Origin of the sequence: Natrarchaeobius chitinivorans (genome assembly GCF_003841505.1) — an archaeon.
Lineage (GTDB): Archaea > Halobacteriota > Halobacteria > Halobacteriales > Natrialbaceae > Natrarchaeobius > Natrarchaeobius chitinivorans.
This window is the reverse complement of sequence record NZ_REGA01000001.1, coordinates 111,850-169,520: the sequence shown is the minus strand read 5'-3', so window position 1 is coordinate 169,520 and position 57,671 is coordinate 111,850. Positions and strand designations below refer to the sequence as shown.

Below are 57,671 nucleotides of genomic sequence, written 5' to 3'. Positions count from 1 at the left end.
AAAACCCTTTCCATCGCCCCTATTCGCCGACGGCCATCGGGTCGTCAGACATTACCGATTCCAACGGGTTTCGACACTCATAAACCGGGCGCAGGGAAAAGGCGATGCGTACATGCCAGATCCGGCGCGGCTTCGCGACAGTACCCAGATCGTCCTCCCCCGTGAGACCGTAACGGACCTCGAGCCTCGGCTCGACGACGAGTTCACGGTTACCGTTTTTCAGGAGGACGAGGGGCACTGTCGCGTCATCGGGAGCCCCGTCGAGATCAAAGCCGCAAGCGAGTTCCTCTCTCGGCGAGGCATCAGCGTGCGCTGACAGTGATTGCAGGTCTCGAAGATCGTGGACCTCGAGTCGGCCGGTAGGCTGTGAGTCTCGGAACGGCCGGTAGGCTGTGAGTCTCGGAACGGCCAGTCGATTCGGTTCTCGAAAAGCCAGTAGCGAGCGCTACCGGGTTCCGGCGGCCGGGAGAGTGACACCGGGTTCCGGCGGCCGGGAGAGGCGGTTTCACGACCCGCTCGAGACGGTCGCCACGCTTCGGTACGGGGAGAGCGCCCCCTCGTCGCGCCGGGTATCGCCAGCCGAATTCGAATTTCGAAAAGTGATTTCGAGAATCGTATCGTTTCGTGGGGCTTATTACGATGTACGAACTTCGAACGAACAGAACCAATGAGTACGGATCACGACGAAGCGACAGGGGACGGGCGGACGATCCTGTTGATCGGTAGCGGACCGATCCAGATCGGACAGGCCGCGGAGTTCGACTACTCCGGCGCACAGGCCTGTCGCGCCCTCCAGGAGGAGGGGGCACGCGTCGTCCTCGTCAATTCGAACCCGGCGACGATCATGACCGATCCCGAGATGGCCGACGAGGTCTACATCGAGCCGATCACGACCGACGCAATCGCCGAGATCATCCGGAAGGAGCAACCGGACGGGGTCATCGCCGGTCTCGGCGGCCAGACCGGGCTCAACGTCACCGCCGAACTCGCCGAAGAGGGCGTTTTAGAGGAGTACGACGTCGAGATCATGGGGACGCCGCTGGATACGATCTACGCGACCGAGGACCGCGACCTCTTTCGCCAGCGCATGGAGAAGATCGGCCAGCCGGTTCCCCGCTCGACGACGATCGCGCTCGAGGACGGCGAGTCCGTCACGGAACTGACCGAGGCCGACCTGAAAGAGCGCGTCGAGGCCGCCGTCGAGGAGGTCGGCGGCCTGCCGGTTATCGCCCGGACGACCTACACGCTCGGCGGGAGCGGCTCGGGCGTCGTCCACGAGTTCGACGAACTCCTCGCCCGCGTCCGCAAGGGGCTTCGCCTCTCTCGTAACAGCGAGGTGCTCATCACCGAGTCGATCGCCGGCTGGGTCGAGTACGAGTACGAGGTGATGCGCGACGCCGACGACTCCTGTATCATCATCTGTAACATGGAGAACATCGACCCGATGGGGATCCACACCGGGGAGTCGACGGTCGTCACGCCCTCCCAACTCGTTCCCGACGAGGGCCACCAGGAGATGCGCACCGCGGCGCTCGACGTCATCCGCGAACTCGGGATTCAGGGCGGCTGTAACATCCAGTTCGCCTGGCGCGACGACGGCACGCCTGGCGGCGAGTACCGCGTCGTCGAGGTGAACCCCCGCGTCTCGCGGTCCTCGGCGCTGGCCTCGAAGGCAACCGGCTACCCGATCGCCCGCGTCACCGCGAAGGTCGCCATCGGCAAGCGCCTCCACGAGATCGAAAACGAAATTACGGGCGAGACGACCGCGGCGTTCGAGCCGGCGATCGACTACGTCGTCACCAAAGTGCCGCGGTGGCCCAAGGACAAGTTCGACGACGTCGACTTCGAGCTCACCACCGCGATGAAGTCGACCGGCGAGGCAATGGCGATCGGACGCACCTTCGAGGAGAGCCTGCTCAAGGCACTTCGCTCCTCGGAGTACGAACCCGACGTCGACTGGGACGACGTAAGCGACGAGGAACTCGAGGAACGCTACCTCGCGCGTCCGTCGCCGGACCGACCGTACGCGATGTTCGAGGCCTTCGACCGCGGCTACACCGTCGAGGAGGTCGTCGACCTCACGGGCATCTTCGAGTGGTACACCGAACGATACGAACGCATCGCAAGCTCCGTGCGCGCCGCCGCCGAGGGCGACTTCACCGAGGCCGCGATCGCCGGCCACACGAACGCGACGATCGCCGCGGCCGCCGGGACCGACGTCGACGCGGTCGAACAGGACGTCCCCGGTCGAACCTACAAGCAAGTCGACACCTGCGCCGGCGAGTTCGAGGCCGAGACGCCGTACTACTACTCCGCGCGCAAGAGTGAATTCGAGTCCGGTCCGCTGATCGGCGACGCCGCGGCCGGCGAACTCGAGGTCTCCCGGGACGTCGAGAGCGTCGTCGTGGTCGGCGGCGGCCCGATCCGCATCGGACAGGGCGTCGAGTTCGACTACTGTTCGGTCCACGCGATCCAGGCGCTGCGCGAACTCGGCATCGACGCCCACGTCGTCAACAACAACCCCGAGACGGTCTCGACGGACTACGATACCTCCGACGGGCTGTTCTTCGAACCGATCACGGCCGAGGAGGTCGCGGACGTCGCCGAGGCGGCCGACGCCGACGGCGTGATGGTCCAGTTCGGCGGTCAGACTTCCGTCAACATCGCCGAACCGCTCGCCGAGGAGATCGACCGCCGCGGCCTCGAGTGTGAGGTCATGGGCACCTCCGTCGAGGCGATGGACCTGGCCGAGGACCGCGACCGCTTCAACGCGCTCATGGACGAACTCGGGATCGCCCAGCCCGACGGCGGGACGGCGTACTCGAAGGAGGAAGCGCTCGAGCTCGCCCACGAGATCGGCTACCCCGTCCTCGTCCGCCCATCCTACGTGCTGGGCGGCCGCGCGATGGACGTCGTTTACGACGACGACGAACTCGAGACGTACATCGAGGAGGCCGTCCGCGTCTCCCCGGACAAGCCGATCCTCGTGGACGACTTCTTAGAGGACGCGATCGAACTCGACGTCGACGCCGTCTCCGACGGCCGCTCGGTGCTGATCGGCGGCATCATGGAACACGTCGAGACCGCGGGCGTCCACTCCGGCGACTCCGCCTGTATGATCCCGCCGCGCTCGCTCGACGACGACACCTTAGAACGCGTCCGCGAGGTCACCGAGGACATCGCGGCGGCATTGAAGACCAAGGGACTGTTGAACGTCCAGCTTGCAGTCAGGGACGGCGAGGTCTACGTCCTCGAGGCCAACCCGCGGTCCTCTCGCACCGTACCCTTCATCTCGAAGGCGACGGGCGTCCCGATCGCGAAACTCGCGGCCAAGGTGATGGCCGGCGAGACGCTCGCGAGCCTCGAGGCCCAAGAGCAGATTCCGGAACACACCTCGATCAAGGAGGTCGTCCTCCCGTTCGACCGTCTGCCGGGATCGGACCCGCGTCTGGGCCCGGAGATGAAGTCCACCGGCGAAGTGATGGGGACGGCGAGCGAGTTCGGCATGGCCTACTGGAAGGCCCAGCAGGCCGCCTCGAACGCGGTCAGCGAGGGCACCGCCGTGATCGATCTCGACGTCGACGGCTTCGAGGACCACTTCGACGTCGAGGAGTTCGACGACGTGCCGGCGGCCATCCGCGAGGGGAAAGTCGACTTCGTCGTCAGCCGCGACCGCCCGAGTCTCGAGATGGCCGTCGAAGAGGAGATTCCCTACCTCTCGACGGAAGCCAGCGCCGTGGCCTACGTCGAGGCGCTCGAGGCCGCCGGCGACGACCTCGAGGTCGCGTCGGTGACCGATCGTCCACACCGCGTCGATAGCTGGGGCGCGTAACGCGGCGACGACCGACACCGACCGGGACCGATCCCGGGTCGATTCATACGGTTTACTGTCAGTCATTGCCGGCGCACCCGTGACCCGGGCGGCGGGTGCGCCGGTAAACAGTGACAGTAATCCGTATCAGCCTGCAGACGTCTTTCGAGACCCACGACCCCTATCGAGTCCGACACGCTTATTCCCGCTGCGCGATCAAATCAGTGTAGTGAGTACCGAGACGCCCGAGCCGACCGAAACCGACGCGTTCGAGCGGGTCTGTGAGACGCTCGTCGAGCGAATTCTGGCGGGCGAGATCGAACGCGACGAGGTCGAGAAGGCGAAACTCGAGGCCTGTTCGGAACACTCCGCTCCGAAAGTGCCCAAAAACTCCGAGCTCCTCGACTACGCCCCGCAGGAACACCGCGAGGACCTGGAGGGGGTGTTGCAGCGCAAACCCGTCCGCACGGCCTCGGGCGTCTCGCCGGTTGCGATCATGACCTCCCCCGAGCGGTGTCCACACGGGAAGTGTCTGTACTGTCCCGGCGGCCCCGACTCGGAGTTTTCCTCCTCCCAGAGCTACACCGGCGAGGAACCCGCCGCGGCCCGCGGGGTCCAGAACGATTACGACCCCTACGGCCAAGTGACGCTTCGTCTCGAGCAACTGCGCGAGATCGGCCACCCGGTCGACAAGGTCGAACTCATCCTGATGGGCGGGACGATGACCGCCCGCAGCCACGACTACCAGGAGTGGTTCGTCAAGCGCGCCCTGGAGGCGATGAACGACTACGACGTCGACGAAGAGCCCGAGCCGGCAGAGGGCGTTAGTTTCGCGGAAGACCCCGAGGAGTACGAGTGGAAGTACCTCGAGGACGTGATCGCCGAAAACGAGACCGCGGACGTCCGCAACATCGGGACGACCTTCGAGACGAAGCCGGACTGGTGCGATCCGGAGCAGATCGACCGTATGCTCGACCTCGGCGGGACGAAAGTCGAGGTCGGCGTCCAGACCACCTTCGAGCGGATCAACCGGGAGATGCACCGCGGTCACGGCGTCAAAGAGTCGATGGAGGCCAACCAGCGGTTGCGCGATTCGGCGTTCAAAGTCGGCTTCCACATGATGCCCGGCCAGCCGGGGATGAGCAAAGAGATGTGTCTCGAGGACTTCCGGCGCATCTTCGAGAGCGAGGCGTGGAAGCCCGACTACCTCAAGATCTACCCGACGCTGATCGTCCGCGGGACGGCGACCTACGACTGGTGGCACAGAGGCGAGTACGATCCGCTCGACAACGAGGAAGCCGCCGATCTGGTCGCCGAGATCAAGGACATGATCCCCCGGTACACCCGACTCCAGCGCGTCCAGCGGGACATTCCGGCGGATTTCATCGACGCCGGCGTCTGGAAGTCTAACCTCCGGCAACTCGCGCGACAGCGCATGGACGAACACGGCTGGTCGTGTGAGTGCATCCGCTGTCGCGAGGCCGGGATGAACGACGACGACCCCGAAACCGTCGACCTCGACGTGATGCGTTACGATGCCTGTGGCGGGACGGAACACTTCATCTCGTTCGAGGACTTCGAGAACGACCTGCTGGTGGGGTTCTGTCGACTTCGGTTCCCCGGCGACCCGGTTCGATCCGAACTCGAGAACGCCGCGCTCGTGCGCGAACTCCACGTCTACGGGACGGAGGTCGCCGTCGGCGGCGAAGGAGAGGACGGCCAGCATCAGCATCAGGGCTACGGCCGTCGGCTGATGGACCGCGCCGAGGAACTGGCCGCCGACGCCGGCTACGACAAACTCAGCGTCATCTCGGGGATCGGTGCGCGCGAGTACTACCGAAACAAACTGGGCTACCACCAGGACGGGCCGTACGTGAGCAAGCGTCTGTAGCCGGTATCGGCCTCGAGTCCCTCGCGGTCGCTCGAGAGTCGGCGTTCAGGCCGTCGACGGCGAATCGGATCGGAGCGTCAGCCAGGGTCAGCACCGCTCGCCCCAGTCCCGCCAGTCGAGATCGTCGTGGAGGCGCACCTCGACCTCGAGGCTACAGTCCGGACAGTAGAACGCGACCGCGCGCCGTCCAGGTTCGAACTCCCGCCACTCGTCGTGGGTTTCACAGCCGACGCGGAGCCCCCGCTCTTTTCCCTCGAGATCCTCGATCCGGTACGGCCCCACCGTTCCGAGCGCATCGGGCTGGCTCATATCTCTCCGTTCGTCCTCGCTCGCCGTAACTCCGTTGCCGTCCCTCGATGATCTCGCGGGACGGAACTCGCTGGCGGTCGTCTCGGCCCGGACCGGAGAGTGGGCGGCCGGCGATCAAACCGCCAGTACCGTATCCACGACGAGCATCAGCGCGAAGCCCGCGACGAACGTCGCCGTGGCCGTATCTGCGTAGCCGTGGCCGTGACTCGAGGGGACGAGTTCGCGGAAGACGACGGCGATCATCGCACCCGCGGCGAAGCCGGCCGCGATCGGAAAGAGCCCGGTGACGAACACGACGAGCGAGAAGCCCACGGCCGCGGCGACCGGTTCGGGGACGCCGCCGGACAGCGTGGTGTAGAGGACGGTCCTCGGGCGGGAAACGCCCGCTCGAGCGGCGGGGACGGCCATCGAGAAGCCGTCGGGGACGTTCTGGACGGCGATGGCGGTCGCGATGGCGAATCCGAGCGCGGTTTCGCCGCTGGCGAACGCGATACCGACCGCGAGCCCCTCGGGGACGTTGTGGATCGTAACCGTCGCACCGACGAGCGCGGCACGTCGCAGGTCGTCGGTCACCGCTGGGTCGTCCTCCGAGCGTTCGCGAGACTCGGTATCTGCACCCGGACTACCGACCCCTTCGAGGTCGTCGACGACGGCCGTCCCCTCGAGGTGACTGCCCCGAAACCGAAGGTGGAGATGTGGCAGGAGGGCGTTGGTCACGAGCAGGAAGGCACCGCCGATCAGAACGCCGGCGACGACCTCGAGCGGCGAGCCGAGTTCGAGTCCGGGCAGGACGAGCGCGAAGACGGCCGCGCCGACCATGATCCCCGCCGCGAGCCCGAGCGCCCCGTCGTAGACGCGGTGGCTCACCCGGTCGGTGACGAGAACCGGGAGCGCGCCGATCCCGGTCACACAACCGGCGACCGCAGCGACGGCGACGACCTCCGCGAACGATGGCACGGTCCCGTCCACATCGGCGCGACGGATATGATTACCGTCGCCGGTCCGTCAATCGATCGTGATCTCGAGTTCGAGCACGCCCAGGTACGACGGGGCGTTGCCGCCGCTGGTCCGGAACTCCGTCGGCGTCGAGTCGACGTACTGGTAGAACTCCGACTGAGTCGAGGGGATCATCGTCGTCCCGTCCTCGCGCTGGAGATACGCGGGCGCGTTCGTCTGTCGGATTCGTTCGACCTGGCGCTCCCAGTCCTCGCCGGCGTGGACGAAGACGCCGAAGGAGAATCGTCCGGAGGAAACCGCCTCGCGTTTGGTCGGGAACTGGTCCGCTTCCTCTACTTTGTACTCCTCGTCGCTTAGCCACGCGAGCGCCGCCAACCCCTCGGTCCGGAGGAGGTAGACGTTCCACGAGAGCGTATCGTCGAAGATCGCCCAGGCGTTGCGGGGACCGACGGTGTCGACTTCGACGCTGAACGCGGGCCGCCCTCGCGATCCGGTCGGCTCGTGGACGAACGTCGCGTCGTAGCCGGGGACGCGGATCCCACGATCGTGGTAGACGACCCCGTCCACCTCGAGCCCGAGGTCGTTTTGCTCGTCGAGTTCCTCGAGAAACGCCGTCACGGAGATGCCGCCGCTCTCTTCGACCCCCTCGAGAAACGAGGTGAGTTCGTAGACGTCGGACCACGGTCGAGTGCCTTCGGGGGTACTCATCGGTGTCGGATCCCTCCGTGGACGTCACGAGTCGGCCGCGTGCGGTTTCGGGGCCGCCCGAGTGCGGTCGGGGCGACTACGTCGTTCATACTCGAGCAAAACAGTCCGGATCGGATTATACTGTCGCTGTCTGCCAGCGAAAGCTGGGGCATTTCGGCGACCGCCCGACGCGCGTTCGATCGCCGATTCCGTGGCCGCGAACTGTGTGGCTGTTCGCCGCAGTCTGTGTGTGGCTGTTCGCCGCAGTCTGTGTGTGGCTGTTCGCCGCAGTCTGTGTGTGGCTGTTTCTTGCAGTCCGGCTACTCCTCGAGTCGGCGATCGGACCGCCGTATCGGTCTTCGCTGCTCAATTCGTCAGACCGCCGGTCTTCGCTTCCCCTTCCCCCTCCCTTTGATTTTCCGCCCTTTCCCCGCCAGACCGCCGGCTTCGCCACGCTTTTTGTCACACCGCGCGTTCGTTCGTCCATGGACGGAACGCTCGATCACGTCATGCTTCGCGTCTCGGATCTGGACGACTCCCTCGAGTGGTACGAAACCCACCTCGAGTACGAGGAGAAAGACCGGTACGAGGGCGAGGACTTCACCATCGTCTACCTCGGCCCGGAGGAGATCCACGAGGAGGGTGCGTTGCTCGAGTTGACCCACAACGAGGGCACGGACGACCTCGAAGTCGGCGACGCCTGGGGACACGTCGCGGTTCGGGTTCCGGAGGGGGAACTCGAGGAGCACTACGAGCAACTGATGGACGAGGGCGTCGAGGACTACCGCGATCCCGAGTCCTGTGGCGGCCGGTACGCGTTCGTCAAAGACCCCGACGGCCACGAGATCGAAATCGTCCAGCGCGATCCCGACGAGGGAGCGCTGTGGTCGCTCGATCACACCATGATCCGCGTCGAGGACGCCGACGAGGCGCTCGGCTTCTGGACGCGCAAGTTCGAGTACGACGAGATCGGCCGTTGGGAGGCCGACACCTTCGCGAACTACTTCGTCGAGCCGCGGGACGCCGCCGCCGAGGCGATGGCCGTCGAACTCACCTACAACTACGACGGCCGCAGCTACGAGATGGGCGACGCCTGGGGTCACCTCTGCGTTCGCGTCGACGACCTCGGGGAGAATTGGGAGCAGTTGCTCACTCGAGAGGCCCCGGACTACCGCGACCCCGAGAGCAACGACGACATGTACGCGTTCACGAAAGATCAGGACGGCCACGAGATCGAACTCATAGAGCGCGACCCCGAGGCCGACTCGCTGTTCCCATTTTAGGACGGCTCGAGCCCGCGTTCAGTTCCGGGCCGCGGACGTCGTCGGCATCGCGAGCGTCAGAAGGACGATCACAGCCATGATCGCGGCAAGCGCCCAGTATCCTTCGTCGAAGTAGCCGTAATCGCCGATCGCGCCGAACACGAGCGGACCGCCCGCACCGACGGTCGCGGTGACGGTTCGCACGACGCCGAGTCCGGTTCCGCGCAGTTCCTCGGGGAACGACTCCGCCAGGTACGACTGGGTGATCGCCCCCGACCCGAGCATGGTGCTTACGAGCGCCGTGATGAGGGCCAGCGCCCAGAGTTCGTCGACGAACGGGAGCAAGAAGAAGCCGCCGACCGGCGCGGCGAGGACGCCGACGAGCGACCCGCGGATGCCGATCCGGTCGTAGGCCCCGCCGGCGATCGGCTTGACGACGACGCCGACGGCGAAAAAGAGCCCGAACAGAGCGCTCGCGATGGCCGGCTGAATCCCCTTTACCGTGATGAGGTAGGTCGGATAGAACGCGGTGAACGACTGCCAGATGAAGATGTAGAGAAACAGGATCAGCGTGATGAACCCCATCGACGGCGTGGAGAGCGCGGGCACGACCGCCCTGACCCCCTCGAGCGATCGTCCCGATCCGTTGTCGTCGTCGGGCGAGGACGTCTTCGGCACGAACATCAGGATGAGGACGCCGAATGCGACCAGAAGCGGGATTACGAAGCCGAGCCCCGCCTGCCAGGCGATCGCGCCCGCGAGGACGGCACCGAGAGGCGGGAGAGCGGTCTGGCCGACGTCGCCTGTCGCCATCGTCACCCCGAGGGCGCTGCCGAGGCGATCTGGATAGAGATTCGAGAGCAAGGTGATGCGCGCGATCGGGTACAGCGAGTGAGCGAGCCCCCACACCGCCGCTGCGCCGAACAGGACGACCGCGGACGGAGCGAAGACGAAGGCGACGAGTGCCACACCGACGACGACCGCGCTCGTCGCCATGAGCGTCCGTTCGTCGTACTTGTCAGCAAGCATTCCGCCCGGCAACTGGCCGATCGCCCCGCCGAGCCACAGGATCGTCACGAGAAGTCCGGCGACCGTCAGACTCAGATCGAACGTCTCCTGAATCGACGGGAGGACGACCGGGAGAATCATCCGCGTCCCGATCAGCAGTCCCCAGGTGGTCGCGACCGCGCCGAGTGCAAGTCCGGTTCCGTCAGCCCACAGTGCTCGAACTTCCCGTTTGAGTGTGTCTCCGACGTCCATTCAACAGCCGTTGAGGGGCGTTTTTCCCGCCCAGTGATAACGGTTCCTTTCACCGCCGTCGTTTTCCCCCTCTTCCGTCGCCGCCTCGAGGCCCCGACTCGGTATCGGACCTGTTCGTTCGGGAAGGTCTCAGAGCGGTCAGGCCCACGGCACCCGTTCGGCTACGTCGTGTCTACTCTCGAGGCGGGCCCAGACGACGATCGTCGACGGGAGTACGAGGATCGAACTGAGCCAGGCGTAGAAGACGCCAAGCGCGAGCAGCAGACCGAACTCCATGATCAGCGGGATGAGTGCGAGATAGAGAACGCCGAGTCCACAGACCGTCGTGAGCATGCTGCCGGTGAGCGCACCGCCGGTGCCCCGGACCGTGACGAGCAACGCCTCGTGGACGTCTTTGCCCGCCTCGTACTCGTCGACGAACCGGTGCATGAAGTGGACGGTGTAGTCGACGCCGAGCCCGATCGACACCGAGAGAATCGGCGCGTTGATCGGACTGAGCGGGACGTCGAAAAACCGCATCGAGCCAGCGAGCAATGCGACGGAGAGTACGACCGGGACGAGATTGAGCACGCCGTATATCGCCCGCCCCTCGAGCCACCAGTACGAGAGGACGAGGAACATCGCGGTGAGCACGAACGCAGCCATCAGGCTCTGGACCGCCGACTCGGTGATCTCCTCGATCACGCTCTCGAAGATGACGAGCTGACCGGTCGCCGTCGCGTCCATCCGCATCTCCGAGGCCACCGTCCGGGCGTCGGCGACCGCCTCGTCCTGTTCGGCGTCGACGTCGATCGAGTAGTCGATTCGCGTCGCACCCCGGTCGGTCGTCAGTCGACTCTCCGCCTGTCCTCCCGCGTCGGATGCGAACAACTCGTCGTAGAACGCGTCGACGTTCCGATCGGGGATCCCGTCGCCGCTGGAGTCGTGGCGGTCGACGGTTCGTGCGAACTCGGGGTCGGCCGCCGCTTGCGAGTCGATCACGCCGACGATGCTGTTGGCGTCGGCCTGGCGACCGTCCGCTTCGAAGGAGTTCGGGGGATTCTGCAGGGCTCGGTCGATCTCCCGGAGTGCGCCGTCCGACCGAAGGTCGTTGTCCTCGACGTAGACGGTCACCGTCCCCTGGAGACTCATCTCGAAGTCCTCCTCTAAGTACGCAAGAACCTGCATGAAGGTGTACTCGCTGGGGGAAAACGGCTCCGGGAGGGACTCGTACTGTTCGACTCGGTCCTCGTCGGGGAAAAACACCTCCTGGTCGAACTCGGTGTCGACGCCCGTTCCGTAGGCGGCGGCACTCCCACCGACGACGAGCATCGCGACGAGGAAGATCGCCGGCGCGACGCGTGCGATCTCGACGCCGACGGGGAGCACCCGTCCGAGAATCGAGTCCTCGTTGCCGAGCGGGGACGTGCCGAACTGCGGGAACCGCGTTCCCTCGCGCAGCCGGTCGAACCCGACCTTGCCGGCCGGAAGGAAGACGCCGAAGATGAGGAACGTAAAGACGATTCCCGCGGCGGCGACGAGCCCGAAGTCGCGGGTTATATCGCTTATCAGGTTCGCCGCGAAGCTGAAGACGGTCGTGATGGTGACGATCAGCAACGCCGTCGTGAGCTGGCCCGTCGTGATCCCCATCGCCTCGCCCACCGCCGCCCCCGTCGCCCGTTCTTCCCGGTAGCGGTTGATGATGTGGATGCCGAAGTCGATACCGACGGCGAGCAACAGCGGGAAGACGGTGATCAACGAGTCCGAAAACGGAATGTTCGCGTATCCCATGAAGCCGAACGTCCAGATCAGCGTCATCACGAGCGCGACGAGCCCGAGACCCAGATCGACCGGATCCCGGTAGGCGATCGCGAGAAAGAACATGATCAGGACGATCGCGGCCGGAAAGACGACGATCGCGGTGTCCCCGAGCAACTGGACCGTCTCCTCGTCGAGGATCGCGTCACCCCAGATGACGACGTTCTCGTCGGTATCGAAGCCGTCGACGTCGTTCGCGATCTCCTGGGTCTGAAACTGGAGGTGTGCGTTGTTTCCCGTATCCGCCATCGACGCGGTATCGTAGCTGACGGCGATCTGTGCGACGCTCGCCGATGCTGACTCCCTGGTGAAGTCAGTGCTCACCGGGAGCCCCGCAGCCTCGTCGGCGTCGGCGATGGCGGCGTCGATCTGGCGCTGGGACGCCCGGTCGACGACGCGGTACTGTTCTTCGGGAGTTTCGGCGGTCGGATCGAGTTGCTGGGCGATCAGCGAGGCCGGACTCGTCGTCGACGTCACCCGCAGGCTCTCCGTCGACTCGACGCGGTCTTGAAACTCGAGCATCCGCAACAGGTTCGGCTTCGAGAGGACGTTCCGGTCGTCCTCGATGAACAACTGGGCGGAATCGCCGCCCGTCTCGCGCCCGTTGTCACCGAAGTTCTCCTGCATGTCGTCGAACGCCTGCTGGGCCGGCGTCTCTTCGGTGAACTGGTCGGCACCGGCCTGTTGCTCGCCGCCGCCGGCCATCGCGCCGCCGAGAAAGAGCGCGGTCACTAACAGAAAGGCGACGACGACGGTCCACGGCCGGTCCGTAATCAGTGGGTTGACCCGGCGGGTGAACGGATCGCCCCCGCGATCGGTTCCGCCCTCTCTCCCGCCGGAGCGAAGGGTGCCCAGGACGGTTCGGGGATCGAGACGGCTCAGCCATCCGTCACCGTCGTCCGGTATCCGGTCGGCCCCGTGCCTCGAGGGGCCGTCGTCGGTGCTGGTGGTGTCGACGTTTGGGGGACGGTCGTCGGTGCCGGTGGTGGCGTCACTCGAGGAGCCGCCGAGGTCGACGCTCGTGGGGCCGTCGGAGCCGGAGATGCCGTCGCTTTCGTCCGTGCGGTCGGGATCGGTCATCGGTCGGTGTTACCGTCTCCGCAACCACAGGCCGACGCCGAGTCCGGCGACCGTGAGCAGAGCCATCCCGCGGACGACGATCGCTCCGAGACTCGTTCCACCGTCGTCCTCGACGGCGACGACGTCGACGGGGTGTTTGTACGTACTCGAGATCACCGTATCGCCCCGGTCGGTGTCGTACTCGAAGTCCAGTTCGACGGGATGGGTTTCGGCGGGTGCGCTGTCGGCCGCCGACACGTCGAAGACGATCTCGGCCGACTCGCCCGGCTCGAGTTCGGGGACGAACGCCTCGTCGTTGGTCGTCGAGAGCGGGCTCTTGGTGTAGAGTCTCGCGTCGACGTTCGAGAGCGTCTGCGGACGCTCGTTCGTGATCTCGAGGACGAACTCGGCGCTCTCTCCCTGGCCGACCGTCGCCGACACACTCTCGAGGGAGAACTCGTCCTGTCGGTCGTCGACGACGACGCGCTCTGAGATCGGGCCGTCGGTGGCCGTCGACCGATCGCCGCTCGTGTACTCGATGGTAAAGCGCAACTGACGGGGGCCGGCGTCGGCCGTCCCGCTGACGTCGGTCGGGTAGGCGAACTCGACCGTCTCGCCCGGCTCGAGTTCGGGCAGGGCATACCGGGTGTCCTCGACGTGGAGCGAGTCGCTCATCGGCTCGACGATCAGGACGGCGTCGTCGACCGCTCGCGGCCCGTCGTTTGTGAGTTTGCCGGTGACGTCGCCCTCGTAGCCGACCGAGAGCGTGTCCTCGACGTTCGAGATCGAGAACGTCTGTTCGGGCGCGGGTGACAGACTCGCCGTCTCCGGTCTCGCTTCGCGTTCGATTCCCGACCCGTCGCGGTAGCTGATCGCGACCTCGAGTGGCTTGTTCCCCTCGCTCGTCGTCTCGGCGATTGCGACGTCGGTGGTCACGTTCGTACTCTCTCGGGGCTCGAGGTCACCCAGGACCTCCTCGGCGACTTCGCCGTCGACGACGACGCCGCCACCGCCGGTGATCGTCGCGCGAGCCTGGTTGGCCGTCTCCGAGCCGACGTTCTGGATCTCGAGGGTCGCGGGACCGTCGCCGCCGGGTTCGACGTCAGTCTCGACGTCGCTGATCTCGAAGCGAGGTTCGTCCGGGACGACGACGTCGATCCGGTGGGTTTTGCTGGCGGTCAGCCGCTGTGGGCCGCCGGAGGAGACGCGGTTGGTGTAGGCGTAACGAACCTGGACGGTGACGGTGTGTTCGCCGGGTTCGACGTCCTGTGGAACGTCTATCTGCAGCGGTGCGGAGGCGACCTGCCCGTCCTGAATCGGTCCGATCGGCGTCTCGCCGCTTTTCGCCTCGAACGGCCCGGCGTCGCGGATCTCGACGCTCACTCCGCGAGCGGTCGTCACCCCCTCACCGCTTCCCGTTCGGACCGTCGCGTCGTTCCCGACGTTGACCTCGAGCGTTTCGGCCGATCCCGGCTTCACTTCGTTGTCCGGCAGGTAGACCTCGAGGTTCGGTTCGCCCTGTTCGAGACCCTGTGCGACGATGGGTCCCGACGCGGCCGCGACCATCCCCATCGACACGAGGACGACGACAGCGACCGACACGATCGCGCGACGAGTCACGGTTCACCCTCCGTCGACCGCGAGCCCCGGTGGGTATCGTAATCGACCATTACGGACAATCCATCTCGAGGGCGGGACGCGTGGAGGGCGTAATCGCTCATTACACATATCTTCGCCAACAGGACCATAGACCTTGTGATTGAACGTTCATTCACACCGTTTATTACCCGCCGTCACGACTCTCGGTTCGATGATCGACCGCATCCGCGACGCCCGGCGGACTCGAGGCGAAATCGCGCCAGCGGGCCGCGTTCGTTCCGAGCGCCGGAATCCGTCGCGGCGGGTGAGCGGTTCGTGAGCGACGATCCGTTCGAGGATCCCGCCGACACGCGAGAGGAGATTCTCGCGGCCACGTACCGCGCGCTACGTACGCACGGGTACGCGGATCTAACTATAAACGCTATCGGCGACGAGTTCGAAAAGAGCACGTCGCTGGTTTACCGCCACTACGACGGCAAGGACGAACTCGTCCTCGAGTGTCTCTCGTTCATGCTCGAGCGGTTCGAACGCCGAATGACCGACGAGGACATCGCCGATCCCCGTCGTCGTCTCGAGGCGTTTCTCGAGTGGGGGCTCGACGAGGAGATGCCGCCGGCGCGTCGCAAGATGGTGGCGACGCTGATCGAACTTCGGTCACGTGCCGTCCACGACGGCGACTACACCGACCACTTTACGAAAAGCGACGCGGTGTTCGAGGCTCACGTCGCTGACATCGTCCGCTCGGGAATCGACCAGGGGGAGTTTCGGGAGTGCGATCCCGATCGGGTGGCCGCCACGCTCGTCACGATGCTCACGGGCGTCATGTTCCGGCGGTCGACCCACGAGTCCGGAGACTGGCTCGAGGACGTCCGCACCGAGATCGAGGCGTATCTGGACGCGACGGTCTATTCCGAGTGACCGTCCCCTGACTCCGTTCGTCGCCACTGCACGTCAGTCCTCCCTGAGCACCAGATAGGTTGTCGAATCGTGTGCCATACGGTCTGCTATGTGTCTTTACCGGTCGGTCGCAGAACGGTGGCCGATCGACCGGCAATCAGTCATAGCAAACCGTCTCAATCGATGTAGTTGCTCGATAATTCGCTGGAAAAGCGTCGTTACCCTCGTCACGTTCGGATCGGTGGCGATCTCCCGAGGCGAGTCCGAAATCTGCGTTCGTCGGCTCGATCGCCTCGACCCGTCTATCGATGTGAATGGTCCACACGCTGAGGCGTAACACACTATTACTCTCAGGAGTCGCGTTTCGTCGCGAACGTAATATACACAATCTTCTACACTAAAACAGACGGATTTTTGTGCGGAAAGTGATCGGAGAACTAGAAAGCTTATTACAGGGGACCATAAAGCATCGGTTACCCCTACCCGGGAGTCTTTCCCAGAAGCCCCCTCGACACCCTCGAGGTGTGGGCCGGTGGGAAGCTGCCTGGTACACAGACAACCAATGCGAAATCAGACAATACACAACACATGAGTACACGAAACACGACATCATATCGCGAAAAGGGACGCGCAGTGTTCCTTGCCGCGCTGATGGTTATGTCCGTTTTTGCCATGTCCGCTGCGTTTGCGGGCTCGGCGGCGGCACACGATCATCCAGCTGAACTTACGTACGAGTACGACGGTAGTATCGCCTGGCAAGGACAAGACGTCATCGCCTATGGCCAAGACCTAGACGGCATCACAGACAATGAAGTCGAACTCCGACAGGTCAACAGCTTCGGCGATGACGATACGTCCTTCGAGGCGGAATTGACCATCCAGACTGCTGCAGAGGCAGAAGTCAACGAGACGCTCGAGGACAAACACCCGGGTGTCGACTCATCTGACGTTCAGGACTGGAGCGTTGTTGTCATCGACACGAGTGACCTCGATGAGGAATACTTCTTCCTCGCACACGAGAGTCTCCCTGCACAGAGTGACGATGTCTCCAGCGGCGATGCGTTCGAAGTGAGCGTTCAGTCGCTGAGCGCTGAGTTCGACGATGACGAAGTCACCGACGAAGGTGACGGCGCTGTCACGGAGATTGAGTTCGACTCTAACCGTGGAGCCTACGACGTGGTCGTTGACGCCGACGGTGACCTTACCGCCTCGGAACTCGACGGCATCTTCGCCGCCCACGGTAGCATCGATCTGAACACTGAAGACGACGAAATTACGCTCAACGGCGTCAGTGACGGCGAATTCGATGCAGACTTCGCTGGCATTGACACCGACGACTACGAATTCACGTTCGAAGTCGACGACACGTCAGCTGAAGCGACCGCTAACATCTCTGTTGTCGAACACGACCGCAGTGGTTCGTTCGACCAGAGCGTTTACACGCAGACCGCCGGTGACATCGTCGAGTTCACGGTTGACCTCGATGACACCGACGAGACGTGGATCCAGATCGGTGACGAAAACGCTGGATTCGTTGACGTCGTACACGTCGTTGACGACGAAGAAGACGGTGAAGTGAGCTTCCAGGTCAACACCCGTACGCTGGGTGCCCACGATGCTGACACCGAGGACGTCTACAACGCTGGTGACGACGAACTCACGAGCGAAGTCCACGACGGTGTTGGATCGACTGGTGCCGACTTCCACGACGAGGAAGTCGGTGATACGCTCGGTTCGAACGGCGACTTCGCTGACTACCTCGACGAACTCGGGCTGATCAGCGATGCGTCGGACTACCAGTCTACTGAATACCAGCTGACCCGACCGCTCCAGGCGACCGACTATGACGTCGCTGCCAACGGAAACGGTGACTTCATCGTCGCTAGCGACGGTTCGTCCGAACTCGACGACGAACTCGACCTCGCGACGCTCGACCTGACGACGCCCGGTGTCGACTCCATCAGCACGTGGGTCGCCCCAGGTGACGACGCAGACGAGGACGAACTCGACGATCTCCTCGATGCCGCTACTGAGCGAACGGACATCGCAGAGGACGACCGTCTCATCATCAAGGCCGAAGCGACCGGTCTCTACGGCGCCATGGTCTACCACGACAGTGAGGACTGGGACGCACTCGATGACGGCTTCAGTGCCAGCACCCTCGAGGCGCTTAACGACGATAACTACGAAGGTATCAACTTCGGGGTCGAAGCTGACGACGCAACTGGGAACCAGGACCCAACCGCACTGAACCTCGGAGCGGATTCAGATGAGGTCCTCGTCATTGCCGACAACGATGCAGGCGAATTCTACGTTGTCGTCGACACGAGCTCCAGCAATGCATTCGACCGCTCCCTCGCGGACGGCATGGACTTCACCGCTGAGCTCGAGTACGAGACCCACCCTGACGAGCGCTACAAGTACGATAATGGTGGCGCGCCATTCGACGGCACCTACCACAACGCGTATCCGTACTTCCAGGCTGACTCCGACCAGTCCGTGAGCACTGAGTTCACGATTGTCGAACCCGCCGTGACGTTCGACAACCTCGACGAGGACGACAACGTCCAACTCGAGACCTCCGATGAGTTCACCGTCACCGGTGAGACGAACGTCGCACCCGGATCGGACTCCACGGTCCGCATCCGTAACGCTGGCGACACGCCAAGCTTCCTGCACACCCTCGAGGACACCGAGATCGCCTCGGACGGAACCTTCGAAACGGGAGCTGTCGACCTGAGCGACCGTAGCGAAGGCGACGAGGGTGAACTCACCTTCCGCATCAGTGGAAGCGGAATCGGATCCGCTGACGCTGTCTTCGTCGACAAGATCGCTGACGACGACGACAAAGCTGACGACGCTGACGACGAGCCAGAGCCGTCTGACGACGAGCCAGAGCCGTCCGACGATGAGCCAGAACCGTCTGACGACGAGCCTGAGCCATCCGACGACACGCCTGAGCCGTCCGACGACGAGCCTGAGCCAGAAGACGATGACGTGCCCGGCTTCGGTATCGCCGTCGCACTCGTCGCCCTGATGGCCGCCGCGATGCTCGCGCTCCGCCGTCAGAACTAAACGCTTCCTAACTACCGGATTTCGATCCGGCCTTTCGGTGCGGCTTTCATTTTTTGCGACGCTACACCCGATAGCGACAGCACACTGCTCGCTTCGCTCTACTGTTCAACGAGAATCAGCAAAACCGCAAGGATATATTCCTGACGGACTCCCTCTTAGATACTGCCCTCTCGTATTTCCTACCATTATCCGGATGACAAGCAGTTCTCGTTGGACTTTGTAAACCACGGTCTCGAAACACGAGTTTGCGAACGATTTCAAACAACTGCGGTGAGCGAATAAGCGAGTTGTCTGCATCGAGGGTCGAAGAATATCACATAATCCGAAAAGAGTTGGTGGACGATCAGTCCTGTAGTCGTGCGACGATTCGTCCGGTTTCCTCAACTTCTTCACTCCGGTTCATGTCGAGTTGTTCTTCTAACTCTCGGATCGACTCTTCCAACGTCATACATGAAGATGAGTCGGACAAACTGGTAAATGTACCGACAAGCGGGTTGCGGTGAGAGGTAGTAGTTGCTTTCTGTACTCCAGTCCCGCGAGCGAATCGGCGGCAAGCAATGGCTGTGTTGACTGCTCGAGCCAGTCGACTGCGTTTAGCTCTGCCCACCGAATTGACGGCCGGGAGCGCGTACCCGTGGTGCGGGTCGCGCGACCCGGGGGAGGGCAGGCGGTTCGGAGCCTGGCGGACTGAAAGGGCGAGACGACGTCGCGCCAGGGGGGAGTCGCTGCGGTGGCACTATCGGAACGGCGCGGTTCGGAGCGCAGTGAGAACCGCGCGGTGAACGGGGAGGAACGACCCGTGAACGAAGTGCCGATATCCGCCGCAGCGACCGCGAGGTCGTCGAGGGCTTTCGACACCGACGCAAGGACTCGAGTGTCCGCCAATCCGGAAAATCCTGCTGAGTCACTGTTTGTCCGTTCGCACTTGTGCCGCGCGCGTCGTATTATAGACGGAGATCGGGGGTATATTCATAGATGATGGGGTTAGATATAAGTCACTACACGTCATCAATCAGAACGGAAGCCACTCTCCACGCGTCGCAGGGGGCTGCGCTCAAATGCCCCGGGTGCTGAAGACACCCGAGACGTGGCTTCCAAACACGTGAGGATTGGATGCCATGATTGCGTACATACTGACGGGATATAAACGTCCCGCACGGCCGAGGAATCGCCCGACTCGAGTAGCGTCGACTCCGCAATCGTGGCATCGACGAACGCGTCGGGACTCACGTCGCCGGACATCTCGAGCGGCGTCTATCTGCGAAGGCACTCGTGATACCGCCCTCGAGAGGCGTCCGAAGACCGACACGCTCGAGTCGGCCGCGCGCCCGTTGCTCGCCCGCGGGGTGGGGCGATGAGCGACGAGTTCACCCTCGAGAGCGACGCGAGACGCGAATCCCTCTTGCCGCCGTGTCCGGTGTGCGGAGCGGGGGTCTCCGTCGTCACCGTCTACGGCCCCCTCGAAGGGGAAGCGTTCCCCTGTGGCTGTCGCGTCTCGCCCGCCGTCCTCGGCCATCCCCCCGACGCGTTCACCTCCTCGCTCGAGGACGCACTCGAACACCGATAGGTATTGCTCGTCTGTGGAAGCGGCTCTCCTTGCTCGTCTGTCGATGGCTCCCCACTGCTCGTCTCCGCTCGAGTTCGACTGTTCGTGGGGACCGATGCCCCCCAGCGACGGTACTGTTTTGTGTACACACTACGTACGTACGCTCGTATGTCACAGGCGGATGCGAACGACTCCGATCCGGAAATCGAGCGGATCAACCTCCGCATTTCGCGCTCGTTTCGCGAAGTCATCGACGAGACGTGGCGCGAACGCGGCTTCAACAGCCGAAGCGAGTTCATTCGATACGCGCTTCGAGAGTCGGTGAACCACCCGGAGGGCGCGAGTTTTTGGAAGGATCTCGCGATCAGCGAAGCGCAGTTCGACGAATCCGAAGGGCGCCCGAGCGAGGAGATCAAAGCGGCGTACGGGTCCGATGACGAGTGAAGAGAACTGGGACTGGATATTTTCACCGCGGGCCGAGGATCAGTTCGCACAGCTGGACTCGAGGACACAAGACCGCATCATTTCGAAATTAGACGACGTCGTCTCTTCTGAGTGGCGTGAGCCCAGTGATTTTCTCGATCCATTGTCGAACTCCCCCTTCCAAAAGTTACGAGTCGGCGATTATCGCCTGGGTTGTCGCCTGCGCCGCGAGGACCGCGTGGTCCGCATCGAAAGCGTCCGCAAACGAGAGGGGGCGTACTCCGGAGACGACTGATGCGGACTGGTACAACGGTGTACCGACGCACGGTCTTCGACCACCTTCCCGATCCGTTCACCTCCTCGCTCGAGGACGCACTCGAACGCCGATAGGTATTGCTCGTCTGCGCTCGAGTTCGACTGTTTATTCGTCCTCGAGAGCCGCATAGATCTCAGCGTGTCGACGTCTGTCGAGTTTCCCCATCTCGAGGGCGATTTCGTGACGCTCTGCGTCAGTTTCGGCGGACTGATATCGCTCGTAGAGCCGGCGGACGTCGTCGTCGACCGCCGCTGAAGAGTCAGTACTGGATGCCATGCATCCAGTGAACGTACTCATCGTGTCCTCTTTTCAGTTGCGGCGAGCGCAGGCTCGGAAGTATAGTAATAACTGGAACTATTTCCACACTGTTCGCCGTTCCGCGGTTCTCGCTTGCTTCGCTCTGCTCACGGCTCCCTTCGGTCACCGCTCGCCGTTCCACGGTTCTCGCTCACTACGTTCGCTCCGAACCGCGTACACTCCGAACCGCGTTCTCGTCGTACGATCAGGTGTGCAGTGACTTCCAGTCGCTACTATAGTTATCGTTGGATTCGTAACCCGGATGAACCCGACTCCCACTGACTCCGCCAGTTTCTCGAGGGCCGCTGTCACTTGCCGCCGACGTGGTTGAGGGCACTGTTCAACTCGAAGAGTTCACGGACGACAGTACTGTCCGCAACTCGGTATCGACGTGGAGACGTGTTCGGGACCTCCTCGATGAGTTCGACCTCGAGCAAGAGATCAGTATAATTCCCGACGGTCTGACGCGTGACGCCAGCGTGCTCTGCGAGTTCGGTTTTGTTGAACTCGCGGTTCGGCGGTAGGTCGAGCAACGCGTCTACGAGGATCGGGATCGCGTCGTGCTGCGTGAGGTAGAGCCACCCGCTTGGGTGTTCCTTCCGGAGCGCTTTCTTCTCCCCGCGGTCAGTTGCGTGCTCCATACTGCTCATACGGAGAAATACCACCCGGTGTTCGTAAGTATTCCCACTAGCGTTAACCGCGATTAACAGGGTCTATGTGAAAGTGGATGTGTTTCGCCACACCGACAACGCTTATGGTAATACGGAGGTATAGTAGCCACTGAAAGTCATTACACACCCGATCGCCAGACCGATCGGCGATCGGTGTGTAAATCGTTTCAGTTGTTACTATAATACAGACGTATGTCCGACGCTGATACAGGGGCCAACGACGACCCCAACATGACGACGATCACGCTCAAGATTCCGCAGGCGTTCCTCGACGACCTCGATGCGACGTGGTGAGCCGAAGATTTCCCGTCCCGTAGCGAGTTCATCCGGTGGGCGCTTCGGGACGCCGTGAAGCACCCCGCGTTCTCGCGGAAGGGGTGGAAGGACATCGCCGTCAGCGAACACCAACTGGCGACCGGTGAGGGACGAACATACAGCAGCGACGAGATTCGAGCGCGTCTGAACGAGGATACGGATGCCGGCGAGTGACGACGAGTGAGACTGGAAATTCACCGACCCCGCAGCGCGTGAATACGAGAAGCTCGAGCCGCACGAGCAAGAGCCCATCGTCTCGAAGCTCGACGAGATCGTCACCGCGTGATCCGAGCGACTACCTGGAACCACTCACCGGTGTACCGCATTCGATGCTCCGCATCGGCGCGTTTCGTCTCGGAAGTAAGGCAGTCCAGGCTGACCAGATTCTGTGGGTTCACACCATCGAGAAGCGTTCAGGGGCCTACAAACCCGGCGACGACTAATCGTCCGCTGCCGCCACTTCCGTTCCGGCGGACTCGGCGCGCTCTAAGTCCTCGAGATACTCGTCGGCGTCGAGTGCGGCTTTCGAGCCCATTCCGGCGGCGGTCACCGCCTGCTGGTAGTGGTAGTCGACGACGTCGCCAGCGCCGAAGATGCCGGGAACGTCGGTCTCGGTCTGGCCGCCGCCATCGCCGCCCTGGGTTCGGAGGTAGCCCTCGTCGTCCATCTCGACGCCGGTTCCCTCGAGGTAGTCGGTGTTGGGGGTGTGGCCGATGGCGAAAAAGACCGCGCCGACGTCGAACTCGAACTCGTCGGTTTCCGGATCGTCGAGGCGGTCGGTGGGATGGCCCTTGTCGTTTTCGACGAGGGTGACGTAATCGACGCCCTCAGCCTGGGAGCCGTGGATCTCGATCAGTTCGGTGTTTTTCATGATCTCGATGTCGCCCTCCTCGACCTTTTCGTGGACCCGGTCGACCCAGTAGTCCTCGGCGCGAAACTCCTCGCGGCGGTGGGCGATGTAGACCGTGTCGGCGAACTTGGTGAGAAACGTCGCCTCCTCCATCGCGGCGTCGCCGCCGCCGACGACGAGCATGTCCTCGTCACGGAAGAACGCGCCGTCACAGGTGGCACACGTCGACAGGCCGTAGCCCATGAGTTCGTCCTCGCCGGGGACGCCGAGCGTGCGGGCGCTGGCTCCCGACGCCGCGATCACCGCGTCGGCGGTGTAGACGTCACCGTTGGTCAACTCGACGCGGAACGGCCGCTGATCGGCGTCGACGGAGTCGACGATGCCGTTTTTCAGGTCGGCACCGAAGCGCCGCGCCTGCTCTTTCATGTTGTTGACGAGCTCCGGACCGCTGATCCCCTCGGGGAAGCCGGGGTAGTTCGCCACGTCGGTCGTCAGGGTGAGCTGACCGCCGGGTTCGTCGCCCTCGATGACCAGCGGCTCGTTGTTCGCGCGACCGGCGTAGATCGCCGCCGTCAGCCCGGCGATACCCGTCCCGGCGATGATGAGCGTGCGGTGCTCGACGACGTCGGCGGCGTCACCGCCTTCGGTTCGATTCCCCTGCGGCCCGTCGCTTTCGCCGTCCTCGTCCGCGAGACCCAGCTTCTCGTCGAGTTCGCCCGATTCCTCGAGTGCGCTGGTGTCGTCCCAGCCGCCGATCAGTTCGTCGTCGACGAACACTTCGGGTGCGGTCTTGCGACCGCCGGCGCGTTCGACCATCTCCTCGAACAGCTCGTCGTCGCCGGTGACGTTGTACGTCTCGTACTCGACGCCCTTGCTGTCGAAGAGGTCTTTCGCGTTCTCGCAGTAGGGACAGTCCTCTTTGGTGTAGATTTCGACTCGAGGCAGGTCGCTCATTTGTCTGTCTTTCTGTAGGGAAACGCGGCCTAAACCGCTTGCGTTCCCAGCGGAATCGTGCCGGGATCGACGACGCGGTCGACGCGTTTACGGCCGCGAGCGCAGTGGTGGACGTATGGCCGCGGATCTCGAGGAGAAGACCGATCGATACGGCGAACTACTCGCGGAGGCGCTCGAGGCGGCGACGATCGCGCCGCCGGAGGGGACCCCGATGGCTGAGGCCGCCGCCGACTGCTACGAGATGGCGTCGTCGTACCTCGAGGACGGGAGACACTTCCGCGAGAACGACGACCCCGTCAACGCGCTGGCGGCGTTTTCCTACGGACACGCCTGGCTCGACGCGGGCGCACGCGTCGGTCTCTTCGACGTCCCGAGGGAGGGACACCTGTTCACCATCGAGTAGGTCGTCGCCGCTCTCGAGACGTCTGAGTCAGTCGAGTTCACGGAGTTCGTCGAGGCTGGCGGGAACTCGAGTCCCTGCCAGAGACGACTCGAGTCGTCTCATACGGTTTACTGTACGTCATTGCCGGCGCACCCGCGACCCAGGCGGCGGGTGCGCCGGTACACAGTTACAGTAATCCGTCTCAGGGAACTCGGATCGAGTGTTCGAGCGTGCCGACGCCCTCGACTTCGATTTCGACGTCGTCGCCGTCGGCGAGCGGGCCGACCCCTTCGGGGGTGCCCGTGGCGATGACGTCGCCGGGTTCGAGCGTGAGGTAGGTCGTGATCTCGGCGATCAGTTCCGGGATGGGGAAGATGAGTTGCTCGAGCGAGCCGTACTGTCGAACCTCGCCGTTGACTCGCGCGCGGACGAACGCGTCGTCGGGGACTTCGTCGGGAGTCGCGAGCACCGGCCCGATCGGCGCTGCGCCGTCGAAGGCCTTCCCGCGGATCCAGTTTCGTTCTTCCTGCTGGTCGTCGCGGTTCGAGACGTCGTTGACGCAGGTAAAGCCCTCGACGACGTCCATCGCGTCCGCCTCGGGGACGTGGCGACACTGCTCTCCGATGACGACGCCGAGTTCGGCCTCGTAGTCGATCCGGTCTTTCCCGGCCGGCGCGGTGACGGTATCTCCGTGGCTCGCGACCGTGTTCGGTCCTTTCAGGAACAGGAGCGGCCGATCCGGCGTGTCGGATCCCATCTCGTCGATGTGTTTGGCGTAGTTGCGGCCGACGCAGACGATCTTCGAGGGATCTGACGGCGCGAGGACGTCGATTTCGTCGCTCTCGAGGCTGTAGCTTTCGTTTCCGAACTGGACGTGACCGTTTTCGAACTCGCCGCGCCGGACGGCACCGGCGGGGTCGCGGAATCGAACGTATTTCACACCCGACGGATCGAACCGGGAGGTGAAAAGCGTTGAGATGTCGTCCGTCGGCGCGTTTGCGTTCGATCTCTCGTGGCTCCTCTCGAGACACGCACGAAAATGTAACCTCACGGTCATAGCTATCGACAGGTGGGTTGGTGTCCGTCGCGACGGACCGATCAGCGCCGACGTTCCACGAGAGCGATACTGTCGGACGGCGGTCAGCGAGGGGACGACCTCGAGTGCGTCAGTGTGTATCACGACGCCGTCGGAACGGAACGCTTTTTACTAGGCCTCGGCAACCAGAGGATGCGTACGAACGCACGCTCCGTTGGTGTAGTCCGGCCAATCATTTCGGCCTTTCGAGCCGATGACCTGGGTTCAAATCCCAGACGGAGCATTTTTGCGAACGTAGTGAGCAAAAAGCGCACGCTCTGGGATTGAAGCACGGAAATCCGAGCGTAGCGAAGATTTGCATCGGGTTCAAATCCCAGACGGAGCACTTCTTCCTGATCAGCGGACGGCTTGAGATTGGAACACCAGTAGAGTGTCAGAGAACGGATCGCATACTGTCTTCGTGACTCTCAACGAACGGTAAGTACGGGGCAAGCAGTTACCGAAGCAGCTATTGGTCTATCCGACCGCTGCCAAAAGTCGCCTGCTGAATAGAGAGTGTGAAGTCAACACCGCGACTCTATTTGTTTCGATCCAAACCCGGTAAATCGGTCATTCCGTGGCTTTTCGAAAGCCGCGAAAGAACGGTTAGTCGAAGTCGCCTCCAAGAGGTTGGCCAGGGCGATCGATACGCGAGATGGGGAGTTCAGCCCGGTTTGCATGTTCCCGCACTGCCTCTTCGCTCTCTGCCTTGTAGTGACAGTGTGTTCCAGTCACGTTTCCGTCTTCGTCCGTCAAGACCTCCGACTCCACAGCACGCACTTTCATCCCCTCATCGTCGAGTTCCCAACGGCACGCAGTCGATCGCTCATCCACTGTCTGCAGGTCCTCTTGGGTGATCGGTTCCTCTAGCTCTCGGAGAACAAGGAAGTCCTCCAGGTCGGATTTACTCATGTGATCACCTTCTGTTCCTATCTCTGGGGTGTCGCCCGATCGAATGGGAATCCACCCCCTTGAACTATGTGAGACAGTAGCATAAATTCATCTCCTGCAAATAACCAGAGACTGATCAGGGTGTGACGGGCCATGGCTTACCCGATCGATGACCGATACGCGCCCGCTATTCACCACGACGCTACGAACCTCACTCGAACCTGATAGAACGCTCGCTGATCGATAAGCGTTCCTACTTGTTTGACATCCTCACACCAGATCCAGACGCTCGAGCGAAGCGAGGGCGACCGTCCTGGACCTGTTCAAATCCCAGACGGAGACGTCCTATTCGGAGTCGATCGAAATCGCTCGAGCGGCCGTCGCCTTGAACGAGACGGCGATCTGTCGGCCACACTCGAGACCTAACCGATCCGCGCTGGCGTTCGTGACGAGCGCCTGGACGGACCCCACTTCGAGTCCGACGGTTACCCTGGTGATCGCGTCGCCGGCCTCGAGGCGTTCGACGGTGCCGAGAAACCGATTTCGGAGGCTGGTTCCGTCTCCCTGGGGCGTCTCGGCCGGGTCGGTCAGGACGACGGCGTCGGAGCGGACGCTGACCTGAACCTCGCTCGCTCCCTCCGGGACCAGCGCGAGGATCGAGCCGATCTCCGAGTCGACGGTCGCGAGTTCGCCGTTTCGGTCACTGACGGTGCCGGTGAAGACGGATTCGGTTACGCGAGCGACGCCGTCGAGTTCGGCGTCGTGGCGGTCGAACCGCCTGCACAGGTCGTGGGCCGTCTCGGTCAGGTCGGTTCCGCCGCCGCCGCTTCCCCCGCGTTTTCGCTCGGTGATCGGGCCGACCGCGTCCTCGATCTCGACGACGCGGTTTTGCAGTCGGGCGTACGATCGCCCCAGGTCGTCGGCCGCCTTATGCATCGATCCACACCGGTCGATCGCCGCGAGCATCTCGACGTCGCGACGGTCGATGGTGACGCCGTCGACCGAGAGCTTCGTGTTGTATTCCTTTTCGATCGTCATGATCGGTCCTCGAGTGGGTGTCGTACGGATTGCTGTCCCTCTTTACCGGAGACCGCGGGATGGCACCAGCCTCCGGAAACGACTGACAGCAGACCGTATCAGCGCCACGGTGGTTCCCGTTAGTATATCAACTCCCCGTCGATAAACTTCCGGGTTCGGTCGTCGCGCGGCATCTCGAAGATCCGCTCGGTCTCGCCGACTTCGATAATCTGGTTTTCGAGGAGGACGGCGACTCGATCCGCGATACGCTCCGCCTGGTGCATGTCGTGGGTCGCGATGACGACGCCGATCCCACGATTTCTGGCCTCGAGAACGGCGTCTTCGAGCACTGCCGTATTTCGCGGATCGAGATCCGACGTCGGCTCGTCGAGCAGGAGCATCTCGGGATCGTACGCGAGCGCGCGGGCGAACGCGACCCGCTGTGCTTCCCCGCCCGACAGCGACGCGGCGTCCTGCTCGGCTTTCTCGCGCAATCCGACGGTCTCGAGGGCGTCGATCGCGTCGCCGGTGCCGTTGGTCCGCCCGACGAGAGTCGCGAGTTCGTGTCGAAGGCGGTCGGACCAGGGTTTGCGAACTCGGAGCCCGTACTCGGCGTTGCGACGCACGCTCGCGTCGAAGAGACTCGCCTCCTGAAAGACCATGCCGATGCGACGCCGGTAGTCGAGGCGCTTTCGTTCCGAGACGTCCCAGACGGCCTCGCCGCCGAACTCGATGGCTCCCCCGTCGGGTTCGTCGAACAGCGCGAGCAACCGAAGCAGGGTCGACTTCCCGACGCCGGACGGGCCGATGATCGCGAGGACTTCGCCGGGTGCGACCGTCAGGGAGACGCCCTCGAAGACGGGGTCGGTCCCGTAGCCGTGGTGGACGTCGTCTGCGGTGAGCGTCATCGGTTCCCTCCGGTGTCGCCACCCAGTCGAACCACGATCGCGTTGACGATCAGGACGAGCACGACGAGGATCGCGCCGAGTATCATCGCCGTTTCGAAGCGGCCCTGTCGCGCCTCGAGTTGAATCGCGGTCGTGAGCGTTCGAGTGACGGACGTCCCGTCCGAACCCGCGATGTTGCCACCGACGATGAGGACGGAGCCGACTTCGCTGATCGCTCGTCCGAATCCTGCGAGGACTGCCGTCGCGATTCCGTACCGGGCCTCCTTGATGGTCACGAGGGCGACGTCGGCTCTCGTGCCGCCCATCGCGAACGCCGCGTCGCGAACGTTCTGTTCGACGCTACTCACCGCAGCGAGACTCACGCCGGTGATGACCGGCGCTGCGAGCACGAACTGGGACATGATCATCGCTTCGGGCGTGAACACGAGATCCCACGATCCGAGCGGTCCCTCGTTGGACACCGTAAACAGTACGACCAGTCCGACGACGACGCTCGGAAAGCCCATCCCGGTGTTGATGATCGAGGTGAGCAGCGTCTTCCCGCGAAAGTCTTTAAAACCGACGAGAAGTGCCACGGGAATGCTGAACAGCGTACTCAACACGACGGCTGTGATACTTACGTAGAGCGACACCCGGATGATACTCCGAATGTAGTTCCACTCGAAGGGGAAATCGACGACCAGTGGCGACAGGACAGATAGCTCGAGTGGCATCGTCGATCGCTCTCAGTCGCTATGTGAGCCGTCCCACTCTTCGGGGACGTACTGTTGGAAGTTCGGTTCCTCTGTGATCGCTTCGGGGAAGAACAGTTGTTCGCCCTCGACGGTGTACTCCCTGATGATTTCCTCGCCCTCGAGACTCGTGATGAAGCCGATGTACGCCATCGCGAGGTCGTAGTTCACGTTATCGTGAACGGCGGGGTTGATGGCGAAGATCCCGTACGGGTTCGAAAGTATTTCCGGGCCGCCTTCGACCGGTCCTTCGACGTGAATTTCGAGATCGGTTTCGTTGATCATCGAGAGATAGGTCCCCCGGTCAGAGAGGGTATATCCTTCACTCTGACCGGTCTGGACGATCACTTCGCCCATTCCCTGTCCGGCTTCCTGATACCACTCACCGAAGTCTCCATCTTCGTATCCGGCTTCGCCCCAGATCTCGAGTTCCTGGGTGTGCGTCCCCGAATCGTCTCCACGAGAGACGAACGTGGATTCCGACTCGGCGATCTGTGCGAACGCGTCGACGGCGTCATCACCGCCGGAGATCCCAGCGGGGTCGTCGGCATCACCGATAATGACGAAGTCGTTGAACATCAGATCGCGACGATTGATCGCATACCCGTCTTCCATGAACTCGTCTTCTTGCGAGCGTGCGTGAACCATTACGACGTCGGAATCGCCGCTGCGCCCGGTTTCGATCGCCGCACCCGTTCCCAGTGAGACGGTATCGACGGTGACGCCGTATCGGTCTTCGAAGGGTGCGTTGAGTTCGTCGAGCAGGCCGGTATCGTACGTACTCGTCGTCGTGGTAAGCGTCAGTGTTTCTCCGCTGATTTCAGGTCCATTACCCCCATCATCACCGAGCGCTGCACAGCCAGCTAATCCGGCCGCAGCAGTCGTTCCGATCGCCGCGATGAACTCCCGCCGTTGTATCGACATGGATACTACGTTAGAAGGGAGCGTGAAATAGCTTTGGATGAGGTCGTAATCAGATGTGGTTTATTCCCAATCGGAACTGAGTTAGGACGGTAGTGTACAGGGATTTCCGAGTTGCCTGGAAAAGGCTGGAAATCAAAAGTAGTTACGGACGGGAATAGTCCGATAGCCGACGGAGCCTGACGACCGACCGCTCGGATCGGAGTGCGACTGGGAGTGTCCCCCATTGCGTTCGCCCGTTCCATCCGTGGACCCAACTGATACTGTCGGACGGCAGTCAGTGGTACGGTTTACTGTAAATCGTTACCGGAACGACCGCGGGATTGCACCCGGTCGCTCCGGTACACAGTTACAGCAATCCGTACGAGACGTCGGTCGCGAATTCGCGACCGGTCTTCGAAGAGTTCTGTCCGGCAGTACGAACGGATCGGTCCCGCTACTCGGGCGTCGGGAGCGTAAACGAGAACGTCGCCCCCGCCCCGGGTTCGGAGTCGACCCAGATGTCCCCGCCGTGGCGTTCGACGATACGCTGACAGAGCGCGAGTCCGACGCCCGTCCCCGGATGATCCTCGCGATTGTGGAGTCGCTCGAAGACGTCGAACACCCGTTCCTGATCCTCCGGATCGATCCCGATCCCCCGATCACGAATCGAGACCACACACTGGCCGTCCTCCCGTTCGGCGGAGACTGTTATTCGCGGCGGTTCGTCGCCGCTGTACTCGATCGCGTTACTGAGGATGTTCTGAAAGACCTGGCGCAACTGACCGGCATCGCCCCGGACTCGAGGGAGATCCTCGGCGGTGATTTCGGCGTCTGCATCCTCGATCTGGAGGTGCAGATTCTCGATCGCGTCCTCGAGAACGCCGTCGAGGTCGGTCGGCTCGAGCGGATCGCCCTCCGTCTCGACGCGGGAGTACTCGAGCAGCGCCTCGATCATCTCGCGCATTCGATCTGCGCCGTCGACCGCGAACTCGATGAACTCCTCGGCGTCTTCGTCGAGTTCGTCGGCGTACCGATCGTCGACGAGCTGGAGGTAACTCGAGACCATCCGGAGCGGTTCCTGCAGATCGTGTGAGATGGCGTACGCGAACTGCTCGAGGCGTTCGTTCGACGCCTCGAGTTTCCGCTCGTACTCCTTTCGCTCGGTGACGTCCTGGACCATCAGCATTCCGGCGTCGATCTCGCCATCCGTGTTTCGAACGGGAAGCGTGTGCGCCTGCAGGTGGCGGTCGTGGTACTCGAGTTCGAACGCGTTCGATTCGCCCTCGAACACGCTGTCGAAGTAGTGGCCGTACTGCTCGACGATTTCGTCGGGGTAGCGGTCGTAGATACTGCTTCCGACGACGTCTTCGGAGGCGATACCGAGCTCGTCGAGCAGCGATCCCCCGACGATCGTATACGACAGGGTTTCGTCGTAGAGCCCGACGGCCCCGTTCGGGAAGTGGTCGACGAGCGTCTGGTATCGGCGTTTGCTCTCCGCCAGCGCACGCTTGCGCTCTTTCCGATCGGTGATGTCCTGAGCGAGGGTCATCCCGCCGAACGCGTTTCCGTCGTCGTCGGTCAACGGGACGACGCGGACGACCCACTCGCGACCGGCGTACTCGGGTTCGACGACCTGTCTCTCCCCGTCGAGGGCAGCGCGGAACGCGGATGCGAGCACCCTGGAGACGTCCTCGGGCCACACGTCGTCGACCGATTCCCCCTCGACGTCGTCCGATGACACGGGGAGGTCCTCGAATCCGCGTCCCGCGGCGAGGGTGTACTCGAGGTCGTCGTCGAACATGGTGACGATCCCGTTCGGGAAGTTCTCGGCGAGCGTTCTGTACCGCTGTTCGGATTTACGAAGCTGTCGCTCGCGTCGTTTTCGATCGGTCACGTCGCGATCGGAGACGATGATCGAGACGACGTCTCCGTCGTCGTTCGTCACCGGACGGAAGTAGCCGCTCAACGTGTAGCGCTCGCCGTTCGGCCGGGTGAGGTCGGTCTCGAAGTCGACGTACTCGCCGGCCGCCGCACGTTTCGTCCACTCTTTGACGTCGGATTGGACCGCATCCCCCTCGCCCCACCACGGCGTCTCCCAGAACGACTCGCCGGTTACGTCCTCGAGGCCGGCGTCGATGTACTCCATCGCGGTCCCGTTGATGTCGAGGACCGTTCCATCGGGAGCTAACAGCCCAACGAGGATGTTTGGATCGTTGAAGATCGCTTCGAACCGCCGTTCGGTTCGCTCGAGTTCCCGCTCGCGCTCGACCCGGTCGGAGACGTCCCGGAAGTAGACGGAGAGACCGGTTTCGGACGGGTAGACGTGAACCTCGAACCAGGCGTCGGTCGGCCGGTAATACTCCTCGAACGAGACCGACTCCTGTGTCTCCATCGCTTTCTGGTAGGTCGTCTCGAAGGCGGTTCCCTCGAGTTCGGGAAACTCATCCCAGACGTTCGATCCGAGCAACTCCTCCCAGTCGACTCCCAGAATCTCTTCGGCGCGTTCGTTGCAGTGGGTGAACTGACACTCCTCGTCGAGCGCGTAGAACCCGTCGGTGATCCTGCCGAAAATCCGCTGGAGTTCGGTTTCGAGTTCCTGCTCGCGTTCGTATCGATCGGTCGTGTCGCGGGTAACTTTCAGGAAGCCGCGGTGGGTCCCGTCGTCGTACACCGCGGTGATCGTCACGTCGGCCCAGAACCGGCTCCCGTCTTTTCTGACGCGCCAGCCTTCGTCGGTGATCGAACCCTCGTCGGCTGCCTTCTCGAGGTTTCGGTCGGGAACGCCTTCGGCCCGGTCCTGGGGGGTGTAGAACGTCGAGAAGTGTTCTCCGAGTATCTCCTCGGTGTCGTACCCCTTGATCTCCCCAGCGCCTTCGTTCCAGCTGACGACGTGTCCCCCCGGATCCAGCCTGAAGATCGCGTACTCTTCGACGGCATCGATCAACGAGTGAAATCGTTCCCTGGTTTCCCGGAGGACACCCTCGGAGCGTTTTTGATCCGTGATATCGTCGTAGAATTCGATTCGGCCGCCGGCGTACTGCCCCGATTCGATCGGTCTGCTGTAGTGCTCGAGCCAGCGCCCGTCACGGTCCTCGCCAGCGGTGATCCGACACTCGAATCGTTCGACGTAACTGTTGTCGTCGTAGGTTGCCAGGACGGTGTCCGCGAACCGGTCGGGATCGGCGAATCTGTCTTTGACCGACTCCTCGATCAGCGTTCGCTTGTCCCGGCCGAGAACGTCGCTCCGGTCGAGACCGAAGTACTCCTCGATCGTCTCGTCGGCCCAGGCGACGTCGAACTCGTCGGTGAGGACGAAGACGCCGATGTTCGCCTCGCCGAGGACGTTCGTGATGGGTCCGTACGGTGGCGTCTCCGTGTCCGCCGTCGCTCTCTCACCGATCGATTCTGTACCGTCTCGAGAGACGCCGATCGTCCCCCGAAACTCACCGCTCTCCACGAGGGTGGTGATCCGAAACTCGCGAAGGACGGTCTGGCCGTCGGCGGTTCGGACGGCGAGTTCGAACGTCGCGGTTTCCCCGTCACCCGATTCCGGAGGCGTAGAGACCGTCGACTCGAAGTCGGGAGCGTCGCCGGAAAGAATCAGGGAGACGTGTTCGCCGAGCAGTTCGTCTCGAGCGTACCCCGTCGTCTCGACGACGGCGTCGTTGACTGCGACGAACCGCCCGTCCGCGTCGAGTTGATAGATCCCGCTGCCCATCGTCTCGGCGAGGGTCCGATACCGGTCGAGCGCGACGTCGTCGTCGACGTCGGCCCACAGCGTCCCACCCTCGCCGTTGGCGTCCGCTCGTGTACTCATGTTCACCCGATGGCTGCTAAGAGGGATAAACTTCCCGCCGATCGTCGACCGAGACTCCAGCTGCTGGCATTTATCGGCAGTTACCGATAACGGGAGTCCCCGAGACACGGCTCGCGCCGAGCGGACGTGGGGGCCTCGAGGACCGAAGAGAAAACGGTCCGCAACCGGCGGTACTATTCGGTTTCATCCGCGGTGACGACGACCGTCCCGGTAAAGTCGACGACCACGGTAAAGCCCGCGTACCTGAATCGGAGCGCTCCATCGGATTGGCGTTCGAACAGCGAATTCAGCGCTTCTACGTCGACGGCTGTGTGGAGGGGCTCGTCCAGGTCTGTCGGTTTCCGATCTTCCAGCGCACTTACTGCCCGGACGACGGCGTGGGACGCGGCTTCGTCCGATGGAACGTCATAAGAGACCGTCTCTTTACCGACTTCGCCTCGACTCATTCTACTCGGTTACGTCTCGAGGCATACGGATAGGCGTTCTCCCATTATGGATAATCGAACCGCCACAGCCGGTTGATAATGATAATATGTTGGCCGAATATCACCCTTCGAACAGCAGCGTCAGGAATTCGCGTTCTGCCGAGCGGATGTTCTCCGTGACGGTCGGCTGGGAGACGTCGAGTTGATCGGCGAGGTCCTGGCCGGTACTTTCGCGGGGAGACTCGAAGAAACCGCTGTAGTAGGCCGTTCGCAACACCTCCTTTTGCCGGTCGCTCAGTTGCTCTTCGAACTCCTGTTTGAACTCGTCGCGTGCGCGGAATTTCCGCTCTCGCGTTTCCTGGGACTGCACCTCTACGCGTTCGAACCGGTCCTCGAGCATCGAGAGGAGGCTACTGGCGGACGTGCCCTCGGGAATCTCGACGGCGATTTCAGCTTCGGTTCCCGTCGCCTCGAGTGCGTTCGGCACGCCGCCGAAATCCAGGAGACGGCCGAAAAAGCAGGTGTCGTCTACGGTGCTTGCAAACAGGTGGCCGTCACCTCGCTTGACGACGTGTGAGAGGTCGGATATCCCATACGACTGGACGGCAGCGTTTTCTACGTCGGCACGCGCACAGTCGTGGACGGTAAAGTACGTCCGGGGATGGCCCTCGCTTTGTGGAACGATCCCGTCGAAACTAATTCTGGTGTCGAGCAGATCGGCGAGCGCAACGATTGGCAGGGATTCGTCCCGAATTCGAAGGGTCAACTCGGTCACTCGATCGGTGATCAGCGCTTTCTTCTTCTGGCGGGCGCTGATGGCGTGTCCGACGCATTTTCCCAGGTTCTCCAGTGCGCGTCGGGTGTACGAACCGAACGCGTAGGGGTCTTCCGAATACGCCGTGAGAACGCCGTAGCGCGCGTCTTTGAACTCGACCGGAACGCTTGCGATCGATCGATACCCCCGTCGAAGCGCCTGCGCTCGCCACGGTTCGAACGGCGGATCCGTGTACGCGTCCTCCGTGACCGTCGAACGACCGTTTCGACAGGCGGTTATCGCCGGCTCGAGGTTCTGACTCTCCCCCGCTGCAGCGACCGCCTCCAGATACCCCTCGCCGGTTTCACTGGCGGCCGTCGGGGTCAGTTCCGTCTCGGCCGGGTCCCACGTTCCGAACCAGGCGAATTCGATCGACGGCGACTCGACTAACTGTTTGCACACACGCTCTTCGAGTTCGGCCCGGGACGTCGAGCGAACGAGTTCGTGGTTGGCTCCCTGATGCAGGGACACGATCTCCTCGAGTGTCTCGATTCGCTCGGTTTGATCTTCCAGTCGGGCATCGTATCGTTGCAGTTCCCGATCGTACGAGATGGTATCCAGCGCAGTACGGATCTTGGTTTGAAGCATGTGGACGACCGCGATTTCGGAATCGGTGAGCGAAACGTACCGGGGGAAGACGACCACGAGAACGCCGTGGCGACCGAGCGGAACGAAGATGCCCTCGTCGATCGGCAGATCGTCGCTGGTTTCGGGAATCGTGGCAGCCGAGAGCGATTTCGTCTCGACTTCTCGACTATTCGCATACACGTCCCACGCCTGATCGGAGAGGGCGTCGGTGCGGAACTCGAGGCCTTCGAACCGGGAATTTGTGGCGGGCGTCGACTCGAACTGTCCGGAGTCGTTGTCGTACTGCCAGATGGCGGTGTGGGAGGGAAAGAAGATCGTCGAAATCGCGTCGACGACACAACTGGCGAACTCCCGTCTGTCGTCGATGCCAGTTCCGTCGATGAACTCCGCGAGCTCCGTGACCGCTGCGATCGTTTGCGTCTGTGAGGAGTACCGGCTCAGATCTTCGAGCGTGTCGATCACCTCGTCGAACAGGCCCTCGTCGATGGGCTGGGCCGGGGTCGTTCCGTCGCGTTGAAACGGGTTGACACACGACCCCGTCGGCGTCCGATACATCGGGTGGTGCTCGACGATTTCGAAGAGAAATTCGTCCGAAAACGAGTTCCGGTCGTATGGACACAGAACTGTCAGCTCGGAGTTTTGAATGATCCGGTCCGATCGCCGTTCGTACTCGCTCAGAACCGATTCCGACACCGTATCGACCGCCCAACTCATCCCCCCGGAGATGCGATCGACCGCATCTCCCGTCCCGTCGGCGAACTCCGCTAACCAGTGACCCAGCGCATCGGGCGTCGTCTCCTCACCGGCCAGGTACGTCTCAGCGGGCGTCTTGAACGTCAGATCGCCGTCCTGGATCGCCTTCGGGACGTCGATTCCTCTCGCATGTAACGCAGGCTCCAGGCGCTCGACGAACTCGCGTTCGTAAATCGCGAGACAGTTCTCGCCGTTTTCCAGTCCCCGAGCGAGAAACTCCGTGATGACAGCCAATTTCTCTCGAGTGTTCTCGTAGACGAATACGAAATGCGAACCGACGTCGTCGCCGGACCACCGATCGAACTGCAGACTTTCCTCCCGGTCTCCTCGTCGAACGTGCTCGGTGAGTTCGTTTGTGCTGTCCATGATGGCAACTGCAAGACGACCTCTCGAGCAGTCGCGGCTACTGCGTTCCAGTGGTCTCTGGCAGTTACAGGTTCGAGCGCGTAAAAGCTAACGATTAAGGGTTTTATAAAATAGAACTACCAAAAGGATTTGGACCAGCTTACTCCTCGGAGAGGATCGTCGACGTGATCAGACGGTGTGTCCCACGGCGGAGTAATCCGCTGGCAGACGGTGCAGAGATGCCGAAATCGTCGGCTAACTCCCGAAGCGATACCGAACGGGGTTCGTCGTAGTACCCCTTCGTTGCCGCTTCGATCAACAACTCGCGCTGGCGTGACGTGAGTCCGTATCCCAGATCGCTATCCGGCCGAGATACCGTGTGGACGTCGTTCAACGCGAGATTCAGGTCGGTCTCGAGACAGTGGTTGCTGAACTCGGTGAAGTCGTCGGTACCGGAAAAACGGATTTCGAACGACCAGCCGTCACCCTCCCCAGTTCCCGACAGCATACTCGCGCCGCACAGTTCGATTCCCCGAACCAAACTGCCAACGGAGTCACTCCACTCGGCCCGATAGAGCCGTCCGTCCTCGACGGAGTCCACGTGAACGAGTTCCGCGACGTCGGACCCGTTCGCTACGATCCGCTCGAACGTCTCGAAGTTCGCCCCCCACACCCAGAAAAACGACAGGCCGCCCTTCCGGTCTGCAACGACGCGATCGAACTCGATTCGATCGATCTCCGAAACGAGCAACGCGTCCTCGAGGACGAACTCGTCTGCACCCAGCTCGAACTCGGCGATAATTCCCATTGGTTGTTGGCTAGATGTTTTCCTATAGGAATAGAGCTGTCGACCCCGTTCGGTTATTATCATAGGGGGCGGAAGTTCAGACCACCCAGTCTTCATACTGTCATACGGTTTACTGTAAATCATTACCGGCGCACCCGTCGCCCGGGTCGCGGGTGCGCCGGTAAACAGTTACAGTAATCCGTATCAGACAAATGTCAGTGAGGTCGCGAATTCGCGGCCGTCGCCGTCGGTAAACGCCGGCTGGATCGATATCGGGCACTCGAGGATCCGGTTGCGAGGGGTGCACTCGCGTGATTTCGCTTCGGACGCTCGCTCGGGTCGAAACGTTTGGACGGATCTGTGAGAACCCCTTTTATGTACCCCACGAACCGTCCGAGTGTGATGTTCAGGAACGAATTAGCCGCGATCGCGATCGCAGCGATGCTCGTGATGACAGCCGCTGGGCCCGCTGTGGCGGCGGGCGAGACGTCTGCCTCCCAATCGATGACCGTAACGATCGAACCGTCGGACGACCGGACCGTGGTTACGATCGACCGATCCGGATCGGCCGCCACCGGTGCCGACGTGACCGTGACCGGAGTCGGTAACGCAAACGCGGACGCGGCCGGAACGTACGAGTCGGACTCCGAGGGCACCGTCGTCCTGCCGACCCCCGAAACCGACGAGACGGTGACGTTCGAGGTCGAATCCGACGACGCACACGTCTCCGGCGTCGTGACTCTCCCCGCCTACGACGGCGACGATCGGACGATAACCGTCGAACTCGAGGGCGAGGCCTCGGCCGCGAGCGATAGTGACGACTCGGACGACGGCACCGATGACTCGGACGGTGACGACCGCGGAAACGGACTGGCACTCGGAGCCTGGGTCAGTTCGGCGATCCAGAGCACGATCGGCGTGTTCGGCTCGAGCGGAGCGGCCGAGACGGTCGCGGAAACTGAAACCAACGCCGCCGCTGGATCGGACGACGCCGACGGAGACGAGACCGAGGACCGAACCGACGACGGTGCGTCGGCCGACGTCGACGCAAACTCGAGCGCCGAGGTCGACGCGACCGGCGGCGACGACGAACGCAGTTCCGCGGTCGACGGCGAGACCTCCGTCGAGATCGACAACGATGCGAGCGACGACGACTCGAGCGACGAGACCGAGGGAGAAACGTCGGTGACGGCCGAGAGCGAAACCACGGTCGGCGTCGAAGTCTGACGGAACTTTCGTGTCGGATTCGATATCGTCCCTGGAGCTTGCACTTCCGTCTACCCGGGCGCTGTCCCCCGTCGAGGGTCGGTTCGATCCGGGCTCCGGTGTCGAGGGTCGGTTCGATCCGGGCTCCGTTCCGAGAACTCTCGACGTGTTACCGATTCGTCCAAAACGACTTTGGCATCGACGGAGAAGTTCAACCGAACGAGAGCGTCACTCTCGAGTACCGATCATGCGAATGCTTCAGATTCTCGTCCTGGTCTCCGCCCTCTCTCTGTTCGCCGTCGGGCCAGCGGGCGGATTCGTCGCTCAGGCCGGGGCCTCGACCGCCGGGGCCGTCGACACGACGGACGAACTGGTCGAGGACGACGATGGAATCGAGTCGACGGACGACGGGAATAGCTCCCCGACTGACGGCGCGACGAACGTGGACTCGAACGACGATAGCGACGTCGACCTGTCGACTGGTGAGGACGATCAGATCGACGAGACGACCGAGGAACTCGAGAGAACACTTTCGAACGGGAGCCTCGACGAATCCGAACCGCTCCTCGAGGCGGTTGAGGAACCGAACGACGTCGAGACGAATCGAACCGGGATTTCCCTCGCGGACCGCCTCCGGCTGGACGCGTCCGTCGGCGGGAACGTGTCGGTCGCCAATGGAGAACTGACGGTCACGGCCGGATCGAGTCCAGCCGAACCGAACACCGACGAATCGGCCGGTGACGAAGGAGGTGTCGACGAGGAGAGCGACGGCGCCGCGAACGCGTCCGACGAGGAAACGGGGGGTGAACCGATTCCCAGCTCGAGTGCCGGCTCCGGAGTCGCGATCGGGGCCGGAGCGACCGGCGCTGCCCTGCTGGCGCGGCGGATGGGGACGACCGCGATACTCTCGTCTGCGCCCGGTGGTGGTGGCGCCAGTTCGCTGCTCTCTTCGGCAGCGACGCTGCTCCGCGAGTGGGGGACCAGACTGGTCGCCCTGCTCGGCTATCAACGGTTCAGCGATGACGATCCGCTCGAGCACGACGCACGTTCGGCTATTTACAAGGAGATCCGGTCGTCGCCCGGCACCTATCTCGCCGAGATAAGCGACGAGACCGGCGTTCCGGTTCAGACGGCACGGTATCACCTTCGGATCCTCGAGTTCGAGAACCTGGTCTCCAGAAAGGACGTCCGGGGCCACCGACGGTACTTCCCGATCGACACCGAGTCGGCCGAACTCGACGCTGCACTCAACGACGAGGCGACGGCAGCCGTCCTGTACGCACTCGCCGACGACGGCCCCGATTCGGTCAGCGGGCTGGCCGATACGCTCGATCGCGATCCGAGTACCGTAACCCACCACCTCGGCCGACTCGAGGAGGACGGACTCGTCGAACGCGAACGCGACGGTCGGGCGGTCGTCAACCGACTGAGCGCTGACGCCGAACGGCTGTTGGCCGGGCGGCAAACCGAGCGCGAACGTTCGGACTCGAAGCCCGAAATCGTCTCGAGTGAGACGCGGGTGGGCGAAGCCGGCGATTGACCCTGGGTACCGTCACACCGACGGAACGGGGCGACTTCCGGGGACCGCGTCGAATTTCCGCCTGCCGGCCACGACGTAACCGTCGAGTTCGACACCGAACCCGGCCTGACGAGAACGAGTGATCGACGCTCGCTTCGACGACTCCGCTCGCCGACCTGTCCTCTCCAGAAACCCTTAGGGGGATCGCAACCCCAGTATCGAACGTGAGCCAGAATCGCGTCGTTCAGGGCCGAATGGTGACGGCGGACTCGCTCGCGGAGTTGATCGAGGGCGAGTCGGTGATGGAAGCGGAATCGATCTCGGAAGCCGACCGCGACTGTCCCGAGTGTGGTGAATCCGTGCTCGAGGTGGGCTATATGCCGTCGGTCACGGAGTTCGTGACCGGCTGGAAGTGCCAGGAGTGCGACTGGAGCGAAACCGATAGAGACTGAGCACGATCCCGTCACCACCGGAGCCACTCGAGGGCGACGACCAGGAGGGCGAGAGCCACGTGTTCGCCGTCGACGACGAATCCGTAGAAAAGCGGTCCGCGATCCGGCGTCGCAAACGGGATGTAGCCGAGAACGTATCCGTTCATCGCGAGGACGACGAGAAATTCCGTCGCCAGGACGTTCCACCCTACGAGACCGGCGACGATAACTGCGACGACGACGGTCGCAATCGCCGAGAGGATGCGGGTCCGATGTGAGCCGAGCGTGTTGGGGACCGTCGAGATCCCTTCTGCCCGGTCGCCCTCGATATCTTTGACGTCGAAGATCACCGCGGCGATGGTGATCATCACGGTGACGTATCCGGCCAGAAACAGGATTTCGACGGTCCAGAGTCGGCCGTAGTAGTAGCCGACGCCGAGGGGAATCACTCCCCAGGCGATTCCGACGAAGCAGTTTTTCACGAGAAACAGTCGTTTGACCCCCAGCGAGTAGAGTGCTGCGACGGCGATCGGAAGCAACAGGTAGACTGCGCCGGGCAACCCCGCCGCGACCGCGATGACGATCGCGCCGACGTACAGTGCGACCCCCATCGCCAGCCAGAACCGGCCGTAGCGTCTGGTGAACGCTGCACGCCGTGGAACGTTCCGCTCGTCCTCCGCCATGTCGGTGATCCGGTTGATGCTGTAGACGAACATCGTGGCGGCGAAGACGATGAACGCGGGGAGCGGATCGAACGGGAGGTCCGCGAGCAACACGGTCGTGACGACGACGCTCACCGTCGCGATCGAGATGAAGAGGTTCGTGTGGACCAGCGCCTGGAGTGCGTTCTGTATCGACGAGAACCACCGCCGCGTTCGATTTCCGTCACTCTGGGTCGTCACGTCGGGTCAGCAGGCGCTCGGTCACCTCCGAGAGCGTAGCGACCGAACGGCCTTGGGAGTTGTGGTGCGCTGCGTCGCACTCTTTAGGCAGCGACACGAACCGGACACCGATGCCAACGATCGATTTGACGAACAGTCAACGAGCGATCCTCTCCGCCCTGATTAACGATTATCAGGGAACGGATGCCCCGGTTCCGGCGAAGACGATCGCAGCAGCGATCGACCGCGAACCGCGGACCGTTCGCAATCAGATGTCGAATCTGAGCGCGCTCAAACTGGTCGAAAGCGTTTCGGGACCTCACGGCGGTTACGAACCCACCGACGTCGCCTACGAGGTTCTCGATCGAAATCCGGTCGAGGACCCCGAAACGGCGGTTCTCGCCCAGGAGTTCGACCGAGTCGACGCCGTCGTCGATACGATCACGTTCACGAACGTCCACCACCCCGACGTCTGCCGGGTCCGGATCCGATTTCTGGAGTCGGTTCAGGGGTTCGACGAGGGTGATGCAATCGCGATCGGGACGACGTCGACCGTCGACCTGCTGCTCGCCGGCGAAGTCGAAGCCGTCGAACCGTCCCGAAACCGAATCCTGCTCGACGTCGCACGGCTCGAGACGGTCGACCGCGACGACGAGTAACGCGAGCCCATGTCGGCTGTCGACGCATGTGGGTCCCGCGAACGAGGAGCGACTGCCAACGTATTGGGGTCCAACGCAACGTATTGGGGCCCACGTCGCGGTTCTCGACCACGCGGGCGCGCCGGTCGCGGACCGTACCGGCACGCAGACGCGGACTGTATCGACACGCAGACGCAGACTGTATCGGCACGCAGTGGTCCGTCCGACGAGTCGAGACTAACAGGATTTAAGCAAGGGGGGAACCGCCGTTCGAATGGCTATGAAACTCCACGAATACCAGGCGAAACAGGTCTTCGCCGACGCCGGGATTCCGACGCCGGCGTCACAGCTCGCCTCCGACGTCGACGGCGTACTCGCCGCGGCCGAGGAGATCGGGTATCCGGTGGCAGTCAAAGCGCAGGTACAGGTCGGCGGTCGTGGGAAGGCCGGCGGAATCGAACTCGTGGCAGACGAGACCGAGGCTCGAGAGGCGGCCGACTCGATCCTGGGCATGGACCTCAAGGGGTATCACGTCGATCGCGTTCTCGTCGAGGGGGCCGTCGACTTTACGGACGAACTCTACGTCGGGATCACGATGGACCGCGGCGAGGGCAAACCCGTCGCGATGGTCTCGACCCGCGGCGGCGTCAACATCGAGGAAGTCGCGGAGGAAGACCCCGACGCGATCGCCCGCGAACACGTCGATCCCTCCTTCGGCATGCACCCCTATCAGGCACGCAAGGCGGTTTACGACGCTGGCGTCGACCCCGCCGTCGCACGTGACGTCTCGAACGTTCTCATGACGCTCTACGATCTCTGGGAGAGCCGCGACGGCTCCGACGCCGAAATCAACCCGCTGATGGTGACGGCCGACGGCGACGTGATCGCGGCCGATGCCGTGATGAACATCGACGAGGACGCGCTGTTCCGCCAGCCCGAACTGGCCGAGATGGAAAACGAAGCGGCCGGCGGCGACGAACTCGAGCAAAAAGCCGCCGAGTACGACTTCGATTACGTCCGCCTCGAGGGCAACACGGGCATCATCGGCAACGGTGCCGGTCTCGTGATGACCACGCTCGACCTCGTCGACCACTACGGCGGCGAGCCCGCTAATTTCCTCGACGTCGGTGGCGGCGCGAAAGCCGACCGGATCGCGAACGCACTCGACATGGTGTTTTCCGACGACAACGTCGACAGCGTCGTCTTCAACATCTTCGGGGGAATTACCCGCGGTGACGAGGTTGCAAAGGGGATCAACGAAGCCCTGGAGCAGTTCGAGGAGATTCCCAAACCGGTCGTCGTCCGACTCGCCGGAACCAACTGGGAAGAAGGGATGGAGATTCTGAACGAAGACCTCGTGACGGTCGAACAGACACTCGAGGACGCGGTCCAGCGTGCCGTTTCCTACGCTGAGGAGGTGAACGAACAATGAGCGTACTAGTCGACGACGACACGCGCGTCGTGGTACAGGGAATCACCGGCGGGGAGGGCAACTTCCACGCCGAACAGATGATCGAGTACGGAACCAACGTCGTCGCCGGCGCGGTTCCCGGCAAGGGTGGACAGGAAGCCGCCGGCGTTCCGGTGTACGACACCGTCCACGAGGCGGTCGAGGAGGAAGACGCCGATACGTCCGTCATCTTCGTCCCACCTGCGTTCGCGGGTGACGCCATCTTCGAGGCCCTCGACACCGACCTCGAACTGGCGGTCGCGATCACCGAAGGGATTCCGACCCAGGACATGGCCCGGGTCAACAAGCGTCTCTCCGAGACCGACACGCGGCTCATCGGTCCGAACTGTCCCGGACTCATCACGCCCGGCGAGGCCAAACTCGGTATCCTCCCCGGAAACATCTTCGCGGACGGTAACGTCGGTCTCGTTTCCCGATCGGGTACCCTGACCTACCAGGTCGTCGACAACCTCACCAACCGCGGCATCGGACAGACGACCGCCATCGGCATCGGCGGCGACCCGATCATCGGCACCGACTTCGTCGACGCCCTCGAGCTGTTCGAGAACGACGACGAGACCGACGCCATCGTCATGTGCGGTGAGATCGGCGGCGAGGACGAGGAAGAAGCGGCCGCCTACATCGACGAGCACGTCGACACGCCGGTCGCCGGCTTCATCGCCGGCCGCACCGCCCCGCCGGGCAAGCGCATGGGTCACGCCGGCGCGATCGTCTCGGGTTCGGGTACCGGCACCGCCGAGAGCAAGATTTCGGCGTTGAACGACGCGGGCGTTCCCGTGGGTGACACGCCCGAAGAGGTCGCAGACCACATCGAATCGTACCTCTCCTAGACACTCCGGAGCGGTAACGGTTCGTCCGGTCTGTCGTGACGAAGTAGCGTGAGCCCGCGACCGTTTTGCGGTCTCACCGACACCGACTGATACGGATCGCTGGTCCGTACCACGCCTGTATCGTTCCCGACCGGTCAGCAGGAAGCGGCTTTCGAACGGAGTGTGCGCCGTTCTCGAGCGCTGTCCGGTTCGATCACGACTCGAAAACGAGAGCGGTTGATCCGGGGTCCATGACCCGTGGGAAGCCTAAAAGAAGCCGGCGAGCGTCGCGCGGAGTCGAGCGAACAGCCCCTGCGGACGGTCGTTGGATGGAGCCGGCGAACCGTCCCCTTCGCTTCCGTCCGCGGCGTCTTCGGTTGGCGAGGAACTGGCGTCTTCGGTTGGCGAGGAACTGGCGTCTTCGATTGCTGACGAACTGGCGTCAGCCGTGTCGACGTCGAGTTCGTCCGATTCGACCGGGTCGGTGTCAGAGCTGGAGTCGATGTCGGGTTCGTCCGTCTCCTCGAGATCGCGTTCGGAGAATTCGACTTCATCGGGTTCGGCGTCGTCTGCTGGGTCGGTTTCGGCCGAGAGCAAGTCGCTGGTCTCGTCCTCGTCGGCGTCGACCCAGAGAAACTCCTCCCCTTTCGTCCGCTCGGTCAACAGCAGGTCCGTCAGTTCCTCCTCGTCGACGAGGAGGTCCTCGTCGACCGCCGGTTCGGGGTCGGGGTCGTCCGCGCTCGCGATGATGTCCTCGGGACTCTCGTCGGCGAGCAAGTCGTCTGTCTCGGAGCTCTCGGCTTCGACTTCGTCTTTGAGCTGACCGAAGACGGTCGCGGCCGTCTGGTCCTCGACGCCGGCTCCGTCGTCCTCGTCCGGTTCGACCTCGCTCGTCCGATCACCGTCCGTCTCGAGCGGCTCGTCCGCGATTTCCCCGAATAGTTCGTCGGCACTCGAGCCGACGTCGAACCCGCCGTCGCCCGGTTTGTTTTCGATCGTACTGTCGGTCATGGACTCGCTCTGTATCACTACATTTTCACAGATAATTAAGTTTTGGAATTTTTCAGTCACGATATCCGAGAGACTCAACGCCGTAGCGTGTCGGGCGTTTGCCGGCTGACGTGATGAACGGGGTTGGCAAACGGTTATTTTAAAATATTGTTGTTTAGGGGGCGAAAGAGACACGGCGAGTTGCGACCAGTTCGTTGCAGGGAAGTCCCAAGAATTATATTTTCGTCAACTAAATAGTCCACTGTGGTTTACGAGACTGGAAACGAAACGATCGACGACGCCCTCGCGCGGGTGCTCGCCGGCGAGCGCCTCGACCGCACCGACGGACTCGCGCTCGTCGCCCAGCCGGTCGAAGAACTCGCCGAAGCCGGCGGCGTCGTTCGCGACCGCTTCGGCGACGGGACGGTCGACGCCTGCTCGATCGTCAACGCGAAAGCCGGCAACTGCGCGGAAGACTGTGGCTTCTGTGCCCAGTCGGTCCACTTCGACACCGGCATCGACACCTACGACTTCCTCGGGCCGGAGCGGGTCCTCGAGGCGGCCAAACGAGCCGAACGCGACGGTGCCCAGCGCTTCGGTATCGTCCTCGCGGAGAAAGGCGTCTCGAAGGAGCGCCGACCCGAGGAGTGGGCGGAGGTCCTCGAGGCGATTAGGCTCGTCCGCGACGAGTGTGCCCTCGAGGTCGACGCCTCGCTCGGCATCCTCACCCGTGAAGAGGCCGAGATCCTGGCCGAAACCGGGATCAACCACTACAATCACAACATCGAAACGTCTCCGCGGTACTTCCCCGAGATCGTCGACAGCCACAGCTTCGAGGACCGCGTCCGGACGCTCGAGGTGGCGAAGGAGGCGGGAATGGACCTCTGTGCGGGCGTCATCCTCGGCATGGGCGAGACGCCGACCGATCGGGTCGAGGCGGCCGTCGCGCTTCGGGAGATCGGCGTCTCCTCGCTGCCGGTGAACGTCCTGAACCCGATCGAGGGGACGCCGCTGGCGGAACGCGACGTCGAGATCACGACCGACGAGATCGTCGCGACCGTCGCCGTCTACAAACTGCTTCACCCCGAGGCGCGAGTTCGGCTCACGGGCGGACGCGAGGTCAACCTCGCGGCCGACGATCAGCACCGCCCCCTCGAGGCGGGTGCGGACGGCATTCTCATCGGGGACTACCTCACGACCGAGGGGCAGTCGCCCGCCGAAGACGTTCGAATCGTCGAACGCGCCGGTCTCGAGCCAAATCGAGCGGTGAACCGGTTCGATCCGGAGGCGGTCAAAGCCCGGTACGCCGACTCGACGTCGTCCGCACGCCCGGGCGACGTCTCCCCGGCGGAGGCAAGCGCCGACGCAGACGACGATTGACTCCATCGAGATCGCCTGCTCGAGGCCTATCGTCGGCCGATCGGGTCGAGCGCCGCGTCGAGAAGTCGACGATGATCACCGTGACTGGGACGATGATCACCGTAACTGGAACGACGGTCGCCTACAAGCGGGCGACGAACACGTTCGTGTGTGACGACCAGACGGGCGTGGTGGCAACCGTCAACGGACCGTCGCCCGGCTACCGGAAATCGGTTGGTCGGAACGACCGTGCGGTCGAATACGGCGTCTTCGGCCCGGCAGGACTGATGCCCGGATTTGACGGCGCACGATCCAGATCGGACATCGGAACGGAACCGTGACAGTGAAACCGTGGCGATGACTCCCTACACCCGAATGGAAGACCGCGGGTTCGACCTCGAGAACCGTCTCGCCACTCTCGAGGAGAACGAGCTGAAACGGACGCTGTCGCCCGTCGATCGAGTTGCCGAGCGAGGATACTTCGCACAACCCTGCGGGAGCGAACTTCCCGTCCTCGACTCCGAGGAGGCGCTCGTGTTCGCCTCGAACAACTACCTCGGGCTGACCGACGATCAGCGGGTTCAGAACGCGGCCCGGCGTGCGGCGGCCACCGTCGGCACCGGGTCCGGCGCGAGTCGGCTCGTCACCGGGGATACGATGGTTCACCGCGACGTCGAGCGGCTGTTGGCGGAGACGAAAGGGGCCGAGCGCGCCCTGACGTTCTCGTCTGGATACGCCGCGAACGTCGGGACGATTACGGCGCTCGAACCCGACGTGATCTTCTCGGACGAACTGAATCACGCGAGTCTCGTCGACGGCTGTCGGCTGGCGGACTGCGAGACGGTGACCTACGATCACTGCGATCCGGACAGTTTGCGAGCGGAGATGGCCGCTCGAGCGCAACGGGCCGAGGCGAGCACGGACTCGAGATCCGGTTCGAAGGCGACTCCCGACGGCGAAACCGAATCGTGGCTGATCGTCACCGATAGCGTGTTCAGCATGGACGGCACCGTCGCGCCGCTTTCTGAAATCTGTGACCTCGCAGAGGAGTTCGGCGCGTGGGTTATGGTCGACGAAGCTCACGCGACGGGGCTGTACGTCGACGGCGGTGGCGTCGTTCAGGCGGAAGGGCTCGAGGACCGAATCCACGTCCAGATGGGGACGCTCTCGAAGGCGCTGGCGAGTCAGGGCGGTTACGTCGCCGGGAGCGACGACCTGATCGCGTGTCTCGTCAACGAGGCGCGCTCGTTCGGCTTCTCGACGGGACTCGCACCGCCCGCGGCTGCGGCGGCCAGCGAGGCGCTTCATCTCGCACGCCACAGCGACGCGCGCGAGCGCCTCTGGGAGAACGTCACACACCTCCGTGACGGCCTCGAGACGATGGGATGGGACGTCCCCGGCGAATCGCAGATCCTTCCGATCGTCGTCGGCGATCGCCGCGACGCGCTCGCACTCGAGGCAGCGCTTCGGGACCGAAACGTCGTCGCGCCGGCGATCCGACCGCCGACGGTTCCCGACGGCGAGTGCCGGCTGCGAATCGCACCGATGGCGACTCACGACCAGGCGGACGTCGTCGCCTGCCTCGAGGCGATCCGGGCGGCGAGCGAAGAGGTCGGTCTCCTGTGATCGGGGCCCCAGCGACGCGGGCGACGAAACCGAACCGATGACGCGGCCGTTCGCGAGCGTCGCCACCGACACCGGTGTCGGTTTCTCACCCGAAGTTTTCGACCGCGGCCTCCTCCGGATCGCCGCCAGCGTCCGCAATCGCGTCCGTGACCGACGTGACGAAGCTCTCGAACCCGAAGACGTACAGCTGTCCGTCTTCGACGTGCGACTCGATGGCGTCTGCGAGTTCCTCGTCGGCCTCTTCCTCGAGGACGGTGACGGTCACACCCGCGTCTTCGAGACGCTCGAGGCGGTCGACGTGGGCGGGTTCGTCGTCCCGGTAGACGACGGCAGCGTCGTGGCCCGCCTCCGTGGCGGCTTCGGCGACCGAGACGGCGGGACCGATACCCGGCCCGCCCGCGACGGCGACGACGTCTTCGTCCCGCTCGTACGTGATCGCCCCCATCGGCCCTTCGATTTCGACGGTCTCCCCGCCCTCGAGGTCGGCGAGCCACGGTGAGAGATCGCCATCGGGATCGATCCCGACCGTGATCTCGAAGCTGTCGGTAACCGACGGCGACGAGAGCGTGTAGTGGCGAGTGATCTCCTCGCCGTCGGGTGCGGCCGTAAGGAGGACGAAGTGGCCCGGTAACGCATCGAAGCCTTCGGGTGCCTCGAGCGTGATCGCGACGGTGTCGGGGCCGACCTCGCGTACCGATTCGACGGTGACTGTCGTCTCTTCCATGCCTGAGGCGTTCGGGGGCTGGATGAAAAGGCGTTTCATTCTCGCTTCGAGACGCCGGCGCGTCGACGTCTCGAGGGGATAGGACTCGAGCGAGTGGGACTCGAGCAAGTGGGGACTCAAGCAAGTGGGACTCGAGCGAGTGGGACTCGAGCAAGTGGGGACTCAAGCAAGTGGGACTCAAGCAAGTGGGACTCGAGCGAGTGGGACTCGAGCGAACGGACGTTCCTGACCGCCCACGTCGATCGACGGCGCACCCGAAAACGTATCGTGATTCCAGAATTGATGGCGTTCCGACCGGATCCGTCGAAAAACGACCGCTGAACGATAGGGGTTTCAGAAGCCTTTTCATTTACTGGGAGCAACCTTCGCCATAACATGGCTGAGGATCTCAACTGGGCGATCGGAGGCGAGGCCGGAGACGGGATCGACTCCACTGGCAAGATTTTCGCTCAGGCCCTTTCCCGAGCCGGACGGCACGTGTTCACGTCGAAAGACTTCGCCTCGCGAATCCGCGGTGGATACACTGCCTACAAGATTCGCACCTCCGTCGACGAGGTACAGAGCGTCGTCGATCGGCTTGACATCCTGGTCGCCCTGACCCAGCGCACGATCGACGAGAACCTCGACGAACTCCACGAGGGGAGCGCGATCATCTACGACGGCGAGCGCTCCTGGGAGGCGGACATCCCCGAGGAGATGACGGCGGTCGACGTCCCCCTCAAATCGCTCGCCGAGGAGGCCGGCGGCGCGATCATGCGCAACGTGGTCGCCCTCGGCGCGGCCTGCGAGATCACCGGGTTCGACGTCGAGTACCTCGACGAGTCCCTCGAGAAACGCTTCGGTGGCAAAGGCTCGAAGATCGTCGAGAACAACAAGGAGGCCGCGCGTCTGGGCCAGGAGTACGTCCAGGAGAACTACGATCTCTCCCATCTCGGCTACGACGTCGAGACGACCGACGAAGATTACGTCCTCCTCAACGGCGACGAGGCGATCGGGATGGGCGCACTCGCCGCCGGCTGTCGGTTCTACGCCGGCTACCCGATCACGCCCGCGACGAACGTGATGGAGTATCTGACGGGGCGCATCGAGGAGTACGGCGGCCACGTCGTCCAGGCCGAAGACGAACTCTCGGCGATCAACATGGCGCTCGGCGCGGCCCGCGCCGGCGCGCGCTCGATGACGGCGACGTCCGGGCCGGGGATCGACCTCATGGCCGAGACGTTCGGACTCGTCGCGACCAGCGAGACGCCGCTGGTGATCGTCGACGTGATGCGCTCGGGGCCCTCCACCGGAATGCCGACGAAGCAGGAACAGGGCGACCTGAACATGACCCTGTACGGCGGCCACGGCGAGATTCCGCGGTTCGTCATCACGCCGACGACGATCTCCGAGTGTTTCTGGAAAACCGTCGAGGCGTTCAACTACGCCGAAAAGTACCAGACGCCGGTCTACGTCGTCGCCGACCTCGCACTCGCGGTGACCGAACAGACGTTCCCGCCGGAGGCGTTCGACATGGACGACGTCGAGATCGACCGCGGTAAACTCGTCGACGACGACGAGGTCGACGAGTGGCTCGACGCCCAGGGCCGGTTCCGTGCCCACGCCGTCACCGACGACGGCATCAGTCCGCGAGCGATCCCCGGCACGACCGACGGTGCCCACATGAGCACGGGCCTCGAGCACGACGAACTCGGCCGCCGGACGGAAGACGAGGACGAACGCGTCCAGCAGGTCGACAAGCGAAACCGCAAAGTCGAGACGGCAAAGGAGAACGAGGAGTGGGATTACCGCGAATTCGGCGATGCGGACGCCGACAACCTCGTCATCTCGTGGGGGTCGAACGAAGGCGCGCTCGTCGAGGCGCTCGAGTACCTCGAGGAAGACGGGATCGACGTCCGCGTGATCTCGGTGCCGTACATCTTCCCGCGTCCGGACCTGACAGAGGAAATCGAAGCGGCCGACGACACGATCGTCGTCGAGTGTAACGCGACCGGACAGTTCGCGGACGTGATCGAACACGACGCACTTACCCGCGTGAAACGCATCAACAAGTACACCGGCGTCCGATTCAAGGCGGACGAACTCGCGACAGAGATCACAGACAAACTCTCCGAGGAGGTTCCAGCACAATGAGCTCCGACGTCCGATTTACAGACTTCAAATCCGACAAGCAGCCGACCTGGTGTCCCGGATGCGGTGACTTCGGGACGATGAACGGCATGATGAAAGGCCTCGCCGAAACCGGCAACGATCCCGACAACACGTTCGTCGTCGCCGGTATCGGCTGTTCCGGAAAGATCGGTACCTACATGCACAGCTACGCCCTCCACGGGGTTCACGGCCGTGCGCTCCCCGTCGGAACCGGCGTCAAGATGGCTCGCCCGGACCTCGAGGTCATGGTCGCCGGCGGCGACGGCGACGGCTACTCGATCGGTGCCGGTCACTTCGTCCACGCCGTCCGTCGAAACGTCGACATGACCTACGTCGTCATGGACAATCGCATTTACGGCCTGACGAAAGGACAGGCGTCGCCGACTTCGCGGTCGGACTTCGAAACTTCGACGACCCCGGAGGGGCCGAAACAGCCACCGGTCAACCCGCTCGCGCTCGCGCTCGCGTCGGGTGCTTCCTTTATCGCCCAGTCCTTTAGCTCCGACGCGCTTCGCCACCAGGAGATCATCGAGGAGGCCATCGAACACGACGGCTTCGGCTTCGTCAACGTCTTCAGCCCCTGTGTCACGTTCAACGACGTCGACACCTACGACTACTTCCGCGACAGCCTCGTCGACCTCCAGGAAGAGGGCCACGATCCGAACGACTACGAGGCGGCCAAGGAGGTCATCCTCGATGGTGACAAGGAATACCAGGGCGTGATGTACCAGGACGAGAACTCGGTTCCGTACCACGAACAACACGGCGTCACCGAAGACATGTCCGACATTCCCGAGGGCGCACCCGAGGACGCGATGGATCTCGTTCGCGAGTTCTACTGACAGCGCCTGCGTCCGCGTGACGCCGCATTCACGTGCGTGACGCCGCGTCCGCGCATTTCCGGTCAGACATTCTCTTCGATCCGTCTACACTGACCGCGATCCGATTCGACCTGTCCGCGAACGCCTCGAGATCCACGAGAGAGACGCGTTTCGACCGACTCGAGCGACGTCTTCGTCTGTCTCTATCATACTGTCTGTGATGACCGCGCACCGATCGCACCCCGTTGTGCGATCGGCCGGTACAGACCGAGAGCGATCCGTCTCATACGGGTTACTGTACCTGTGTACCGGCGCACCCGCGAACAGGGCGGCGGGTGCGCCGGCAATGACGGACAGTAAACCGTATCAGGCCGGGTGCTCGGCCGACTCCATCAGCACCTCGACGTTCGCCGCCTCCTCGGCGAGGACCTCGGGATGTGTGCCGAGCAACACGATGAGGTCGTCGTCGTGCAGGAACGACGTCAGCGTGAGCGAGACCTCGATCACCTCGCCGGCTTCCTGGGTCTGGCCGGTGAAGCGATCGACCTCCCGCCCGCTTCCGAGAACGTCGAGCGTAAACGACTCCTCGTGGTCGATGTCTTCGACGTCGCCGTTTGCCTCGCCGAGGAACTCCTCGAGCAGTTCCTCGTTGCTCATGTCCGCAAGCGGGTTGAACGATCGCCCCAGCACCTCCATGCCCGGAATCGAGACGGCGACGAAGTTGTTGGCCTCGCGTTCGACCCCCTCGATCGTCCGCGATTTCGTGTACGTCGAAACCCACAGCGACGCGCGAACGTCGCGTTCGACGCCCACATCGATCGTTTCTTCGATCACTTCCTGAGTCGAGTCGTCTTCCTCGTATCCCGTCTCCTCGAGCGCCGACGCACTCGGCGTAACCCGTTCGGCTGCAAACTCGAGTGGTCCGTCACCGGTGACGAAGTCGAGACAGCCGGCGGTCAATGCGAGCGTGCCGGTCGCTCCGGCGGCGAGTACCGATCGTCGAGAAATGGTCATTAGAACAGTGATTCTATAGCAGTATTATATTTGTTCCGGCTCGTGATCCTCGTCGCGATTCGACCGTCGAACGGCGAAATACTGCTGATGCAACTAATATAACAATACCAACACAAAATCCGTCTTCCCTGCCTCTAGAGGTTTTATTTCCCCGAGGACCCGAGGAATAATCTCCGGACACAGACGGAACGACCACCGGTTTACAAGCGCCGTCGCCGCCGACACTCGTTCGGTTCCGTCGGTCGGCTTCGAGCCGTGTGACCTCTCTCGGCAGGCGACCAGCCCAGCGCGAGCGCGACACACAGGAAGGATTATTGGACTCGCGGCCACCGGTACAGCCATGACCGACTTTGCGGAACGAGTCGAGCAGGTCTCGATCAGCGGCATTCGAGAGGTGTTCGAGGCCGCGAGCGAGGACGCGATCAACCTCGGTATCGGACAGCCGGACTTCCCGACGCCCGAACACGCTCGTCGTGGCGCGATCGAAGCCATCGAGAACGGCCACACCGACGCCTACACGTCGAACAAGGGAACGCGGAGCCTCCGGGAGGCGATCGCCGCGGCGTACGACCGCGAGTACGACCTCGAGATCGATCCCGAGAACGCCATCGCCACGTCGGGCGGCAGCGAGGCGCTTCACCTCGTGCTCGAGGCCCACGTCGATCCGGGACAGGAGGTGATCTTCCCCGATCCGGGGTTCGTCTCCTACGACGCGCTGACGCGGATCGCCGGCGGCACGCCCAAGCCGGTTTCCCTGCGGGAGGACCTGACGCTCGATCCCGCGACGGTCGAGGAGGCGATCACCGACGAGACGGCCGTCTTCGTCGTCAACAGCCCCGCGAACCCGACGGGCGCCGTCCAGAGCGAGGACGACATGCGGGAGTTCGCCCGCATCGCCGACGAGCACGGCGTGCTCTGTCTCTCCGACGAGGTGTACGAACACATCGTCTTCGACGGCGTCCATCGCTCCCCGCTGGAGTTCGCCGAGACGGACAACGTCGTCGTCGTTAGCGCCTGCTCGAAGACGTACTCGATGACCGGCTGGCGACTCGGCTGGGTCGTCGGTCCCAATCGCCGGATCGAACGGATGCTCCGCGTCCACCAGTACGCCCAGGCCTGTGCCTCCGCGCCCGCGCAGTTCGCCGCCGAGGCCGCCCTCACGGGGCCCCAGGAACCGGTCGCCGAGATGGTCGAGGCCTTCGAGCGCCGCCGCGACGTGGTCCTCGACGGCCTCGAGGACGCCGGCCTCGAGGTGCCGACGCCCCAGGGAGCGTTCTACGTCATGCCGAAGGTTCCCGACGGCTGGTGCGACGAGGTACTCGACCGCGACGTGATCGTCGTCCCCGGCGGCGCGTTCGGCGCGAACGGCGAGGGGTACGCCCGGCTCTCGTACGCGACGGGGACGGAGGAGCTGAAAGACGCCCTCGAGATCATCGACGAGGCGACGGCGGCGGTTCGTTAGGAGCGGTCGGTTCGCGCGTTTTCGACCCCGTTTCTCGGCTTTCAGATCGGTTCATACGGATAACTGTACCTGTTTACCGGCGCACCCGCCGCCCGGGTCGCGGGTGCGCCGGCAACGACGTACAGTAAACCGTATCAGCCACTCACCGCTGCAACCCCCTCGACGACGTCTCGCAGACGGCCTCGAGGCCGCCCGGGTTCCGGCTGGTCACGAGCCTGTGGCCGTCTCGGCTGGCGATGGTGCATCCTTATTCCGTTTCCCGGCGTGCACGCGAACGACATGCGCGCTGTACGCCTACACGACCACGGCGACGCGGACGTACTGCAGGTAGACGAGATCGACCGGCCCGAACCCGCAGCCGACGAACTGCTCGTCGAGGTGGCCGCCGCGGGCGTCAATCCCGTCGACACCTACTTTCGCGACGGCTCGTACGAGCCCGTCTCCCTCCCCTTCACGCCCGGCGTCGACGTCTCGGGGGTCGTCGCGGCGACCGGCGACGAGGTGACCGCGTTCGGCCCAGGAGATCGAGTCTACGGGACGGGAATCGGAAGCGCCACGTCACAGGGATCGTACGCCGAGTACGCGACGATCCCGACCGATCGCGTCGTTTCTCTCCCCCAGGGTGCAGACCTCCTCGAGGCCGGCGCGGCGGGGGTCGCCGCCGTCACCGCCTGGCGCGCGCTGATCGACCACGCGGACCTCGAGCCCGCAGAGTACTGTCTGGTTCACGGCGGTTCCGGCGGCGTCGGCCACGCCGCCGTCCAGATCGCCGCCGCGGTGAGTTCGCGCGTGATCACGACCGCCGCACCGGAGTACCACGACGACCTCCGCAGGCTGGGTGCCGAGACCGTCCTCGACTACGGCCGGGACGACCTCGAGGAGGCGGTCCTCGAGGCGTCTGCAGGCGGCGTCGACGTCGTTCTCGACCACCGACTCGACGACTACCTGCAGTTCGACGCGAACGTCGCGGCGACCGGCGCTCGCGTCGTCGGAATCGGGGAGAACAGTCCCGATCCGGGCTTCACCGACGACGGAGCCGCCCGTTCGAAGGACGTCACCTACACGTTCATGAGCATGTTCAACACGCCCGACTTGCGGGTCCCGCTCCGGGGAGTCGCCCACCTCATGGACGTCGGCGCGCTCTCGATCGACGTCGCCCACAGTTACGACCTCGAGGAGGCCGGCGAGGCCCAGCGGGCGGTGATGGAAGACAGTTTCCTCGGAAAACTCCTCGTCGAGCCCTGAGCAAGAGAGTGGAGTGCCCGCGGTCAACCAGCCTTTCGGCCAGATCGAATACGGACGGGAGCCGCCACGTCAGTAACAACGTTGATGGCCGTCGTGGCCGACCCTCGGGTATGGACCACGACTGTTCGTTTCTCGAGGAGCTGGCGCTCGAGGACGACCAATACTCGTTCGCGACGTCTCGCCGCGAGTCCCACGCCGCGGACTTCGGCACGGACCACCGGGGCGACGGCGTCACCCCCGACGCGGTGGTCTGGCCCGAGTCCACCGCGGACGTCTCGGCCGTGCTTGCCGCGGCGACCGACCGCGGCGTTCCGGTTACGCCGTACGCGGCGGGGACGGGCCTCGAGGGAAGTGCCGTCCCGGGCCACGGCGGGATCAGCATGGACCTCACCCGGATGAACGCGATCGTCGACTACCGCCCCGAGGCCTTCCAGATCGACGTCGAACCCGGCGTCATCGGCTCCGCGGTCGACGAACACGTCGCCCGGGACGGCCTCTTTTTTCCGCCGCTGCCCTCGTCCGGCGACATCTCGACGATCGGCGGCATGATCGCGACCGACGCGAGCGGGATGCAGACGGTCAGGTACGGCGAGGTCGCGGACTGGGTGCTCGGCCTCGAGGCCGTCCTCGCCGACGGAACGGTCATCGAGACCGGTACGAACGCGAGCAAGACCTCGAGCGGCTACAACCTCACCGAACTGCTCGTCGGCAGCGAGGGGACACTCGCCGTGGTGACCCGGGCGACGCTCGAACTCGCGGGCCGACCCGAGCAGATCCGCGGCGGCCGCGCGGTCTTCGAGTCGCTCTCGGACGCGACCGACGCTATTTCGGAGACGATTCGGACGGAGATCGACGTCGCCCGCATCGAACTCCTCGACGCCCTCACCGTCCGGATGGCCAACGAGTACCTGGGGACCGATCTCCCCGACTCGCCGACGGTCTTTCTCGAGTTCCACGCGAACCACGGCGTCGACGCCGAGATCTCGCTGTGCGAGACGATCTTCGAGAGCTACGACGTCGATCGGTTCGAGGTGAGCGGCGACGATGCCGAGATGGCCGACCTCTGGGAGGCTCGCCGGGAACTCGCCCACGCCGAGTTGAACTACGAGCCGAACCTCGAGCCCTATCGGTACGGCGACGTGACGGTCCCGATCAGCGCCTACTCCGAAATCGTCCGCGAGACCAAGCGGATCGCAGCCGAGTACGACCTCTTGATGCCCTGTTTCGGCCACGCGGGCGACGGCAACCTCCACTACACGGCGCTCGTCGATCCGGACGATCCCGACCACCTCGAGCGGGGGAAACGGGCGTACGAGGCGGTCGTCGACCGCGCGATCGAACTCGGCGGAACGATCACCGGCGAACACGGTATCGGGACGGGAAAACGCGACTATCTCGAGGCTGAACACGGGGAAGCGGCGGTCGAGACGATGCGGACGATCAAGCGCGCGCTCGATCCGACCGGTACGCTGAATCCGGGAACGATCTTCCCAGACTGACCATCTCCTCTCGGCCGGCGTGGCGTCCGAATACGGACCGTCGCCTACCACTCCGAACCGTCGTGCCAGGTCGCACCGGTCAGATCGACGTCGGCCATCACCGAACTTCTGAGATTCGCACCCTCGAAGTTCACGTCGGTGAGGTCCGCACCGGTGAAGTCCGCGACGGCGAGGTTCGCGTTTTCGAAGTTCGCACCCGAGAGATTCGTCTCCGAGAAATCCGCTCGAGTGAAATCGCTTTCCGCGAAGTCGACGCCGGCAAGGTCTTTCTCCGAGAGGTCGATCTCCGAGAGATCGACTCGTCTCGCGGTAGCCCCCGAAAGGGTCACGTCATCGATTTCCGCGTTCTCGAAGATCGCATCAGAGAGCGTGGCTTCCGAAAAGTCCGTTCCCAGGAGCGTCGCGTCGGTGAA

General features: G+C 63.4%; 50 protein-coding genes and 1 tRNA gene (1 of these 51 running past the window's edge). 27 read left to right on the top strand and 24 right to left on the bottom strand.

Annotation, left to right across the window (positions count from 1 at the left end; genetic code table 11):
* Positions 1 to 112 precede the first annotated feature (112 nt).
* The 3 genes from EA473_RS00815 to EA473_RS00805 all read left to right on the top strand — a co-directional run bounded on the left by EA473_RS00815 (position 113) and on the right by EA473_RS00805 (position 5,702).
* The gene (locus EA473_RS00815) at positions 113 to 316 is read left to right on the top strand and encodes a VNG_1110C family protein (protein WP_124193766.1); all 204 of its coding nucleotides are present in this window, start codon (positions 113 to 115) and stop codon (positions 314 to 316) included.
* A gap of 351 nt (positions 317 to 667) precedes the next feature.
* Complete coding sequence (gene carB, locus EA473_RS00810) at positions 668 to 3,832, top strand: carbamoyl-phosphate synthase large subunit (protein WP_124193765.1); 3,165 nt, start codon at positions 668 to 670, stop codon at positions 3,830 to 3,832.
* 208 nt (positions 3,833 to 4,040) lie between these two features.
* A complete protein-coding gene (locus EA473_RS00805) occupies positions 4,041 to 5,702 on the top strand; it encodes a tRNA uridine(34) 5-carboxymethylaminomethyl modification radical SAM/GNAT enzyme Elp3 (RefSeq protein WP_124193764.1) in 1,662 nt (553 codons plus the stop codon).
* Between the two features lie 87 nt (positions 5,703 to 5,789).
* Here EA473_RS00805 and EA473_RS00800 read toward each other — a convergent pair whose 3' ends face one another.
* The 3 genes from EA473_RS00800 to EA473_RS00790 all read right to left on the bottom strand — a co-directional run bounded on the left by EA473_RS00800 (position 5,790) and on the right by EA473_RS00790 (position 7,676).
* Complete coding sequence (locus EA473_RS00800) at positions 5,790 to 6,011, bottom strand: hypothetical protein (protein WP_243645165.1); 222 nt, start codon at positions 6,009 to 6,011, stop codon at positions 5,790 to 5,792.
* 114 nt (positions 6,012 to 6,125) lie between these two features.
* Positions 6,126 to 6,968 carry a ZIP family metal transporter gene (locus tag EA473_RS00795; protein WP_124193763.1) on the bottom strand — a complete coding sequence of 281 codons (843 nt, stop codon included), beginning with the start codon at positions 6,966 to 6,968 and terminating at the stop codon, positions 6,126 to 6,128.
* Positions 6,969 to 7,016: 48 nt separating this feature from the next.
* Entirely contained in the window at positions 7,017 to 7,676 is a 660-nt protein-coding gene (locus tag EA473_RS00790; protein WP_124193762.1) for a hypothetical protein, read from the bottom strand.
* A 464-nt stretch (positions 7,677 to 8,140) separates the two neighbouring features.
* On the opposite strand from EA473_RS00790, the gene EA473_RS00785 reads away from it, so the two are divergent.
* Entirely contained in the window at positions 8,141 to 8,938 is a 798-nt protein-coding gene (locus EA473_RS00785; RefSeq protein ID WP_124193761.1) for a VOC family protein, read from the top strand.
* Between the two features lie 18 nt (positions 8,939 to 8,956).
* Here EA473_RS00785 and EA473_RS00780 read toward each other — a convergent pair whose 3' ends face one another.
* The 3 genes from EA473_RS00780 to EA473_RS00770 all read right to left on the bottom strand — a co-directional run bounded on the left by EA473_RS00780 (position 8,957) and on the right by EA473_RS00770 (position 14,599).
* The gene (locus EA473_RS00780) at positions 8,957 to 10,177 is read right to left on the bottom strand and encodes an MFS transporter (protein WP_124193760.1); all 1,221 of its coding nucleotides are present in this window, start codon (positions 10,175 to 10,177) and stop codon (positions 8,957 to 8,959) included.
* 138 nt (positions 10,178 to 10,315) lie between these two features.
* Complete coding sequence (locus tag EA473_RS00775; protein ID WP_207890132.1) at positions 10,316 to 13,054, bottom strand: efflux RND transporter permease subunit; 2,739 nt, start codon at positions 13,052 to 13,054, stop codon at positions 10,316 to 10,318.
* Between the two features lie 9 nt (positions 13,055 to 13,063).
* Positions 13,064 to 14,599: a COG1361 S-layer family protein gene (locus tag EA473_RS00770; protein ID WP_124194063.1), complete on the bottom strand. Its 1,536-nt coding sequence runs from the start codon at positions 14,597 to 14,599 to the stop codon at positions 13,064 to 13,066.
* Between the two features lie 348 nt (positions 14,600 to 14,947).
* Here EA473_RS00770 and EA473_RS00765 point away from each other — a divergent pair, with 348 nt between their 5' ends.
* The 5 genes from EA473_RS00765 to EA473_RS00745 all read left to right on the top strand — a co-directional run bounded on the left by EA473_RS00765 (position 14,948) and on the right by EA473_RS00745 (position 20,868).
* Positions 14,948 to 15,550 (top strand): TetR/AcrR family transcriptional regulator, encoded by a 603-nt coding sequence (locus tag EA473_RS00765; protein ID WP_124193759.1) that lies wholly within the window; start codon positions 14,948 to 14,950, stop codon positions 15,548 to 15,550.
* Between the two features lie 567 nt (positions 15,551 to 16,117).
* A complete protein-coding gene (locus tag EA473_RS00760; RefSeq protein WP_124193758.1) occupies positions 16,118 to 18,604 on the top strand; it encodes a BGTF surface domain-containing protein in 2,487 nt (828 codons plus the stop codon).
* A gap of 1,354 nt (positions 18,605 to 19,958) precedes the next feature.
* Positions 19,959 to 20,171 (top strand): hypothetical protein, encoded by a 213-nt coding sequence (locus EA473_RS00755; RefSeq protein WP_124193757.1) that lies wholly within the window; start codon positions 19,959 to 19,961, stop codon positions 20,169 to 20,171.
* A 147-nt stretch (positions 20,172 to 20,318) separates the two neighbouring features.
* Positions 20,319 to 20,594 (top strand): ribbon-helix-helix domain-containing protein, encoded by a 276-nt coding sequence (locus tag EA473_RS00750; protein ID WP_124193756.1) that lies wholly within the window; start codon positions 20,319 to 20,321, stop codon positions 20,592 to 20,594.
* The gene (locus tag EA473_RS00745; RefSeq protein WP_124193755.1) at positions 20,584 to 20,868 is read left to right on the top strand and encodes a type II toxin-antitoxin system RelE family toxin; all 285 of its coding nucleotides are present in this window, start codon (positions 20,584 to 20,586) and stop codon (positions 20,866 to 20,868) included. The genes EA473_RS00750 and EA473_RS00745 overlap by 11 nt, the downstream gene beginning before the upstream one ends.
* 126 nt (positions 20,869 to 20,994) lie before the next feature.
* On the opposite strand, the gene EA473_RS22045 is transcribed toward EA473_RS00745, so the two are convergent.
* Together EA473_RS22045 and EA473_RS00740 are read right to left on the bottom strand one after the other, a co-directional pair.
* Positions 20,995 to 21,165, bottom strand: a complete 171-nt coding sequence (locus EA473_RS22045) for a hypothetical protein (protein ID WP_165875168.1) — start codon at positions 21,163 to 21,165, stop codon at positions 20,995 to 20,997.
* Positions 21,166 to 21,494: 329 nt separating this feature from the next.
* On the bottom strand, positions 21,495 to 21,836 hold the full coding sequence (locus EA473_RS00740; protein ID WP_207890131.1) for a hypothetical protein: 342 nt from the start codon (positions 21,834 to 21,836) through the stop codon (positions 21,495 to 21,497).
* 369 nt (positions 21,837 to 22,205) lie between these two features.
* Between EA473_RS00740 and EA473_RS22640 the strand changes: the two genes are divergently transcribed.
* Positions 22,206 to 22,346 (top strand): hypothetical protein, encoded by a 141-nt coding sequence (locus EA473_RS22640; protein ID WP_243645163.1) that lies wholly within the window; start codon positions 22,206 to 22,208, stop codon positions 22,344 to 22,346.
* A gap of 265 nt (positions 22,347 to 22,611) precedes the next feature.
* On the opposite strand, the gene EA473_RS00725 is transcribed toward EA473_RS22640, so the two are convergent.
* Positions 22,612 to 23,976 carry an FAD-dependent oxidoreductase gene (locus tag EA473_RS00725; protein WP_124193754.1) on the bottom strand — a complete coding sequence of 455 codons (1,365 nt, stop codon included), beginning with the start codon at positions 23,974 to 23,976 and terminating at the stop codon, positions 22,612 to 22,614.
* Positions 23,977 to 24,091: 115 nt separating this feature from the next.
* Between EA473_RS00725 and EA473_RS00720 the strand changes: the two genes are divergently transcribed.
* A complete protein-coding gene (locus EA473_RS00720; RefSeq protein WP_124193753.1) occupies positions 24,092 to 24,379 on the top strand; it encodes a DUF357 domain-containing protein in 288 nt (95 codons plus the stop codon).
* Between the two features lie 181 nt (positions 24,380 to 24,560).
* Here EA473_RS00720 and EA473_RS00715 read toward each other — a convergent pair whose 3' ends face one another.
* Positions 24,561 to 25,298 (bottom strand): fumarylacetoacetate hydrolase family protein, encoded by a 738-nt coding sequence (locus EA473_RS00715; RefSeq protein WP_124193752.1) that lies wholly within the window; start codon positions 25,296 to 25,298, stop codon positions 24,561 to 24,563.
* A gap of 22 nt (positions 25,299 to 25,320) precedes the next feature.
* Between EA473_RS00715 and EA473_RS00710 the strand changes: the two genes are divergently transcribed.
* Entirely contained in the window at positions 25,321 to 25,569 is a 249-nt protein-coding gene (locus EA473_RS00710; protein WP_124193751.1) for a hypothetical protein, read from the top strand.
* A gap of 33 nt (positions 25,570 to 25,602) precedes the next feature.
* Positions 25,603 to 25,677 (top strand) — tRNA-Glu (locus tag EA473_RS00705).
* 362 nt (positions 25,678 to 26,039) lie between these two features.
* Here EA473_RS00705 and EA473_RS00700 read toward each other — a convergent pair.
* From EA473_RS00700 to EA473_RS00660, 9 genes are all read right to left on the bottom strand, one after another.
* Positions 26,040 to 26,345, bottom strand: coding sequence for a nickel-binding protein (locus EA473_RS00700; protein ID WP_124193750.1), 306 nt, complete (start codon positions 26,343 to 26,345; stop codon positions 26,040 to 26,042).
* Positions 26,346 to 26,669: 324 nt separating this feature from the next.
* Positions 26,670 to 27,362 carry a TOBE domain-containing protein gene (locus EA473_RS00695; RefSeq protein ID WP_124193749.1) on the bottom strand — a complete coding sequence of 231 codons (693 nt, stop codon included), beginning with the start codon at positions 27,360 to 27,362 and terminating at the stop codon, positions 26,670 to 26,672.
* A gap of 119 nt (positions 27,363 to 27,481) precedes the next feature.
* Positions 27,482 to 28,249, bottom strand: coding sequence for an amino acid ABC transporter ATP-binding protein (locus tag EA473_RS00690; protein WP_124193748.1), 768 nt, complete (start codon positions 28,247 to 28,249; stop codon positions 27,482 to 27,484).
* Positions 28,246 to 28,962, bottom strand: coding sequence for an ABC transporter permease (locus tag EA473_RS00685; protein WP_124193747.1), 717 nt, complete (start codon positions 28,960 to 28,962; stop codon positions 28,246 to 28,248). The genes EA473_RS00690 and EA473_RS00685 overlap by 4 nt, the downstream gene beginning before the upstream one ends.
* A 12-nt stretch (positions 28,963 to 28,974) precedes the next feature.
* Positions 28,975 to 29,904 carry a substrate-binding domain-containing protein gene (locus EA473_RS00680; protein ID WP_124193746.1) on the bottom strand — a complete coding sequence of 310 codons (930 nt, stop codon included), beginning with the start codon at positions 29,902 to 29,904 and terminating at the stop codon, positions 28,975 to 28,977.
* A 433-nt stretch (positions 29,905 to 30,337) separates the two neighbouring features.
* Entirely contained in the window at positions 30,338 to 33,700 is a 3,363-nt protein-coding gene (locus tag EA473_RS00675; RefSeq protein WP_124193745.1) for a PAS domain S-box protein, read from the bottom strand.
* 173 nt (positions 33,701 to 33,873) lie between these two features.
* Positions 33,874 to 34,146: a HalOD1 output domain-containing protein gene (locus EA473_RS00670; protein ID WP_124193744.1), complete on the bottom strand. Its 273-nt coding sequence runs from the start codon at positions 34,144 to 34,146 to the stop codon at positions 33,874 to 33,876.
* Positions 34,147 to 34,246: 100 nt separating this feature from the next.
* Positions 34,247 to 36,646, bottom strand: coding sequence for a bacterio-opsin activator domain-containing protein (locus EA473_RS00665; protein WP_124193743.1), 2,400 nt, complete (start codon positions 36,644 to 36,646; stop codon positions 34,247 to 34,249).
* A 139-nt stretch (positions 36,647 to 36,785) separates the two neighbouring features.
* A complete protein-coding gene (locus tag EA473_RS00660) occupies positions 36,786 to 37,433 on the bottom strand; it encodes a helix-turn-helix domain-containing protein (RefSeq protein ID WP_165875167.1) in 648 nt (215 codons plus the stop codon).
* Positions 37,434 to 37,814: 381 nt separating this feature from the next.
* On the opposite strand from EA473_RS00660, the gene EA473_RS00655 reads away from it, so the two are divergent.
* The 3 genes from EA473_RS00655 (at position 37,815) to EA473_RS00645 (ending at position 40,589) form a co-directional block, all read left to right on the top strand.
* Positions 37,815 to 38,639 (top strand): hypothetical protein, encoded by an 825-nt coding sequence (locus tag EA473_RS00655; protein WP_124193741.1) that lies wholly within the window; start codon positions 37,815 to 37,817, stop codon positions 38,637 to 38,639.
* 226 nt (positions 38,640 to 38,865) lie between these two features.
* A complete protein-coding gene (locus EA473_RS00650) occupies positions 38,866 to 40,158 on the top strand; it encodes a winged helix-turn-helix transcriptional regulator (protein WP_124193740.1) in 1,293 nt (430 codons plus the stop codon).
* A 203-nt stretch (positions 40,159 to 40,361) separates the two neighbouring features.
* Positions 40,362 to 40,589 (top strand): DUF5795 family protein, encoded by a 228-nt coding sequence (locus EA473_RS00645; protein WP_124193739.1) that lies wholly within the window; start codon positions 40,362 to 40,364, stop codon positions 40,587 to 40,589.
* Positions 40,590 to 40,600: 11 nt separating this feature from the next.
* On the opposite strand, the gene EA473_RS00640 is transcribed toward EA473_RS00645, so the two are convergent.
* Positions 40,601 to 41,470 carry a UbiA family prenyltransferase gene (locus EA473_RS00640; RefSeq protein WP_243645162.1) on the bottom strand — a complete coding sequence of 290 codons (870 nt, stop codon included), beginning with the start codon at positions 41,468 to 41,470 and terminating at the stop codon, positions 40,601 to 40,603.
* Between the two features lie 110 nt (positions 41,471 to 41,580).
* Here EA473_RS00640 and EA473_RS00635 point away from each other — a divergent pair, with 110 nt between their 5' ends.
* The 3 genes from EA473_RS00635 to sucD all read left to right on the top strand — a co-directional run bounded on the left by EA473_RS00635 (position 41,581) and on the right by sucD (position 44,388).
* Positions 41,581 to 42,108 (top strand): Rrf2 family transcriptional regulator, encoded by a 528-nt coding sequence (locus tag EA473_RS00635; protein WP_124193738.1) that lies wholly within the window; start codon positions 41,581 to 41,583, stop codon positions 42,106 to 42,108.
* Between the two features lie 259 nt (positions 42,109 to 42,367).
* Positions 42,368 to 43,519: an ADP-forming succinate--CoA ligase subunit beta gene (sucC, locus tag EA473_RS00630; protein ID WP_124193737.1), complete on the top strand. Its 1,152-nt coding sequence runs from the start codon at positions 42,368 to 42,370 to the stop codon at positions 43,517 to 43,519.
* A complete protein-coding gene (gene sucD / locus EA473_RS00625) occupies positions 43,516 to 44,388 on the top strand; it encodes a succinate--CoA ligase subunit alpha (protein WP_124193736.1) in 873 nt (290 codons plus the stop codon). The genes sucC and sucD overlap by 4 nt, the downstream gene beginning before the upstream one ends.
* Positions 44,389 to 44,634: 246 nt before the next feature.
* On the opposite strand, the gene EA473_RS00620 is transcribed toward sucD, so the two are convergent.
* Complete coding sequence (locus EA473_RS00620; RefSeq protein ID WP_124193735.1) at positions 44,635 to 45,378, bottom strand: hypothetical protein; 744 nt, start codon at positions 45,376 to 45,378, stop codon at positions 44,635 to 44,637.
* Positions 45,379 to 45,621: 243 nt separating this feature from the next.
* Here EA473_RS00620 and bioB point away from each other — a divergent pair, with 243 nt between their 5' ends.
* The 3 genes from bioB to EA473_RS00605 all read left to right on the top strand — a co-directional run bounded on the left by bioB (position 45,622) and on the right by EA473_RS00605 (position 48,342).
* The gene (gene bioB, locus EA473_RS00615) at positions 45,622 to 46,737 is read left to right on the top strand and encodes a biotin synthase BioB (protein WP_124193734.1); all 1,116 of its coding nucleotides are present in this window, start codon (positions 45,622 to 45,624) and stop codon (positions 46,735 to 46,737) included.
* A gap of 71 nt (positions 46,738 to 46,808) precedes the next feature.
* A complete protein-coding gene (locus EA473_RS00610) occupies positions 46,809 to 47,057 on the top strand; it encodes a hypothetical protein (protein ID WP_124193733.1) in 249 nt (82 codons plus the stop codon).
* 34 nt (positions 47,058 to 47,091) lie between these two features.
* Positions 47,092 to 48,342, top strand: coding sequence for an aminotransferase class I/II-fold pyridoxal phosphate-dependent enzyme (locus EA473_RS00605; RefSeq protein ID WP_124194060.1), 1,251 nt, complete (start codon positions 47,092 to 47,094; stop codon positions 48,340 to 48,342).
* An 85-nt stretch (positions 48,343 to 48,427) separates the two neighbouring features.
* Here EA473_RS00605 and EA473_RS00600 read toward each other — a convergent pair whose 3' ends face one another.
* Positions 48,428 to 49,066, bottom strand: coding sequence for a ferredoxin--NADP reductase (locus EA473_RS00600; protein ID WP_124193732.1), 639 nt, complete (start codon positions 49,064 to 49,066; stop codon positions 48,428 to 48,430).
* Between the two features lie 375 nt (positions 49,067 to 49,441).
* On the opposite strand from EA473_RS00600, the gene EA473_RS00595 reads away from it, so the two are divergent.
* Entirely contained in the window at positions 49,442 to 51,199 is a 1,758-nt protein-coding gene (locus tag EA473_RS00595; RefSeq protein ID WP_124193731.1) for a 2-oxoacid:acceptor oxidoreductase subunit alpha, read from the top strand.
* Entirely contained in the window at positions 51,196 to 52,059 is an 864-nt protein-coding gene (locus EA473_RS00590; RefSeq protein ID WP_124193730.1) for a 2-oxoacid:ferredoxin oxidoreductase subunit beta, read from the top strand. Before EA473_RS00595 ends, EA473_RS00590 begins: the two co-directional genes overlap by 4 nt.
* A gap of 345 nt (positions 52,060 to 52,404) precedes the next feature.
* Here EA473_RS00590 and EA473_RS00585 read toward each other — a convergent pair whose 3' ends face one another.
* A complete protein-coding gene (locus EA473_RS00585) occupies positions 52,405 to 53,052 on the bottom strand; it encodes a DUF6517 family protein (protein ID WP_124193729.1) in 648 nt (215 codons plus the stop codon).
* Positions 53,053 to 53,392: 340 nt separating this feature from the next.
* On the opposite strand from EA473_RS00585, the gene EA473_RS00580 reads away from it, so the two are divergent.
* The 3 genes from EA473_RS00580 to EA473_RS00570 all read left to right on the top strand — a co-directional run bounded on the left by EA473_RS00580 (position 53,393) and on the right by EA473_RS00570 (position 57,258).
* Positions 53,393 to 54,514 carry a pyridoxal phosphate-dependent aminotransferase gene (locus EA473_RS00580; RefSeq protein ID WP_124193728.1) on the top strand — a complete coding sequence of 374 codons (1,122 nt, stop codon included), beginning with the start codon at positions 53,393 to 53,395 and terminating at the stop codon, positions 54,512 to 54,514.
* 279 nt (positions 54,515 to 54,793) lie between these two features.
* Entirely contained in the window at positions 54,794 to 55,759 is a 966-nt protein-coding gene (locus EA473_RS00575; protein ID WP_124193727.1) for an NADPH:quinone reductase, read from the top strand.
* Between the two features lie 110 nt (positions 55,760 to 55,869).
* Positions 55,870 to 57,258 carry an FAD-binding oxidoreductase gene (locus EA473_RS00570; RefSeq protein WP_124193726.1) on the top strand — a complete coding sequence of 463 codons (1,389 nt, stop codon included), beginning with the start codon at positions 55,870 to 55,872 and terminating at the stop codon, positions 57,256 to 57,258.
* 44 nt (positions 57,259 to 57,302) lie between these two features.
* On the opposite strand, the gene EA473_RS00565 is transcribed toward EA473_RS00570, so the two are convergent.
* A protein-coding gene (locus EA473_RS00565) for a pentapeptide repeat-containing protein (RefSeq protein ID WP_124193725.1) crosses the window boundary here: on the bottom strand, positions 57,303 to 57,671 show its 3' portion. The gene runs 522 nt beyond the window's last position; only the last 369 of its 891 coding nucleotides appear in the window; its start codon lies off the right edge, out of view — the gene reads right to left on this strand; it ends in the stop codon at positions 57,303 to 57,305.

What these genes read in the sequence shown, in the direction of transcription:
- EA473_RS00815 (WP_124193766.1), top strand. Translation starts at nt 113, where the DNA reads ATGCCAGATCCGGCGCGGCTTCGCGACAGTACCCAGATCGTCCTCCCC.
- carB (WP_124193765.1), top strand. Translation starts at nt 668, where the DNA reads ATGAGTACGGATCACGACGAAGCGACAGGGGACGGGCGGACGATCCTG.
- EA473_RS00800 (WP_243645165.1), bottom strand. Translation starts at nt 6,011, where the DNA reads ATGAGCCAGCCCGATGCGCTCGGAACGGTGGGGCCGTACCGGATCGAG.
- EA473_RS00790 (WP_124193762.1), bottom strand. Translation starts at nt 7,676, where the DNA reads ATGAGTACCCCCGAAGGCACTCGACCGTGGTCCGACGTCTACGAACTC.
- EA473_RS00785 (WP_124193761.1), top strand. Translation starts at nt 8,141, where the DNA reads ATGGACGGAACGCTCGATCACGTCATGCTTCGCGTCTCGGATCTGGAC.
- EA473_RS00780 (WP_124193760.1), bottom strand. Translation starts at nt 10,177, where the DNA reads ATGGACGTCGGAGACACACTCAAACGGGAAGTTCGAGCACTGTGGGCT.
- EA473_RS00775 (WP_207890132.1), bottom strand. Translation starts at nt 13,054, where the DNA reads ATGACCGATCCCGACCGCACGGACGAAAGCGACGGCATCTCCGGCTCC.
- EA473_RS00770 (WP_124194063.1), bottom strand. Translation starts at nt 14,599, where the DNA reads ATGGTCGCGGCCGCGTCGGGACCCATCGTCGCACAGGGTCTCGAACAG.
- EA473_RS00760 (WP_124193758.1), top strand. Translation starts at nt 16,118, where the DNA reads ATGAGTACACGAAACACGACATCATATCGCGAAAAGGGACGCGCAGTG.
- EA473_RS00755 (WP_124193757.1), top strand. Translation starts at nt 19,959, where the DNA reads ATGAGCGACGAGTTCACCCTCGAGAGCGACGCGAGACGCGAATCCCTC.
- EA473_RS00750 (WP_124193756.1), top strand. Translation starts at nt 20,319, where the DNA reads ATGTCACAGGCGGATGCGAACGACTCCGATCCGGAAATCGAGCGGATC.
- EA473_RS00745 (WP_124193755.1), top strand. Translation starts at nt 20,584, where the DNA reads ATGACGAGTGAAGAGAACTGGGACTGGATATTTTCACCGCGGGCCGAG.
- EA473_RS22045 (WP_165875168.1), bottom strand. Translation starts at nt 21,165, where the DNA reads ATGGCATCCAGTACTGACTCTTCAGCGGCGGTCGACGACGACGTCCGC.
- EA473_RS00740 (WP_207890131.1), bottom strand. Translation starts at nt 21,836, where the DNA reads ATGAGCAGTATGGAGCACGCAACTGACCGCGGGGAGAAGAAAGCGCTC.
- EA473_RS00725 (WP_124193754.1), bottom strand. Translation starts at nt 23,976, where the DNA reads ATGAGCGACCTGCCTCGAGTCGAAATCTACACCAAAGAGGACTGTCCC.
- EA473_RS00720 (WP_124193753.1), top strand. Translation starts at nt 24,092, where the DNA reads ATGGCCGCGGATCTCGAGGAGAAGACCGATCGATACGGCGAACTACTC.
- EA473_RS00700 (WP_124193750.1), bottom strand. Translation starts at nt 26,345, where the DNA reads ATGAGTAAATCCGACCTGGAGGACTTCCTTGTTCTCCGAGAGCTAGAG.
- EA473_RS00695 (WP_124193749.1), bottom strand. Translation starts at nt 27,362, where the DNA reads ATGACGATCGAAAAGGAATACAACACGAAGCTCTCGGTCGACGGCGTC.
- EA473_RS00690 (WP_124193748.1), bottom strand. Translation starts at nt 28,249, where the DNA reads ATGACGCTCACCGCAGACGACGTCCACCACGGCTACGGGACCGACCCC.
- EA473_RS00685 (WP_124193747.1), bottom strand. Translation starts at nt 28,962, where the DNA reads ATGCCACTCGAGCTATCTGTCCTGTCGCCACTGGTCGTCGATTTCCCC.
- EA473_RS00680 (WP_124193746.1), bottom strand. Translation starts at nt 29,904, where the DNA reads ATGTCGATACAACGGCGGGAGTTCATCGCGGCGATCGGAACGACTGCT.
- EA473_RS00675 (WP_124193745.1), bottom strand. Translation starts at nt 33,700, where the DNA reads ATGAGTACACGAGCGGACGCCAACGGCGAGGGTGGGACGCTGTGGGCC.
- EA473_RS00670 (WP_124193744.1), bottom strand. Translation starts at nt 34,146, where the DNA reads ATGAGTCGAGGCGAAGTCGGTAAAGAGACGGTCTCTTATGACGTTCCA.
- EA473_RS00665 (WP_124193743.1), bottom strand. Translation starts at nt 36,646, where the DNA reads ATGGACAGCACAAACGAACTCACCGAGCACGTTCGACGAGGAGACCGG.
- EA473_RS00660 (WP_165875167.1), bottom strand. Translation starts at nt 37,433, where the DNA reads ATGGGAATTATCGCCGAGTTCGAGCTGGGTGCAGACGAGTTCGTCCTC.
- EA473_RS00655 (WP_124193741.1), top strand. Translation starts at nt 37,815, where the DNA reads ATGTTCAGGAACGAATTAGCCGCGATCGCGATCGCAGCGATGCTCGTG.
- EA473_RS00650 (WP_124193740.1), top strand. Translation starts at nt 38,866, where the DNA reads ATGCGAATGCTTCAGATTCTCGTCCTGGTCTCCGCCCTCTCTCTGTTC.
- EA473_RS00635 (WP_124193738.1), top strand. Translation starts at nt 41,581, where the DNA reads ATGCCAACGATCGATTTGACGAACAGTCAACGAGCGATCCTCTCCGCC.
- sucC (WP_124193737.1), top strand. Translation starts at nt 42,368, where the DNA reads ATGAAACTCCACGAATACCAGGCGAAACAGGTCTTCGCCGACGCCGGG.
- sucD (WP_124193736.1), top strand. Translation starts at nt 43,516, where the DNA reads ATGAGCGTACTAGTCGACGACGACACGCGCGTCGTGGTACAGGGAATC.
- EA473_RS00620 (WP_124193735.1), bottom strand. Translation starts at nt 45,378, where the DNA reads ATGACCGACAGTACGATCGAAAACAAACCGGGCGACGGCGGGTTCGAC.
- EA473_RS00610 (WP_124193733.1), top strand. Translation starts at nt 46,809, where the DNA reads ATGATCACCGTGACTGGGACGATGATCACCGTAACTGGAACGACGGTC.
- EA473_RS00605 (WP_124194060.1), top strand. Translation starts at nt 47,092, where the DNA reads ATGGAAGACCGCGGGTTCGACCTCGAGAACCGTCTCGCCACTCTCGAG.
- EA473_RS00600 (WP_124193732.1), bottom strand. Translation starts at nt 49,066, where the DNA reads ATGGAAGAGACGACAGTCACCGTCGAATCGGTACGCGAGGTCGGCCCC.
- EA473_RS00595 (WP_124193731.1), top strand. Translation starts at nt 49,442, where the DNA reads ATGGCTGAGGATCTCAACTGGGCGATCGGAGGCGAGGCCGGAGACGGG.
- EA473_RS00590 (WP_124193730.1), top strand. Translation starts at nt 51,196, where the DNA reads ATGAGCTCCGACGTCCGATTTACAGACTTCAAATCCGACAAGCAGCCG.
- EA473_RS00585 (WP_124193729.1), bottom strand. Translation starts at nt 53,052, where the DNA reads ATGACCATTTCTCGACGATCGGTACTCGCCGCCGGAGCGACCGGCACG.
- EA473_RS00580 (WP_124193728.1), top strand. Translation starts at nt 53,393, where the DNA reads ATGACCGACTTTGCGGAACGAGTCGAGCAGGTCTCGATCAGCGGCATT.
- EA473_RS00575 (WP_124193727.1), top strand. Translation starts at nt 54,794, where the DNA reads ATGCGCGCTGTACGCCTACACGACCACGGCGACGCGGACGTACTGCAG.
- EA473_RS00570 (WP_124193726.1), top strand. Translation starts at nt 55,870, where the DNA reads ATGGACCACGACTGTTCGTTTCTCGAGGAGCTGGCGCTCGAGGACGAC.